We start from the raw sequence: 56,253 nt of genomic DNA on the forward strand, positions 1-56,253 counted from the left end.
CTGCACGCCGATGCCGGCCTGAAGAGCGGCGACGTGGTGCTGGTGCAGGGCACCGGCGGCGTGTCGCTGTTCGGCCTGCAATTCGCCAAGGCGGCGGGGGCCACGGTGATCGCCACCTCCTCCAGCGACGCCAAGCTGGAGCGCCTGCGCGGTCTCGGCGCCGACCACGTCATCAACTACCGCACCGACCCGGCCTGGGGCGAGACCGCCCGGCGCCTGACCGACGGGCGCGGCGTCGACCACGTCCTCGACGTCGGCGGCCCGGCGACGCTGGAGCAGTCCATGGCCGCCGCGCGGGTCGCCGGCCACGTCTCGGTGATCGGAATCCTCTCGGGGGTCGCGGGCGAGCTGCCGCTGGTGCCGGCGCTCCTGAAGCAGATCCGGCTGCAGGGCGTGCTGGTCGGCAGCCGGCGCCACCAGATCGAGATGATCCGCGGCATCGACGCCTGCGGGCTGCGGCCGGTCATCGACCGCCGCTTCCCCCTCGACGACCTCGTCGCGGCGTTCCGCCACCAGGAGAGCAACCGTCACTTCGGCAAGATCTGCGTCGAGATCTGAGCGGTCCGGCCGGACCCGAGGCGGTGCAGCGGGCGGTGCGGCGGGCGTTCAGCGGAAGGCGATCCCGAGCCCACCGGGTATCATCAGGGCCCGGGGCGTCTCGGCCTGGCTCGGCGGCGGCGGCACGTGCGCGCAGCCGTTCTCGCAGAACGTGCGGAGTGTGCGCCGGTCGAGGCCGATGTCGCTCAGCATCTCGTCGTCGAGGGCCGAGAGAATGCGAAGATTTCGCGCCGCGATGCGGCTCTTCCGGGCAGATTTCAGGAACGAGAGGATCATGATCCAGCCTCCGTTGCGCCGAAAGATCCGTGGTTTGTCCACGATCGGCCGGATCAGCGTCGCTTTAATGCGGACTATGCGCATCCTCCGTTCGGATTAAGGGTGGCGCGCGGCGCGAATATTTTTGCCGGAGTGCGCTAGGCGTCCGCGATCGGCTGCGGGCAGAGCAGGAGCAGGCGCACCAGCTCGGCCTGGCGGCGCGTCCCCGTCTTCTCGAACAGGTGGCGCAGGTGCACGCGCGCCGTGTTCCGGGTGATCCGGCGGCGCGTCGCGCTCGCCGCGAGGTCGTTCCCGGCCAGGATGTCGACGGCCAGGGCCGCCTCCGCGGGCGTGAAGCCGAACTGGTCCTGGAGAATGCCGGGATCCGGCAGGCGCGGGGTCCCGGGGTCGGTGAGACGCAGGAGAACCGCGCCCTCGCCGATCGGGCCGAGCGTCCCAGGAATCGCCGAGGCGGCGACCAGGAGCGTCCCGCCCGCGCCCTCCAATCGCACCGAGCCGCCGCGATGGCCCGCGGCGCAGCGGGCGATGACCCGGCGCAGCGCCGCGCTGTCCTCGGGCGTCGCGCCGCGCAGGCCGCCGTGCTCCAGGCACAGGAGGCCGCGCGTGACGAAGGCCTGCGCCGCGCGGTTCAGGAAATGGGCCCGCCCGTACCGGTCGGTCACCGCCAGCCCCTGCTCGAGATGCTCCGCCAGGAGATGGAGCGCCGCCTCCACGAGGGTCGGGTCCGGGAAGGCCGGGGTGCCGCCGGCCTGAACCCGCCGCTCCTGGGCGGAGCCGATCCCGGATATCGTTTCGGCTCTGCGGGTGTGCAGGTGGGATTGACTGATCACGCTGGGATCCTCGCCGGATCGACATCACGATATCAGTAATAACCCGAAACTGGCGTCCCTTATTCCCGCCTTATCCCGGCGGGCCCCCGGTCCGGGACTGAAACAGGTCGGCGAAGGCGCGCAGGTCGCGCCGGTTGAGGTCCGAGACCGCCCAGTAGGTGAGGTCGCCGAGGTGCCAGCGCTCGATCGTGGACCCGTCGCGCCGCTCCTCGCCGGCGCCGGGGCCGTCGGCGGCGGGGACCACCGTGACGCTGATGACGTGCCTGTCGCGGCGATAGACCAGGGTCGGCACGGGGGTTCCGCCGACGATGTCGACCCGGCCGCCGACCAGCGGGAAGCCCTTGTCGGACAGGTCGGGGGCCTCGGGCGCGAGGGTGGTCCGGCCGTTGAACCAGGGCTTCACCACGTGCCGGTCCGAGGAGGCGACGTCGAAGGGCTGGGGCGCCGCGAGGCCGCGGAGATGGCCGGCGAGCACGGCCGCGCCGGTATCCGGGGCGCCGTCGGGGCGGTCGAGATAGACGATCCCGCTGCCGAGCGCGGCCCCGCCGACGAGGCCGACGAGCAGCGTCGCGGCCAGCGCCTGCCGGGATCTGCGCCAGGATTCGAGCCAGGCCTCGACCCAGGTCCCGACCCAGGACCCGAGCCGGGTCCCGAGCGGGCCTCCGAGGCGGCCGCGCGACGGGGGCGGGTCGGTGAAGCCGATCTGCTCGATCACGCGCGCCCGCAGGGATTCCGGGGCGGGCGGCCCCGCGAGGGGCCCGCGCAGGGTGGCCGAGAGGTCGCGGAGGCGTTCCGCCAGGGCCCACGCGTCGGGATCCGCCGCGAGACGGCGCTCCATGGCCAGGACTTCGCCGGGCGACAGCTCGCCGTCCGCGTAGGCGCTGAGGAGCAGGAGGGTCTCGTCGTCGGTCATCGCCCGTCCTTCGCGAGCCGTGCAAGCAGGTGCTGCCGCGCGCGGCCGAGGCGCGACATCACGGTCCCGATCGGGACCCCCGTCACCGTGGCGATCTCCCGGTAGCTGAGGCCGTGGTACTCGCGCAGGACCAGCGCCTCGCGGAAGGCCACCGGCAGGGCCTCGACCGCCCGGGCGAGCTGCCCCGCGTCGTCGCGGGCGATGAGGGTCGCCTCGGGCGTCTCCGGGACCTCGGTCAGGGCGCCCCCGATCTCCAGCTCGGCGCGGGCCTCGGGGGCGAGGTCGTCGGCGAAGACCACCGCCCGCGGCCGGTGCCGCTGCAGCCAGGAATAGCCGGTGTTGCGGACAATGGTCAGGAACCACGCCCGGGCATTGCCCTCGGCGAACCCCTCGATCGCCCGGTAGGCGCGCAGACACGCCTCCTGCATCACGTCCTCGGCGTCGGTGGCGTTGCCGGTGAGCCAGTGCGCGAGCCGGTAGCCCTCGTCCAAGCGCGGGAGAACGAGCTGGCTGAAGCGCGCGCGCGCCAGGGTCGTCATGTCGGCGGCTGGGCCGGGCCCGCCCCGTCGAGAGCCTGCGAAGCCATGGGGTCCCTGCCCTCGCGCTCCTGCCTGCAGCCTTGTGCCACACAATCGGGAACCGGGCGGCGGCGGGCTTTATTCCCGCGTCCGGGCACGCGAATGTTCGGGGCGCTACTCGGGGCGCTACTCGGGAAGCCTCTCGGGCCGGTGGCGCGTCGCGACCGGCCGCCCCGGAGGCGCCCGGCGGTCCGGCGCCGCGGCCTCGCTCCGGCGGGCCTGTCCGGACGGCGATCGCCGGTCGGGTGCCGGTTCCGGGCAGCCGTCCGGACCGAGGCGCTTGCGGGCGACGCGCTCGGCCGCCGCCCGTTCCGCCGCCGAGGGGTTCGCGCCGCCGCTCTGATCCTGGGCCATGGCCATGTCCAACCGGAGCGGGACCGTCCGCGGTCCCGGTCGTGGCATCCCCGGCGCTGCCGGCCCGCATCACCGCCAACGGGAAGGGGCAGGCCCCGCCTCCTCGGAGACGGGACCTGCCCCTGGATCAACCCGCGGGTCGGGTCACGGTTCGGCGCCGGACCCGCGCGTCGGGATGCGTGCCTGCGCGACCTTAGCGGCAGACGCGCCGCGGTCCCCACGGGGTCGGACGGAAGAAGCAGCGCGGGCCGTAGAAGCGCGGCCGCCGGTAGATCGGCCGGCAGCGCCCGTACGGGCCGGGCGCCCAGCCGGGGCCGCAGCCGAAGGCGACGGTGCTGACCGCGGCGGGGCCGGTGAGCGTATCGGCGCCGGCGGGCGCCAGGGGCGCCGCGCCGGCGGAGGCCAGGCCGAGGCCGCCGACGACAGCCGCGGCGGCCGCGATCATCTTCACGTGCATCATCATCAGACCTTCTGTTCGGCTCCGCGCCAGTTCGGCCCGGCGCAAGACCCGGTCAGAATGGTCATCGGGCCTGAATGTCGGCTGACCTCCGCCATCATCGTCTAGAAACAAACATTCCGGCCGGCGCCCGCGCGGGGGCGGGCGCCGCGGCGGGGCTCTAGCGGCGGTCGGCGCGGCCCAGCAGCGAGGCCGCGGCCGCGGTGGCCCCCGCCAGCAGGATCCCGATCAGGACCGGGTTGATCGAGGCCCGGGTGTAGGCGCTGCGCATGACGTGATGGGGCGAGCCGCCCCGCACGGCCCCGTCGCGGCCGGCCGCGTGGAGGGCGCCGTCCCGCCGCTTGCCGGCCGCGCCCGCCGTCTGGCTCCGCGACATCACCTGGGCGCCCATCCAGTCGGTCGCCGCGGGGACCCGCTTGCGCAGCGCGCTCATCAGCTTGCCGCCGCCGCCGACGTAGAGGTCGCGGGGCCCGTGCTCCGCGGCGTACAGGATCGCGTCGGCGACGTCGGCAGGGTCGTAGACCGGCGGCGGCAGCTTGGGCGCCTGCGCCATGTAGTTCCGGGCATGCTCCGGGAACGGCGTGTCGATCGAGGCCGGCTTGATGAGCGTCACCGAGACCGGGGCGCCCTCCTCTTGGAGCTCCATCCGGAGCGCGTCCGTGAAGCCTTTGATCGCGTGCTTGGAGGCGGAGTACATGCCCTGGATCGGCAAGGCGAGGTCGGAGGCGACGGAGCCCAGGTTGATCAGCGCGCCGCCGGTCCGCTTCAGGTGCTGCAGCGCCACCGTCGAGCCGTAGACGATCCCCCAGAAATTGACGTCGAACAGCCGGCGATGGTCTTCGTCCGAAACCTCCTCGAGGCGGCCGAAGATCGAGAGACCGGCATTGTTGACCCAGGTGTCGAAGCCGCCGTAGGCGCGCACGGTCTCTGCGGCCAGCGCCTCGACATCCTCGCGGCGGGACACGTCGGTCACGACGGCCCGGGCCTCGCCGCCGCGCTCCTGGATGTCGCGGACGATGTCGTCGAGGGCGGCGCCGTTCCGGGCCGCCAGCACGACGCGGGCGCCGCAGCGGGCGGCCGCCCGGGCCGTGGCGAGGCCGATCCCGCTGGAGGCGCCGGTGATGACGATCACCTGCTCGCGCAGGGGCTTGTGCCGGATCTGCATGCTGCGTCTTCCTCTCTCGCGTGCTGTCTCGATGGCGGTGCTCAGCCCCGGCCTCCGCCCGGCCGGTCGCGCTCCGCGCCGAGGCTGGTCCCGCCCTGGCGCGCCTCCTCCTTCTCGGTGCCGGCCCGCTCCATCGGGCCGTCCTGCGGCCTGACCGTGCCGGTTGCGGTGTCGCGGGGGCTGTCGGCCAGGCCCGCGCGCTCCGGCTCGCCGTGCGGCATCCGCTCGGCCTGGGTGTCGTCCGGCGTGTCCGCCATGCTGCATCCCTCGCGATGGGCCTGATCCCCTGAGGGCCAACCCGTCAGGCGGCCGGCGTATCCGGCGGCCCCGGCCACGACGGCGGACGCTGCGCGGGTGGAGATGCGGGAGGGTGCGGGTCGGGCGAACGCGCCGCAGGAACACGGCCGCGGGGCCCGTGTTGTCTGCCAAATCTTTTTCACGAGGCGCCGATGTCAGGAACCGCCAAGAAGACCGACCCGAAACTGTGGGACAAGGTCAAGACGCAGGTCACGAAGTCCGAGAAGGGCGGGAAGCCCGGCCAGTGGTCGGCGCGCAAGGCGCAGATCGCGACCGCCGAATACAAGAAGGAAGGCGGCGGCTACGCCGGCAAAAAGTCGGCCGACAACCATCTCCAGCAATGGACCGACGAGGAGTGGGGCACGAAGTCTGGCAAAGAGAGCGGCAAGACCGGCGAGCGCTACCTGCCCAAGAAGGCCCGCGAGAGCCTGACCGACACGGAATACGCCGCCAGCACGGCCAAGAAGCGCGCCGATACCCGGAAGGGCAAGCAGTTCTCGAAGCAGCCGAAGGCCGCCGCCGAGAAGGCCGCCGCGGCGCGCGAGGACGGCAAGTCCACCAAGGCGTCCGGAAAAGGCAAGACGTCCGGCAAGACGACCGGCAAGTCTGCCGCCAAGGCGTCCGGCAAGGCGGAAACGACCAAGGCCGCGCTGATGCGCAAGGCCCGGGCGCAGAACGTGCCCGGCCGGTCGCGGATGTCGAAGGCGCAGCTGGAGCACGCGGTCCACGCCTGAGGCGCGCCGCGGCGGGCCCTCGCCCCCGACGCAAGACGTCCCGGGAATGGCTCCCGGGACGCTCCTCGGCTCAAGCGGCCAGTTTGATCGGGCTGGGGATGCTCAGGTCGAGAGGGGATGCGGCCTGTCCAGAGGCCCGCGCGCCGTCCCGGTGGTCGGGACGGCGCGCGGGTGGATCTTAGTACGAGCCGAACTTGTAGTTCAGGCCGGCGCGGATGACGGCGAACTCGTCGTCGCGGCGGCCGATGTTGTTGTACACCACCGGGAAGTTGTTGGCGGCGTTGATGACGAACGCACCCTGGTTGCGGGTGTTGCGGTCGAGGTTGACGTACAGGCCTTCGACCTTGAGCGTCACGGCGTTCGAGCGGAAGAAGTTCAGGAACGAGTCGGTGGGCAGGGCGTACTCGATGCCGCCGCCGACCGCGTAGCCGGTGCGGAAGCTGTCGTTGCCGGCGAAGCCGCCGAAGGAGCGGTCGGCGCTGCCCGAGCCGTAGGCGAAGCCGCCGGTGCCGTACACGAGGACGCGGTCGAAGGCGTAGCCGATGCGGCCGCGGACGGTGCCGAAGAAGTCGAGGCTGGAGAGGCCGCGCGGGTCGGTGACGTAGTAGCCGGGGGCCAGCGGACCGACGAGGAAGGCGTTGTTCCGGCTGCGGCCGAAGTCGAGGTACTGGGCGTCGGCCTCGACACCGACGACGATGCCGGAGCCCGGGGTGAGCTGGAAGTTGTAGCCAACCTGGCCACCGCCGGTGAAGCCTTCCTGGTTGCGCTGGCTGAAGAAGGCGGTGGTGCCGTTGCCGTAGGGGGCGGGCACGCCGAAGCTGTTGGTGTTGTTGCTGCTGGCGTCGAAGGCGTAGCCGGCGTTGATACCGAAGTAGGCGCCGGTCCAGGTGAAGACCGGGACGGGGGTGAACACCGGCGGCGGGGCGGCGCGGCGCGGCAGGTCGGCGGCCGAGGCGGCGCCGGTCAGGAGAGCCGTGGCGGCGCTCGCGAGCAGAAGCTTCTTGATCATCTGGTCCTCTGTCTCCCGTTGGGCGGGATGTGTGCGGGGCGGACAGAACGCCAGGACGTGCCGGGGCGATAGTGCATCGCTGCAACAGCTCGGAATCGGGTCTTTGACCCCGAAACAGCCAGGTGCGCTGGAGCACATCGCGAAATCGACTGGTCTAGCCCGAGAAGAACTTCGGTATCCGAATGTTTCCAGAAACAAAATGCCCCGTCGCGCTCGAGCGGACGGGGCTTCAGTTTGTCGGTGAACGTTCCCAGGACCAACCAGGAAGCTTCGAGGTTTAATAAATCCTACCGGTCGGCGGCCCGCAAGCCCGATCGCGATCCCGCGAGCGGTTAACATTAATTTACGGGTGGTGCCCGCGCATCCCCGGGCGCGCGGGTGCGGGCGGCGCCGCAGATCTCGCGCGATCCCGTCCCGTATTGCGGGGCTTTCGGACGCCATCGCGCCTCTGTGCGGGCACCACTCGCGCGTCCGGCCGCGGATCTGCACAGATGAAACCGGCCGCCCGACTGGCCCGAGTCTTGATCGCGCATCGCCGGGTCTTGGCGCGCGGCCGCGGCCGGATCGATCTCCTCGGAACCGGCAGATCTCGCGGGGGATCGGCGGCGGCGCGGCGCCGGTCTCCCGGCCTGTGGAGAAGGCGCCGCCGCGCCGGGGCGGCGCGGCGGCCGCGGCTTTTCCGGCGCGCCGCAGGCCCTATCTGCCGGCCTCGTCGTCGGTGGAGATTTCAGGAGACGCGCATGCACCCCGTCGCGCTGCCTTCGATGCCGGCCCTCCGGGCCCGGACCGGGATCGGGGATGCCGGCCCCGCGCCGGCCGGGAGGCCTCGATGACCGACACGCCGGCCCCGTATCTCGCGGTGGCGTTCCTCTCGGCGCTGTGCCTGCTCGTGGCCGGGCTGCAGGCGGAAGGCCTCCTGTGGTGATCCGCCCGGTCCGGAGCCGCGCCGCCGTCCGTCCCGGCGGCCGGCGGAGGCGGGGCGCGGCGCGTCCGCCCGCGTAGCCCGCCGATGTTCGGCTTCTCCCTCAGCGCGACCGAGCCCGACAGCATCGCCCACATCATCCAGGTGGCGCTCGCGCCCGCCTTCCTGCTGTCGGCGCTGGCGACGCTGCTCAACGTGTTCTCGACCCGCCTCGGCCGGATCTCCGACAAGGTCGACAGCCTCTCGGCGGAGGCCGCCCGGGCGACGGAAGCCGAGGCCGGCCGCCTCGCCCGCCGGCTGACCTTCCTGCGGCGGCGCTCCTTCGTGCTGGACGTGGCGGTGGTCCTGGCCTCGCTGGCGGGCGGCCTGATCGGTCTTGCCGTGCTCACGCTGTTCGTCGGCGCGCTGCGCGACGCGGCGACCGCGTCCGTCCTGTTCGCCTGCTTCGGAGCGGCGCTGGTCTGCACCGTGGCGGCGATCGCGGCGTTCATGACCGAGATCCTCATGGCCGGCCGCGGCGTCCGCGACGCGGTCGACCGGCAGCAGGATCAGGTTTCGACGCCGCGGTGAGGCCCGTCCCGGATCGCCCGGACGCGCTCCGCGACCGGGGGCGGCCTCCCGGTCTTCCGGAGATCGCGGGGCGAGCCCGTGCCGCGCGCTGCGGCCGCGCCCGCCGTGCGGGCTGGGCGATCCGGAGCGAACGGGCGGTGATTTCGGTTGCGGCGTGCGCGAGCCGGGCCTTAGTCTCGCGGTGGCCCGACTCCGCCGCCGGCGACGCCCGAGTGTTCCGTCATGAGCATCGCGATCCTGATTGCCTTCGTTGCCGGCGCGCTCTGCCTCGGGATCCTGTCCGCGGTCATCCCGTTCGGGCGGCGCGAGGCCGAGGAGCTGGACGAGGCGCTCCCGTACGAGGACGAGTTCTTCGACGTGGGCGGCCCTGTGATCGATCTGGAGCCGCGCCACCTCACCTGACGGCGCGTCGGTCCGAAGCCTACCGGCCTGCCGATCCCCCGGTGCCGGACGTCGCGGCGTCCTGCCGGGCCGACCAGACCACCCGCCCGGCGGAATCCCGCAGGGCCGCCGAGCCCGCGCGGCCGGCGCGCAGCTCCGCGAAGCGGGCCTTGGCGGCGGCGACCGCCGCCTCCACGAGGGGCCCGGGAATCTGCTCGTCGTGGATGATGATGCCGCCGGCGCTTTCCCGGTGGATCATGCACTGCAGCCGGTAGGGCGCCTGGGTCTCGGGCGTGGCCATGTGGCGATCTCCCGTCCGGTCACGGGACCCGCGCGCCGCCGGAACGGGCGTGGCGCAAGCATCCCGGGCGCCGGCCTCTCTCGGTACGACGCGTCGAGCGCGATCCATACCAGATCGGTCCGGCCCGCGGGCGATCCCGCGCGGTGCCTCTCGCGCTCGCCCCCAACATCCCGCGCGGACGGGCATCGCCCGGCGGTCGGACGCCGCCCTGGCTCCGTCAGGCCGCCTCGCCCGCCGCGTCGTCGGCGTCCGGGATCGTCTCCGGATCGCCTACGAGGGCGTCGTGCCGGTCGGCCGTCGCGACGCGCTCGCGGTGTGGTCGGCCACCTCGCCGCGCTCAACCGCGCCTGCGGGTGTAGCGCTCGACCACGCGCTGCCGGTGCGACGGGAGCTCCGGCAGGCGGGAGGGGCCCGCCAGGGCACGGTCCCGGGCCGCGGGGGGGCGGGGCGCGGGCAGCAGCTCCGGCGGGAACCGGGGCGTCTCGACGACGACCGCCTCCAGCACGATGGGCCGCATCCGCGGCGCGGAACGCACCGGTCGGCCAGGCCGTGCCGCGAGGGTGCCGAGGGCCCAGAGCCCGAGGCAGAACAGGCCGATCAGGATCCCGTCCCAGGACGGCTCGGTCCGGCACATCAGGATCCCGGTGCCGGTGAGGGCGGCCGCGGCCGCGAACAGGCGCGGTGTCGGATCGGCGGAACGCATGCACCACCGTCGGTGCGGAGCCCTAGGGACGCGTGAACGGGATCGCTTGAATTGTCGGCACCGCCGGATTCTCCCCAGGCTATTCCCAGGTTCTCTCCAAGTTCTCCTCAGGTTCTCCCGGTACGCACCGGCCCCGGCGGCCGGGACGGGCACCGCGGCCCGGCGGACGCGCCTCAGTCCGCCAGGCTGGACGGGGCCTGCCACGCGACGCCGGCATGCTCGCGGATGTCCCCGGCCCGGGATCCGGTATCGGCGTCGCTCGTCCAGTCGCCGGGCTCGGCGACGTGGGCGATCTCGGCGTCCGGATAGGCGGCCGCCAGGAACAGGCGCGCCTCGCCCTCGGCCTCGGCCCGGACCGTCACGAGCGGCCGCTCGCCGCCCGCGTCGCGCACCTGCGCGATGAACAGCTTGGTCATGGTCTCCCTCCGGACTCGTCCGCCGGCGCGGCGGGATCAGGCCTGCAGTTCCTCGACGTGGAGGCCGCCGGCCCGCAGATGGTTCGGGATCCGCGTGCGGTCGCGGAAGCCGGCGGCGCGCGCCATCGCGTCGAGGGCGGCCATCGGATCGAGCGCCGCACCGCTCCAGAGAATCGCGCCCGTCGCCGCCTGCATGATCCGGAACACCTTCACGCCACGCTCCCGGTCTCGACCCTCGGACAAGCTCGCGGGATTCGCGGGTGTTCCCGACGCGCGGCCGCGGGCGGCTGCGGCCGATTCGCGCCGGCCCGGCCCCGGCGGGAACGGGCGCCGCCGGGGTGCGGTTCTCCAGCCGACGCCGGCACAAGCCGGCACGGCGACGACCCGCGTCGAGACCCCGCTCGGGATCCAAGGAGAGCCATGACCAGCCGCACCGTTCAGTCCGCCCTGCTCGCCCTCGCCCTCGTTGCCGGCAGCGCCGGGATGGCCGCCGCGCAGAGCACGCCCAACGGCAACACCTCGTCTCCCGGCGCCCCCGCGGGCGACAACAGCACCGGCAACGGCGCCACCGGCAGCGGCGCGGCCCCGAGCGGCCGGTAACCGCCGGTTAACCATAAGGGTCGAAGCCCTCGATCCTCACAACCGTGCAACTCACCGTCCCGCGGCCACCCGGCCTGCGGGACGTTCTGTTTCACGGCCCCTTGCCGGCCCCTTGCCGGCCTCTCGCCGACCGCGCCGGGACGGGGCACGGCGCGGAGTCCGGTGATTGGAACGGAGTGCCACTTTTCTGGGCAGACAGAATCGCCATATTGTCGGCGTGACCGGGCCGCGCCCGGTCAGGACTAACACGGGCGATGCGACCGAAACCGATCCTGCAGCTCAGGGGCGAGAGCCCGGGTCATCGTCAGGCCGACGACTGGCGCGACGCCGTCGCGCCGTTCTGGGATTTCACGATCCGCCGGGAGGACCTACCCGATTTCCGCGGGCAGTCCCGGGTCCGTCACCTCGGCACCGCGATCGTCTGCAGCGCCCGCGCCTCCGGGCTCCGGTTCGTGCGCGCGCGGGCCCTGACCGCCCGGATGGGCGTCGACCACATCGTCGCCCACATGCGCGTCTCCGGGCAGTCCCGGGTCACGATCGGCGGCCGGGAGCGGGACTGCGCCCCCGGCGACATCTGCCTGTTCGACCTGTCGCAGCCGCTCTCCGCCGCCTCCACGGACTACGAAGCCATCACGGTGGTGCTGCCGCGCCCGCTCTTCGGATCCCGGCAGAGCGGCCTCGACGCCCTGCACGGCTCGGTGATCCGGGGCGCGACCCCGTTCGGCCGGATGCTCAGCGACCACCTGCACTCCCTGAGCGCGCACGCGACCGGGTTCTCGGAGCCGGAGGCCGCGGCGGCGGCCGAGGCCACCGCCGCGCTGCTCGGCGCGGCGACCCTGGGCCTGCCGGAGGACGGAGGGGGCACGCAGCCGCCCGAGCGGGCGCCTCTGCTCGTCGCGATCCGGCGCTTCATCGAGGCCGAGCTGGCCTCCGCGGACCTGTCCGCCGAGACGATCGGGCGGCGGTTCGGCGTCTCGCGGAGCGCCCTCTACCGGCTGTTCGTCCCCCTCGGGGGGGTCTCCGGCTACGTCCGGCAGCGCCGGCTCGCCCGCGCCTACCGCGACCTCGCCACCGGCGACGGGCGCTTCGCCCGCATCTCCGAGGTGGCGTATCGCTGGCGCTTCGAGAGCCCCGCGCATTTCACCCAGGCCTTCCGCGCGGAGTTCGGCTGCGCCCCCCGGGACGTCCGCGACCGGGCCGCGGCCGAGCCCGACCGGTCCCCGGCCGCGGAGCCGCCGGCCCAGGCCGAGACCTGGGCCGACTTCTACCAGTGGGTCCTCAAGCTGGCGGCCTGAGGGGTCCGGGGCCGGCACCCCGGACCTTGTGCCCCCGGCCTCGGATGGATCATAAGGGCCGCGATGACCTTCGGGGTTCGGCATAGGCGCCCGGCCGGGGCGCGGGGCTGGTGGGCGCTCGCCGCCCGCGCGCTCGCGCTCGTCCTGGCGCTGACCGTCGCCGCTCCGGGCGTCGGCCTCGCGGCGGATCTCGCCTTCCACGCGGGCGGCCACCACGACCGGGGCCAGGGCCCGGCCCTCGACGCGCCGGCGGCGCCCGCGACCGTCGATCCCGGCCTCTCGGAGCACCTCCATTGCGGCTGCCATCAGGCGGCCCGCCTGGAGGCCACCGAGATCGCGCCCCCGGCCGCCCCGGGCCGGGTGCTGCCGGGCGCCCTCGCCCAGGGCCGTCCCTCCGTCAGTCCCGACCGCCTGCCGCGGCCTCCGCGCGCGTGAGCTGACGCCGCCCGCGGGCGGCGCTCCGCCCGGATGCCGAACCGGCTCCGGGTTCACCCCCACGCGACACCTGAACGGGACCCTCCGGGACCGCCGCGCGCGGCACCCCGCCCTCCCGGCCGAGCAGCTTTCCCATGCGCATCATCCTGTCCGTGGCCGCCGCCGCGGCACTCCTGGCCGCCGGCTTCGCCCTCGGCGCCGCCGCCCCCGGCGCCCCGACCCTGCCCGACCGTCTCCGGCAGACCCTCGCGTCCGTCGGGCTCGCCCGAGCCCCGGCCGACGACCACGATCAGCGCTACGCGGCGGCCGCACCGGACCGGCCCAAAGCCGCGCCCGACCCGCACGCGGGCGACGATCACGCCGGCCACGACCACAACCACGCGCACGGCAACGAGCACGGCGACGAGCACGGCGACGAGCACGGCGCCGACGAGCCTCACGAGGCGGGCACGATCCGGATGCGGCCCGATCAGGTCGCCGGCCAGGACATCGTCACGCGCAGAGTGGAGGGCGGCACGCTGGCGCGCCACCTCCTCGTCCCCGGCACGATCACGCCCGACACCGACCGGATTGCCCGGGTCCCGGCCCGGGTGGTCGGGACCGTGGCGGAGATGCGCAAGCGCCTCGGCGACGCCGTGCAGGCGAACGAGGTCGTCGCCATCCTCGACAGCCGCGAGGTCGCCGACGCCAAGAGCGAGTACCTCACCGCCCAGGTCCAGGCCGAGCTGCAGACGATCAACTTCGAGCGCCAGCAGAAGCTGCTCGCCTCGCGCAGCGCCTCCGAGGCCGCGTTCGAGACCGCCCGGGCCGCCTATCTGGAGAACCGGCTCCGGGTCGACCTCGCCCGCCAGAAGCTGTCGGCGCTCGGCCTCGACGCCGCCGAGGTGGCGGCCGCCCAGAAGCGCGACGAGGCCACCCCGAACCAGTCGACGCTACGCCGCTACCCCCTGCGGTCGCCCCTCGCCGGCCGCATCGTCGAGCGCAAGGTCGATGTCGGCACGGCGGTCGGCAAGGAGGGCGATCCGGCCGACCTCTACACGGTGGCGGACCTCTCCACGGTCTGGATCGAGCTGTCGGTGCCGACCGTCGACCTCGCCCAGGTGCGGGAAGGCGCCCGCGTGACGGTCACGCCCGGCCGGACGGGCGAGACGGAGCGCCGGGCGGAGGGCCGGGTGATCTTCGTCAGCCCCTTCCTCAACCCCGACACGCGCTCGGCCCGGGTGGTGGTCGCCCTGCCGAACCCCGACTTCGCGTGGCGGCCGGGCACCTTCGTGACCGCCGAGGTCGAGATCGCGCAGGATTCGGTCCCGGTCCGGATCCCCAAGGCGGCGGTCCAGACCGTCGAGGGCCGGAGCGTCGTCTTCGCGCGCACGGCCGAGGGGTTCGAGAAGCGGCCGGTCACCCTCGGCCGCTCCGACGACGAGGCCTTCGAGGTCACCGCCGGGCTCGAGCCCGGTGCCGAGATCGCGGTCGGCAACGCGTTCCTGCTGAAGGCCGAGCTCGGCAAGGCCGACGCCGGCCACGCCCACTGAGGAGACGGACGATGATCAGCCGCATCCTCGCCGTCTCGGTCCGCCAGCGCTGGCTGGTGCTGCTCCTCGTGCTGCTGGCCTCGGCCTTCGGCGCCGCCGCGCTCACGCGGCTGCCCATCGACGCCGTGCCCGACATCACCAACAACCAGGTCCAGATCAACACCCTGGCCCCGTCCCTGTCGCCGGCCGACGTCGAGCGGCAGGTCACCTACCCGGTCGAGACGGCGCTCGCCGGTATCAAGGGCCTCGAGTACACCCGCTCGCTCTCGCGCAACGGCTTCTCGCAGATCACCGCGGTCTTCGCCGAGTCCCTCGACATCTACTTCGCCCGCCAGCAGGTCGCCGAGCGTATCGCCCAGGTGCGGGAGGAGCTGCCCTCCGGGGTCGAGCCGCGGATGGGCCCGATCTCCACGGGGCTCGGCGAGATCTACATGTGGTCGGTCCAGTACGCGCCGCTGCCTGAGCGCGCGGCCGTGCCGGCGGGCCGGCCGGGCTGGCAGCCGGACGGGAGCTACCGGACCCCGGAGGGGCAGGCGCTCAGGACGGAACTGGAGCAGGTCGCCTACCTGCGCACGGTGCAGGACTGGATCGTGCGGCCGCAGATCAAGTCCGTCCCCGGCGTCGCCGGCGTCGACGGGATCGGCGGCTTCGAGAAGCAGTACCACGTCCAGCCGGACCCCACGAAGCTCACCGCCCTCGACCTGTCCTTCGCGGACGTCGCCCGGGCGCTCCAGGCCAACAACGCGAACCAGGGCGCCCGCTACCTGGAGGATAACGGCGAGAGCTACGTGGTGCGCGCGGCCGGCCGCCTGGAGAGTCCGGAGGCGATCGCCGACGTCGTCGTGGCGAGCCGCGGCGGCGTGCCGGTGCGGATCCGCGACGTCGCCACGGTGCGGATCGGGCGCGACCTGCGCACCGGCTCGGCGAGCGAGAATGGGCAGGAGACCGTCATCGGCACCGCCCTGATGCGGATCGGCGAGAACAGCCGCACGGTGGCGGCCGCCGTCGATGCCCGCATGGACCAGATCCGGCGGGCCCTGCCCCCCGGCATCGTCGTCCAGACCGTCCTCGACCGGACGCAGCTCGTCGAGGCCACGATCCGCACGGTGGGCAGGAACCTCGCCGAGGGCGCGGCCCTCGTGATCGTCGTCCTGTTCCTGCTGCTCGGCAACATCCGGGCGGCGCTGATCGCCGCGCTGGTCATTCCGGCCGCCATGCTGATGACCGTGACCGGCATGGTCGAGGGGAGGATCTCGGCCAACCTGATGAGCCTCGGGGCGCTGGATTTCGGGCTCATCGTCGACGGGGCGGTGATCATCACCGAGAACGCGCTGCGCCACCTCGCCGAGCGGCAGCACGCCCTCGGGCGGCCGCTCGTGCTGGAGGAGCGCCTGGAGACGGTGCGGGGCTCGGCCGAGGAGATGATCGCGCCGTCCCTCTACGGGCAGGCGATCATCATGCTGGTCTACGTCCCGCTCCTGACCTTCACGGGGGTCGAGGGCAAGATGTTCCAGCCGATGGCGCTGACCGTCATCCTCGCCCTGGCGGCGGCCTTCGTGCTGTCGCTGACCTTCGTGCCGGCCCTGATCGCCATCGCGCTGACCGGCCGGGTCACCGAGGCCGAGAACCCCCTCGTCCGAGGCCTGAAGGCGCTCTACCGGCCCGTCCTCGCGGCGGCGATCCGGGCGCCCGCCCCGTTCGTCGGGGCGGCGCTGCTCCTCCTCGCGGGCGCAGGGCTGCTCGCCACCCGGCTCGGGACCGAGTTCATCCCGCAGCTCGACGAGAAGAGCATCGCCCTCAACGCCACACGGATCCCGTCCACCTCCCTCACCCAGTCGCAGGCGATGCAGCTCAAGGTGGAGCGGGCGATCGCCAAGTTCCCGCAGGTCGCCTACGTGTTCTCGAAGACCGGCACCGCCGAGGTCGCCACCGACCCGATGCCGCCGAATTCCTCCGACACCTTCGTGATGCTCAAGCCGCAGGCGGACTGGCCCGACCCGGGCCTGTCGAAGGCCGAACTGCAGGAGCGGATCGAGGCGTCCTTGAGCGAGCTCGTCGGCAACGTCTCGAGTTCTCCCAGCCGATCCAGCTGCGCTTCAACGAGCTGCTCGCCGGGACACGGGGCGACCTCGCCGTGAAGGTGTTCGGCGACGCCTTCGAGCCGATGCTGGAGACCGCCAACAGGATCGCCGCGATCCTGCGCGGGATCCCGGGCGCCGACGACGTGAAGGTCGAGCAGATCACCGGCCTGCCGGTCTTCGAGATCAAGATCGACCGGACCGAGGCGGCCCGGCTCGGCCTCAGCACCGGGGCGATCCAGGACGTGATCGGCGCCGCCATGGGCGGTCGGGACGCCGGGGTCGTGTTCGAGGGCGACCGGCGCGTGCCGATCGTCGTGCGCCTGACCGATCAGGTCCGCGAGGACCGGGAGGCCCTGGAGAACCTGCCCGTCCCCCTGCCCCCGGGCGCGAACGGCAAGGCCGCCTCCGTGCTCCTGCGGCAGGTGGCGCAGTTCTCGGTGAGCGAGGGGCCGAACCAGATCAGCCGCGAGAACGGCCGGCGCCGGGTCGTGGTCACCGCCAATGTCCGCGGGCGCGACATCGGCTCGCTGGTGGCGGAGGCGCAGGCGAAGGTCGCCGCGCAGGTGACCCTGCCGGCGGGCTCGTACGTCACCTGGGGCGGCCAGTTCGAGAACCTCGCCTCGGCTCAGGCGCGGCTCACCGTGGTGGTGCCGGTGTGCTTCTTCCTGATCTTCCTGCTGCTCACCTCGGCGCTCGGCAGCGCGCGGGACGCGCTCCTGGTGTTCAGCGCGGTGCCGCTGGCGCTCACCGGCGGCATCGCGGCCCTGTGGCTGCGGGGGATGCCGCTCTCGGTGCCGGCCGCGGTCGGGTTCATCGCGCTCTCGGGGGTGGCGGTGCTCAACGGCCTCGTGATGCTGACCTTCATCAAGCAGCTCGTCGCCGCGGGCCGGCCGCTGCGGGCGGCGATCCGCGAGGGCGCCCTCACCCGGTTGCGGCCGGTGGCGATGACCGCGCTGGTCGCCTCCCTGGGTTTCGTGCCGATGGCGCTCGCCACCGGCACCGGGGCCGAGGTGCAGCGGCCGCTGGCGACCGTGGTGATCGGCGGCCTGATCAGCGCGACCCTGCTGACCCTGGTGGTGCTGCCGGCGCTCTACGCGCGGTTCGGGCGCGCCGGTCCGGCCGACCGCGCCGCGCCCACGGCGGAGCCGGTGGCGGATCGCGCCGCCTGACGGCGCCCGCGCCTCGGCCGCGGCTGCCCTGAGGCGGAAGGTCAGGCGGGGAGGATGTGCAGCATCCCGCCGACCATCCCGAGGGCCCCGATGCCGATCAGCCCCGCGGCGATGTAGAGCCGCATCCGGCTCGCGTCGGCGGCCGACGGCGGCTGGGGGTCTTCGGGCAGGTCGAACCAATCCATCGGGTGGGCGCAGCCGGTCGGGTGGGCGGGAGGCGCCGCCCTAGGCCTGCCCGATGACGACGGGATGACGGTGGGATGACCGCAGCGCAGGCCGCTACGGCTTCACCAGCAGCACGTTCACCGCCTTGGCGAGCACGTGGACGGTGTCGCCCTCTCGGAGGCCCAGCTCCTCCAGCGAGTCGACCGTCATGACCGAGGCCATGCGGTAGGCGGTGCCGACCAGCTCCACCTCGACCTGGGCCATCACGTCCCCGCGCTTGATCGCCGTCACCGTGGCGGGGATGTCGTTGCGCGCGCCGTGTTTCATGGGAGCTTCCGGGTTGCGCAGCCGGTTCGGCCGCCATCGAGGCCTATCGCGGCCGGGGCCCCGGCATCAATCACGACGCCGGGACCGCGATCGGGAAACCTCCGGGAAACCGCCGCGGAGCGGCCCGGGGCAGGGCCGGATCAGCGACGGCCGGAGGTTCCGGCCGAGCCGCCATCGCTGCCGCCGGGCTGGAATCCGGCCGCGTTCGGCGGCCCCTTCATCCGGCCGTCCTGCTTCGGCATCTCCGAGCCCGGAGATCCGGTCGTCGTGCCCGTCGTCTCGCCTTTGCCCGTCGCGCCCTGGCCCGTGTAGCCGGCCGCGTTGGGCGAACCCTGCATGCGGGTCCCGGTATTCTCCGCGGCCGTGGCGGCCGCGCCTGTCGCCAGGAGGCCGGCGACGGTCAGGCTGATCAGCGTCTTCATGTGCGAATCCTCAAGCGCTTCCCCAGGCCGCCTCTCCGGACGTACCGGGGCAACGCGGGAGGACGGATCCCGTTCACGCCGCCGCGACCGGACCGGCGCGGGCGCCGGGGTTGCGGGACAATACTTGCTGCGATGCGATATTTCTGCATCGAAGACGGGACGCGAGCCCGTTCCGCGAGGCAATGTATTGATTTATGTACGGAGTTGAGCCGCCCGGCACAATTGCATTCCGTCGCAGAATCTGTTTGAATATTCGGACGCGTTGCATTCCATCGTGGTGACTGAATTCGCTTGCGGCCTATCGGGCTCCGCGAGGAGGTCGAACATGTACGCTTTGGCCAAGACCAGAGAGAGAACCGACTGGGAGCTGGTCGTCGTCTTCGGCAGCTGGATCGTCTTCGAGATCGCGATCCTGATGCTGTGCTTGGTGTCGATGTAGGCTTTCTTCGGGACTACGCCCGATCCGTCGCGCCCCGGGCGGTGCCGGATCCCCGGCCCGGTGGCCGATGCTTGGAGATGCGCGGAGACGCTTGAGAAACCCGCGCGTGCCGGGGCATGCTCTGCCGATCGCAGGAGTCGCCGACAGGGTCGGCGCGACGGCAGGGGACGGGTGCATGGCGAAGGCGGTGCGGGCGGGCGGTGATCGCGAGGCGCGTCAGAGACCCCCGGCCGAGGACGTCCACGCCGCGGAACTCGCGCGCCTGCGCGCCGAGGATCCGGCGCCGCGGCCGCCGGGCTGGCAGCTCTCGCTCCAGGCCGTCCGGCGCTTCATCTGCGGCGACGGCGCGACGCCCGCCAAGGTGGTCTGCGCCCCGGCGCTCGTGGAGCGGGCCATGGTCACCCTGGCGACCTCCCGCGCCCTGCTGCTGATCGGCGAGCCCGGGACCGCCAAGAGCCTGCTCTCGGAGCTCCTCGCCGCCGCGATCAGCGGGCTCTCGACCCTGACGATCCAGGGTGGCGCGTCGCTGACCGAGGACCAGATCCGCTACGGCTGGAACTACGCGCTGCTCGTCGCCGAGGGGCCGAGCCCGCGCGCCCTGGTGCCGGGCGCCCTCCATACCGGCCTCAGCGAGGGGCGGATCGTCCGCTTCGAGGAGCTGACCCGCTGCCCGCTGGAGGTGCAGGACAGCCTGCTCTCGGTCCTGTCCGACCGGGTGCTCGCGGTGCCCGAACTCACCGGCGCGGACGGGATGGTCTACGCCCGGGAGGGGTTCAACCTGATCGCCACGGCCAATACCCGCGACCGGGGCGTCAACGAGATGTCGGCGGCCCTCAAGCGCCGGTTCGGCTTCGAGACCGTCTTCCCGATCGCCGATCTCGACGCCGAGCTCGCCCTGGTGCAGCGCGAGGCCACCGCCCTGCTGGCCCGCTCCGGCGTGCCCCGCGCCCCGGATCCGGAGGTGCTCGAACTCCTCGTGACCTGCTTCCGGGAGCTGCGCGAGGCCGTGGACACCGAGGGCACCGGCATGGAGCGGCTCTCGTCCGTGATGAGCACCGCGGAGGCGGTCAGCGTCGCCCACGCCATCGGCGTGAAGGGCCATTTCCTGCGCGGCGATGCCGGCCGGCCGGAGGACATCGTCGCCTGCCTCGCCGGCACCGCCGCCAAGGACGACGCCGAGGACCTCGCCCGCCTGCGCCGCTACCTCGACCAGCGCGTCAGCCGCCGCTCCGGCGCGGCGTGGCGGGAGTTCTACGCGGCGCGGCACCTCCTCACCCCGCAATGAACCCCGCAACGAGCGGTCCCGCGCCGGATCCCGGCCGCCTGACCGTCATCGGCGTGCGCCACCATTCCCCGGCCTGCGCCGGGCTCGTCCGGCGCACGATCGCGGCGCTGCGGCCGGCCTGCGTGCTGATCGAGGGGCCGGTCGACTTCAACCCGCACCTGCCCGACCTCGCCCTCGGCCACGACCTACCGGTGGCGATCTTCTCGTTCCGGGCCGACGCGGCGGGCAGCGCCGCCTCCTACACGCCGTTCTGCGCCTTCTCGCCGGAATGGCAGGCCCTGGAGGCGGGCCGGGCGGTGGGTGCCGAGACGCTGTTCTGCGACCTGCCGGCCTGGGACCCGGCCTTCGGACGCCGCGCCAACCGCTACGCCGACCCGCACGGGGCGCGCGCCGAGGCGGCCGAGCGGGCGCTGGCCACCGCCCTCGGCGTCGCCGACCAGGACGCCCTCTGGGACGTCCTCGCCGAGGCGGCGCCCGAGGCGGAACTGCCGGCCCGGCTCGACCGCTACTTCGCCCTGCTGCGCCCGCCCGGCACGGACGATCCCGCCGAGGAGGCCCGCGAGCGCTTCATGGGCGCCTACGCGGCCCACGCCCTGCGGGCGGCCGGCGACCGGCCGGTCGTCCTCGTCTGCGGCGGCTGGCACGCGGACGCCGTCCGGCGCCACGCCGCGCGCGCGGACGGGACCCGGCCCGAGCCGGCGCCGCCGGAGCCGGACCTGCGCACCGGCAGCTACGTGGTGCCCTACGCCTATCCCCGGCTCGACCGGTTCTCGGGCTACGCGGCCGGCATGCCTGCGCCGGGCTACTACGAGCGCGTGGCCGAGTCGGGCCTCGCCCCCGCGGCCGACTGGGCGATGACGGCGATCACCGCGGCCCTGCGCGAGGCCGGGCAGGTCGTCTCCACCGCCGACCGCGTCGCTTGGCGGGTCCACGCCGAGGCCCTCGCCCGGCTGCGCGCCCATCCCGCGATCCTGCGCGCCGACCTGATCGACGCGGCCCTCGCGGCCCTGGTGAAGGACGCCCTCGACCGCCCGCCCGCCTGGGCTGCCGGCCGCGCCGCGCCCGGCCACCCGGCGCTCGCCGCGATGCTGCGGGCGCTCACCGGCCCGCGCGAGGGACGCCTCGCCCCCGGCACCCGGCAGCCGCCCCTCGTGGCCGACGTCGCCGAGCGCCTGCGCGCCGCCGACCTGGAGCCGGGGCCGGCCCGCCGCAGCGTCGACCTCGACTGGGCCGAGCCCGGCGACCGGGCGCGGGCGCACCTGCTCCACCGGCTGGTCCTGCTCGGGTTGCCGGGGATCGCCCGCGAGGGCCCGGACCGCGCCGGGCCCGGCCTGCCGCGGGAGCGCTTCACGCTCGTGCGCCACCCGCACTGGCTCGGCGCCCTGATCGAGGCCTCGCTCTGGGGCGGGACCCTGGAGATGGCTGCCTCCGCCCGGATCACCGCCCGGGTCGAAGCGGCGCCCGATTCCCTCGAAATCCTCGCCGGGGCCCTGTCCGACGCGCTGTTCGCCGGCCTCACCCTGGAGGGCGAACTGCTCGCCCGCCTGAGCGCGGGCATCGCGGCGGCGCACGACGCTGCCGCCCTGGGCGCCGCCGGGGCCGGGATCGTGCGGCTGTACCGGTTCGGCGACGCCTTCGCGCCGGCGCGGCCGGCCCTGGCCCGCCTCTGCGCCGTCCTGGCGGCCCGGGCGCTCTTCGTCGTCGAGGCCGTCCAGGACCCCCGCGCGGGGCTCGGCGCGATCCCGCTGGTCCTCGCCTGCCGCGACCTGTTCCGCGAGGTCGGCGCGGAGATCCCGGGCCTCGACGACCTGCGCCCCCCGTTCTCCGCCATGCTCGGCCGCCGCCTCGCCGATCCGGCGACGCCGCCGGCCCTCGCGGGGGCGGCGCTCGGCTTCCGGGTCGCCTGCGGCGCGGCCGGATCGGACCCGGAGGCCGCCCTGGCCTGGCTGCGCCGCTTCGGCCTGCCCGCGACGCTCGGCGACTTCCTCGCCGGCCTGTTCGCCCTCGCCCGCGAGGAGATCGCCGCCGACGCGACCCTCGCCTCCGTCGAGGGTCTGGTGGCCGCCTGGGGCGACGACGACTTCCTGCGCGCGCTGCCGTCCCTGCGGATGGCCTTCGCGTGGTTCCCGCCCCGGGAGCGCGAGCGCATCGCCGTCGCGATCCTGCGCCGGAGCGGCCTCGGCGAGGCCCGGGCCGAGGTCGAGGCCCTGGCCTGGATGCGCCAGCGCGCCCGCCCGGCCGATCAGGCCGAGGCCCTGGCCCGCGAGGCGCGGGTCGCCGCGCGGCTCGCCCGCCACGGGTTGACCTGAGCCGCGACAAGGAAAATTTTACCGCCGCGCCACGGGGAGAGGACTGCATGCAGCGTTACGAGCTGACGGCGGGAACATCGGCGAAGTTCTGGGAGGCCGGAGCCGAGGACAGCGTTCTCATCGTGAGATTCGGCCGGATCGGCACGCAGGGGCAGTCCAAGACGAAGAGCTTTCCGAGCGCGCAGGCGGCCCAGGTCGAACTCGACCGGCTGGTACGGGAGAAGACCGGCAAGGGCTATCGCCCGGCGGGTGAGGCCGCGCCGGCCGGACCGGATCCGGCCTCCGGAGCGGGCGCCGCGGCGACGGGCAACGTCGCCGCATCCCCGGCGGCCGAAGCTCAGGTCGCCGAGGCCCGGTTCGCTGAGACCGGGACCGCCGGGACGTCGCCCGCCCCCGCCGCCGGCGCGGAGGCGCGCCGCGTCCCGATCTTCACCGGTACGCCCCTGCCCACCCGCAGCCGGCCCGGCGCGCCCCTCGACGCCGCCGCCGACTGGGCCGCCTTCGCGGCGCGGATCCGCCCGCTGCTGGCGGCCGCCCCAGACGAGGCGCGCGCGCCGGCCAAGGCCCTCGCCGCCCGGCTCGACAGCGCGCCGCCGGCCCTCGACCCGGACGAGGTCCGCGCCTGGCTGGAGCGGCTCGAGGCGGCCTGCCCGGCGCTGAGCCAGCGCCCCTGGGGCGCCAAGCCCGGACCGCAGGGGCCGGCGGCCCGGGCGGCGTTCACGCATCTCGCCCGCTGGCTCGTGGCCCGCTCCGGCACCGGGGGGACGCTCGTGGCCCTGCTCGACCGGCTGCGGCCCCGTCCCTCCGGCCGCTACGGCTCGCTCCCGGTCTCGGCCTGGGACATCCCCACCACCTTGGGTCTCCGGGCGGCCCTGGTCGCCGCCCCCGAGGCGGCGTACGCGGAGGCCCTGGACGCGGCCCTCCGGCTCGCCGCTTCGGACCCGGAGCCCACCCTCGCCCGCTGGCTCGCGGTGATCTTCGCGGACGACCGGCCCGGCGCCGACCACGCCCTCTCCGCCCGCGCGGTGCTGGCGCGCTGCGACCCGCCCGATCCCAAGGCCTACGGCAATTCCCACGTCGCCCTGCCGCTGATCGTCGACCTGCCGCCCGCGCAGGCCGCGCCCTGGTACGCCGCGCCGTATCACCGGGCGACGCTGGCGACCTGCGATGTCGGGGCCGAGGAGGCCGCCGCGACGGTGATCGCCGTCGCCGACGCGGCCGGCGAGCCGGCCACCCCCGGCCTCGTCTGGCTCCTGGAGGGGGCGGTCGGCCCCGAGCGCACGATCGTCGCCCGGGCCCTGCTGGAGACCCGCGCCGCCGACGCCCTCGACGCGCTCCTACCCTTCGTGGGCACCAAGCTGGTCCGCGACGCCCTCGACGCCGCCGACGCGGCCTTCCCCGACTGGATGCTGCGGGCCTATCTGGGCGCGCTCCAGGGCAGGGGGGAGCCCGCCTACGGCCCCCGGGCCGTGACGCTCGCCGCGCGCCACGGGCACGAGACCGCCCGCGCCTGGGCGGCGGCCGAGGGCGGCCGGGGCGCGGGGCGCCTGGACCGGCTGCTCGCCGCCGGCAGCGCGCCGCAGGCGGCCCCCGAGGCCCTGCCGTCCGTGCTCCGGGATCCGCCCTGGCGGCGGCGCGGGGCCGCGCGCGCCCGGTCGGAACGGGCGGTGGCGCCGATCCCGACGCCCTTCGCGCACGGCTTCGACCCCGACGAGGCCCTCGACCGCAGCACCTTCTACTTCGAGGCCGGGACGCTGGTGGAGTCCATGACGGACCTCGCGGCGCGGATCCGCGCCACCGAGGCGGAGGCCCTCTACGACATGCCGATCCCGCCGCCGGCCGAGCCCGTGCCCGCCGCCGACGCGGATCCGGCCATCGCCCTGGCCTGGCTCGACCGCCGGCTCGACCTGGACCGCGACGCGTTCACCGGCTTCTTCTACTTCAACTACGGGCCCTGGTTCCGGATGGTCGGGTGGCAGCCGGAGCCCCTGGCGCTGATGCTGTGGGAGAAGACCGGGCCGCAGCGCGCCCACTACGTCGCGTGGCGGCGCACCATCGCGGTGATGCTGTCGCGCTTCGGCGCGCGGGCCGTGCCCGGCCTCGTCCGCCTCGTCGCGGCGGATCCGGCGCAGCTCCTGCCGGAGGTCGAGCCGGTGGACGCCGCCGACCTCGCCCCGGTCGCCGCCCGGGCGTTCCACCGCACCCGCAAGCTGCGGCCGGCCGCGGCCGCGTGGCTGCGCGCCCATCCCCGCACCGCCGCGCTGCGGCTCCTGCCCGAGACCCTCGGGCCCGCCGGCCCGGACCGCGACGCGGCCGACGCGGCCCTGCGCTACCTCGCCGCCGAGCCCGCGGGGCGCGCCGCCCTCGACGCCGCCGTCGCGGCCTACGCGGAGGGGGATCCCGGCGTGCCCGGGGCGGTGGCCGCCGGCGTCGACAGCGACCCGCTGGAGCAGGTGCCGTCCAAGCCGCCGAAGCTCCCCGACTGGGTGGTCCCCGCCGCCCTGCCCCGCCCGGTCCTGCGGAGCGGCGGCGCCCTGCCCGACGCCGCCGTCACCGCCCTGTGCGAGATGCTCGCCTTCTCCGACCCGCTCGCGCCCTACGCGGGCGTCGCGCAGGTCCGCGCCGCCTGCACGCCGGAGAGCCTCGACGCCTTCGCGGTCGCGCTGTTCCAGTCCTGGATCGCCGCCGGCGCCAAGGCGACGGGAGAGTGGGCGATGCTGGCGCTCGCCCTGATCGGGGGCGACCACGCCGCCCGCGACCTCACCCGGCAGATCCGCGCCTGGGGGCAGGCCAGCCTCAAGCCGCGTGGCAAGGCCGGCATCGCCGTGCTCGCCGGGATCGGCACCGACGTGGCGCTGATGAACCTCAGCGCCATCGCCGAGAAGAGCCCGCTGCTGCAGCTGCGCGAGGCCGCCCGCGCCGCCATCGTCGACGCCGCCGAGGCCCGCGGCCTCGACGAGGTCGACCTCGCCGACCGGCTCTCCCCCGATCTCGGCCTCGACGCGCGCGGCGGGCTCGACCTGTCCTTCGGGGAGCGCCGGTTCCGGGTCGGCTTCGACGAGACCCTGAAGCCTGTCCTGCGCGACGCCGAGGGCCGGCGGCTCGCCGCCCTACCCCGCCCGACCAAGGCGGACGATCCCGAATCCGCCAAGGCGGCGTCCCGGCACTGGGCGGCCCTGCGCAAGGACGCGGAGGCCGCGGCCGGCCTGCAGATCACCCGGCTCGAGGCCATGCTGGCGTCCCAGCGCCGCGTCGCCCCCGGGGTGTTCTGGCCGTTCTTCGCCGCCCACCCGCTGATCCGCCACCTCGCCGGGCGGCTCGTCTGGGGCCTCTACCCGGACGCCGCGCCCGCGACGCCGCCGGGGCACGTCTTCCGCCTCGCGGAGGATCTCTCGCCGACCGACGCCGCGGACGACGCCCTCGCCCTCGACGTCGCGGCGGCCGAGGGCGTGGTCGGCCTCGTCCACCCCCTCCACCTCGACCCGGAGGAACGGACCGCCTGGAGCGGCCTGTTCGCCGATTACGAGATCGCCCAGCCGTTCCCACAGATCGCCCGCGAGACCTTCGCGTTCACCGAGGCCGAGCGGGGCGCCGCCGAGACCCACCGCTTCGACGGGGTCCGGGTGGGCGGCCGCCGCCTGCGGGGGCTGCGGCCCCAGGGCTGGTCGACCGACACGGGGAGCGAGCACGTCCATGCGGTGCAGCGTCCGGTCGCGCTGCCCGACGGCACCCGCCTCGTCGCGGTCCTCCGATTCGAGGACGGGTTCTGGCACCGGCCCGGCCCGGAGGGCGACGGGATCCAGACGCTGCGGACCCTGACCCTGTCCGACACCGGCTGGCGCGCCGCGGCGGCCCACCGGTTCGGCGACCTCGACCCGGTGACCGCGAGCGAGGTCCTGCGGACGCCGAGCCTGCTCGCCGCCGCCGGCGACGCGTGAGAGGGAGACAGGCCATGGAACGCTACGAGCTGGTCGAGGGCAGCGCGGCCAAGTTCTGGGAGGTCGGCGTCTCCGGCCCGACGCTCACCGTCCGCTTCGGGCGCCTCGGCACCCAGGGCCAGAGCAAGGACAAGACCTGCGCCGACGCGGCCGCGGCCGTGAAGGAGAAGGACAAGCTCGTCCGCGAGAAGACCGCCAAGGGCTACGTCCGCGCCGACGGCGCAGCGCCCGCCCCGGCGCCCGCCCCGGCACCGACCGCCGCCGCCCGGAAGCCCGCCCCGGTGCAGGCGTCCGGGCCGGTCGGCGAGACGCTTGTCGAGCCAGCCGCGGAGCGAGCCGCGGAGCCGGCGGCCGCCCCGCCGCCGGCCGAGGCTCCGCCGGAGCACGTCCCGCCCCCCGCCCCGGCCGCGGTCTTCGCGGCGGTGCCGCTGCCGACCCGCCTGTGCCCCGGTCCGCGCCCGGACGCGGCGGAGGCCTGGCGGGCGATCGCGGCGCCGTTGGCGGCCGCGCTCGGCGATGCCGAGGCCGCGCGCCTCGCCGGAGCGCCGCCGGACCGGGACGGCCTTGCCGCCTGGCTGGACGCGATCGTCGACGCCGCGGAGGCGCGCCGACAGGGGAATCCGTCCCGGGCCGCCACCGGCGACGCCGTCCTTCGAGGGGCACTGGAGGCGGTCCTGCGCTACGCCGTGGCCGAGGGCGGGACGGAGACCGTCGCCCGGCTGGCCGATCGCCGCCGCCCGACCCCGAAGACGCCGCGCGCCTACCAGCGCCTGTCCTGGGCCGAGCCGCTCCACCTCGCCCTGCGGGCCGCCCTCGTGCACGCCCCGGAGGCCGATTACGACGCCGCGGTCGCGCTCCTGAACGCCCGGATCGCCGAGGACCACGACTGGCCGGCGGCCTGCGCCTTCGCGTTCATCCTGGCCGACGACCGGGCCGCCCCGCACCCGCTCCAGCCCGTCGCGGTGGTCGAGGCCGCCGCGTCGGCGGGGATAGACGTCACGGCCGATACGGCCTACCTGCCGCTGCTGGCTGACGCGCCGCCGGAAGCGGTCGCGCGCTGGCGCGCCAAGCGCAGCTACCACCTCTACTTCGTCTACTGCGCCCTCGACGCGGCCGAGGCGGCCGCGACCCTGCTGGCGGTGGCCCGCGCCGCCGGGCAGCCGGCCCTGCCGGCCCTCGACTGGCTGCTGCACTACGCCCTTGACGAGCAGCGTCGCACGGTCGCCCTGGCGATCCTGTCGACGGGCGAGGCCGGGGCGCTCCCGGCCCTGCTGCCCCACCTCCACGAGAAGCCCGTCGCGGCCGCCCTCGACGCGGCGCTGGAGGCCGATCCCGCCGCGATCCTGCCCCGCTGCCTCGCGGCCCTCGCGGGCGGCCGGTCCGAGCCCGCCCTGCGCGCCCGGGTGAACCGGGCGCTCGACGCCCACGGGCTCGACCGGGTCCGCGGCTGGCTCGCGGCGTCGGGCGGGCGCGGGGCCGGCATCCTCGACGCCCTGGCGGAAGCCCGCGCGGTGCCCCTCGCGGAGCCCGCCGCCTGGCCGCGGGTGCTGCGCGACCCGCCCTGGCGGGCCAAGGCCCGGACCCGGGACGACCTCGTCCTCGCCCTCGCGCCGCTGCCGACGCCGTTCGCCCACGCAGTGCCCGAGGTCGCGCCGAGCTACTGGCGCGCGCGGAACGCCGTCACCCTCGACGGCCCGGAGGCGCTGCGGGCCTTCGTGGCGGCCGCCGAGCTTTCCCATCCGACGCAGGGCTGGAGCCGGATCCCGCCCCCGCTCTCCGAGCCGCCGCGCGACGATCCGCCGGCCCTGATCGCCTGGGTCGCCGGCCGCGTCGCCCAGATCGACGAGGCCTGCCATTACTGGGCGAACTCGCCCTATCGCCAGCTGGTCGGCAGCCTGGAGCGGCAGCCCGAGCCCCTGGCGCTCGCCCTCTGGGCCCAGTCGCGCGTCGTTGCGGGATGCTTCCACGTCTCGCAGTGGCCGGAGATCGTGTGGGCGATGCTGTCGCGGTTCGGCGAGCGGGCGATGCCGGGCCTCGTCGGGCTGGTCGAGGCCGATCCGGTCGGGCTCCTGCCGGCCGTCCTGGCGGTGGACGATGCCCGCCTCGCCGGGCCCGCCGCCCGCGCCCTCACGAAGCTCAAGAAGGCCCGCGAGCCGGCCCTGGCCTGGCTGCGCCGCCATCCCGAGACCGCCCTCACCCGCCTCTTGCCCGACGCCGTGGGCCGGCCCGGGGCGCTGCGCGACGCCGGCGAGCACGCCCTGCGCGTGCTGGCGCAGGACCGGGCAGACGGCCGCGCCATCATCGCTTCCGTGGTCGCGCGCTACGCGGACCAGGCACCGGACGTGACCGAGGCGGTCGCGCAGGTGCTCGACCGCGATCCCCTCGCCCGCGTCCCCGCCAAGGTCGGCAAGCCGCCCGCCTGGGTCGTGCCGTCCATGCTGACCCGGCCGCGTCTGCGGGACGGGACCGCCCTGCCGGACGCGGCGATCCTGACCCTCTGCGAGATGCTGTCCTTCACCAACCCGGACGCCGTCTATGCCGGCGTGCCGATGGTCCGCGAGGCCTGCACCGAGGCGAGCCTCGCGGCCTTCGCGTGGGACCTGTTCTCCGCCTGGATCGCCGCCGGGACGCCCTCCAAGGACGGCTGGGCCCTGCGCGCGCTGGGCTGGTTCGGCACCGACGCCACCGCCCGCGACCTGACCCGCCTGATCCGCCGCTGGCCCGGCGAGGCCGCCCACGCCCGCGCGGTCACAGGACTCGACGTGCTGGTCGATATCGGCACCGACGTCGCGCTGATGAACCTCAACGGCATCGCGGAGAAGCTGAAGTTCAAGGGGCTCCAGGAGAAGGCCCGGCAGAAGATCGCCCAGCTCGCCGAGGCCCGCGGCCTCACCCCCGAGGAACTGGCCGACCGGCTCGCCCCCGACCTCGACCTCGACGAGCGCGGCGGCCTCGACCTCGATTTCGGCCCCCGCGGGTTCCGGGTCGGGTTCGACGAGACCCTCAAGCCCTGGGTCCGGGACGCCGCCGGCCAGAGGCTCAAGGACCTGCCCAAGCCCGCCAAGGCCGACGAGGCCGGCAAGGCCGCGGCGGCGGTGGCCCGCTGGGGCGCCCTGAAGAAGGACGCGCGGGCCGTGGCGAGCCTGCAGGTGGCCCGCCTGGAGGCGATGCTCGCCGGCGCCCGCCGGGTCCAGCCGGCGGTGTTCGGCTCCTGCTTCGCCGCGCACCCGCTCGTGCGCCACCTCGCCCAGCGCCTCGTCTGGGCCACCTTCGCGGATGCCGACCCGCGGACCGGTCCGGGCCTGACCTTCCGGGTGGCCGAGGACCTGACCTTCACGGATGCCGACGACGCGCCGCTCGACCTCGACCTGACCGGGGCGGCCCCGGGCCTGATCGGCCTCGTCCATCCCCTGCAACTCGACGCCGGGGCGCTGGCGGCCTGGGGGGCGCTGTTCGGCGACTACGAGATCGTCCAGCCCTTCCCGCAGCTCGCCCGCGAGACCTACGCCTTCACGGAGGCCGAGGCCGCCGCATCGACCACGAGCCGCTTCGCCGGGACCGTCGTGGAGGCCAACCGCCTGCGCGGCATGGCCGCCCGGGGCTGGCCCCTCGGGGCGCCCCAGGATGCCGGGGTGGTGTGGTGGATCGAGCGCGCCGTGACCTTCCCGGGCGGCGCGGCCGGCCAGGCGTCGCTGACCTTCTCGGAGGGCCTGTTCACCGGCGCGGTGGAGTTCGAGGACCGGGAGCAGACCCTCGGCGACCTGACCCTCGGCTCGCCCTGGAGCAGCCGGTCGGATCCGGGCCAGCGCACCTTCGGCGAGCTCGCGCCGGTGACGGCGAGCGAGCTCCTGCGCGGACCGAGCCTCCTCGCCGGGACGCGGCTGCGGTGAGCCTCGACCCGGTCACGCGCTGGCGGCTCATCCTGGGCGAGGCGGCGGATTCCGCCTGCGCGGGGGCCGGCTGCGCCCTCTCGGGCGATGCGGCCGCCATGGATCAGGCGCTCGACTGGCTCTACGGCCGCGACGCCGAGGGCGCGTCGCGGGGGGAGCGCCGCCAGGGCGGCCGCGAGGGCTCGACCCTGACGGTGCCGGGCTGGATCAACGCGGTCCACACGCTCTTCCCCCGTGAGACGATCGAGCGGCTGGAGCGCGACGCGATCGAGCTCTACGCCATCGACGACGTGGTCACGAACCCCGAGGTGCTGTCCCGGGTCGAGCCGAACGAGACGCTGCTGAAGGCGGTCCTGCGCACCAAGCACCTGATGGCGCCCGACGTGCTGGTGATGGCCCGCAAGCTCGTGCAGGAGGTGGTGCGGCAGCTGATGGAGCGGCTGGCGCGGGACCTCGCGGTGGCGTTCTCGGGGGTGCTCGACCGGCGGCGCCACACCCGCCTGCCCGGCGCCCGCGACCTCGACCTGAACCGGACGATCCGCGACAACCTGCGCCACTACGATCCCGAGAGCCGGCGGATCACCGTCGAGCGGCTGCACTTCTTCGCCCGGAACCGGCGCCAGATGCGGCCCTGGCAGGTGATCCTGCTCGTCGACCAGAGCGGGTCGATGCTCGATTCGGTGATCCACGCCTCGGTGATGGCCGCCTGCCTGTGGAAGCTCCCCGGCATCCGCACCCACTTGGTCGCCTTCGACACGGCGGTGGTGGACCTGACCCGCGACTGCGACGACGCCTGCGAGATGCTCATGAAGGTCCAGCTCGGCGGCGGCACCGATATCGGGGGCGCCGTGCGCTACGCGGCCGGCCTGATCACCGCGCCGGAGCGGGCGATCGTGGTCCTGGTCTCCGACTTCTACGAGGGCGCGAGCGAGGCCGCCCTGGTCGAGCAGGTGCGGGCGCTCTCCGGCCAGCGGACCCGCGTGCTGGGCCTCGCGGCCCTCGATTCGGAGGCGCGGCCCGCCTACGACCGGGCGATGGCCCAGCGGCTCGTGGCGGCCGGCGCCGAGATCGGCGCGATGACGCCCGGCGAACTCGCCGGCTGGCTCGCCGCCGCGATCCGGGCCTGAGCGGCGCCGATGGCCCGCCCCGACCTCCGCGCCCTCACGGATGACGGCCTGATCCAGCTCGCCAATGCCGGGCTGGTGAAGCGGGCGCTGCGCGAGGTGGCCGCCGGCCAGGGGCCGGACCTCGCGGAGGCCGGGGACGGCACCGTCGAGGCGCGCTTCGCCGACGGCACGGTCACGCGGCTCGGCCCCGGCCGGCCTCCCGGCGAGGCCAGCTGCACCTGCCCGGCGAGCGGGATGTGCCGGCACCGGGTCGCCCTCGTCGTCGCCTACCGAGCCGCCCCGGTCGCGGACGGGCCGGCCGACGGGACCGGCGATGGGGCCGGCGATGGAGATCCCGAGGGTGCGGCGGTGCCGGCCGCGGCGCCGGTCGCCTGGGATCCCGGCACCCTCGACGGCGCGGCCCTCGAGGCGGGGCTCGGCGGCGCGGCGGCGGCGGAGCTGCGGCGCCTCCTGGCGGGTGGGATCACGGTCGGGCTGGAGCGGGGCGCAATCCCGGCCGCGCGGCTCCCGACCGCGACCGTGCGCTTCCTCGTGCCCGACGCTGTCGGCTACGCCCGCTGCGACTGCGCAGCCGGGGGCGGCTGCGCCCACGTCGCCCTGGCGATCCGCGCCTTCCGGGATTCCGCGGGCGCCCCCGAGATCCGCCTCGGCGGCGCGGCCCCGGCCGGAGCGGAGGCGAAGCCGGCGGAGACGGACCTCGCGGAGGCCGCCGACCGGGTGGTCGCCGGCCTGCTGGAGGCCGGGGTCGTGTCCGGACCGGAGGCGCACGGCGCGGCCCTCGTCCGGCTCCGGCGGGCGGCCGAGAGGCGGGGCGCCACGCAGCTCCTGCTGGCGGAGGCGGACCTCGACGGGCAGGTCGCGGCCTATGCCGCGCGCCACGCCGCCTACGACGCGGCCGTCGTCCTGGCGCTCGCCACCGAACTCCTCGGCCGCGTCCGGGGCGGTGAGGCCGCCCTCGGCCTCGGCCAGCCCTACGAGACCGCCATGGGCAAGACCCGCCTCGTCTCCCTGGGTGCCCGGCTCCTCGCCCGCGGGCGCGGCGCCACCGCCCGGGTGGCGCTGGCCGACACCGATACCGGCGCGCTCCTGGCGCTGGAGCGCGCGTTCGCGCCGGGCGAGGCCGAGGCGGATATCGCGGCCAGCCTGCCCGGGCGTCTCCTGAGCCCGGGCCTGTCCGTCTCGGGCACCGGCCAGGGCCAGATCCTGACCAGCGTCGCGCGGCGCCGGGCCGACGGGCTCCTCGCCCTCGGCCAGGGCGCGCGGGGCCGCACGGCGCTGCTGCCGCGGGACGCCCTGGTGGCCCTGCCGGCCCCCCTGGCGGCGCCGGACGTCCCGTCGATCCTGCGCCGCCTCGCCGACCGGCCGCCCGTCTTCCTGCGCCCGCGCGACCGGCTGGAGGCCTTCCACGTCTTCCCCGTCGAGGCGGTCCTGGGACAGGCCTGGGCGCCCGGCGCCCAGACGTGGCAGGCCGCCGTCGCGCTGCCGGGTGCGGGCGGCACGCTGCATCTCGCCCGCGCCTACGACCCCGCCGCGCCGCACGCCCTGGACGCCCTCGCGGGCGCCTGCGCGGGGCGCTGGGGACCCGTGCGGCAGGTCGCCGGCCCGGTGCGGATCGCGGACGGCACCCTGGTCTGCGATCCCTGGTCGGTGTCGGTCGACCGGCTCGTCGTGCCCGACCTCGCCGTCCCCGACGGCGCCGGCCACCCGATCCCGCCGGCGCCGGACCTGGGGCCGGCCACGCTCCTCGACGAGGCGGCCGCGCTCCTGGCGAACGCCCTCCATGCGGGGCGGCGGGCCTTCGCGGCCAGCGCCCGCGCCGGCGGCGCCGACCTGGTCGCACGCCTCGCCGCGACCGGCTATCCGGCCACCGCCGCGCGGCTCTCCGCCTTCCTCTCCGCCACCCTGGCGGCTCCGGGCGCGCAGTCCGAGCCCTTCGCCCGAGCCGCCCTCTGGGTCGCCGCCATGCGCGACGATCCCGGGCCGGAAGAGGCCTGATGAGGCCCGATCACGGAATCGTGCGCGCGCGGTTGCCCCCTCGGTCCCGCTGGGGCAGGTTGCCGCGGCTTCGGGCGCCGCGATTCGCCGGCCGGCCCGTCCCGGTCGTGTCGCGAGGAGCCCGGATGCGAGGACCCGTCGACCGTCGCGCGCGCGCGACGCATCCCTGCCCGGCCGCGCGGGCCGGCGCGGTGGCATGAGGGTCGTCCGCGCGGCGCGCCTCCACCTGCGGGACGCCACCTCCGACAAGGTCTACGACGTCGACCTGATTGAGAACGAGGCCCTCGGGACGCCCGAGCGCTACTTCGTCAACACGCGCTACGGCCGGCGCGGCGCGACCCTGCGCGAGGGCTCCAAGACGTCCCAGCCCGTGACCGCCGAGGCGGCCGCCCGGGTGTTCGACAGCGTGGTCGTCTCCAAGATCAACGGCGGTTACCGGCGGGTCGACGGCCCGGAGACCGCCGCACCCGAGGCGACGCCCGACGGGCGCGATGGCGTGCTGCGGGCGCGGCTCTCCGCCTGCCTGCGCGAGAGCTGGGCCGAGCGTGACCGCGACCGCCTGCTCTGGCGCATCGGCGAGTTGCGGCTGGCCGCGACCGCCCCGGACCTGATCGCCCTCGCGCGGGGCCTCGGCCCGGCGCGGGCGAGCTACGCCCTGGTCTGGGCGCTCGCCCGGGCGGCGGGCGCACAGGCCGGTCCGGCGCTCGCGGCGATCGCCGCCGAGGCGCCCGGCAGCGTGGTCCGCGACCTCGCCCGCTTCGCGCTCGCCGCCCCGCTCACCGGGCCCTACCGGCCGCCGGAGGCCGAGCCGGACCTGCCCGGCATGGTCGCCCGGCCGGCCGAGGCGGGCGACGTCGACGGGTTGTGCGGGGCGCTGGACGGCCTTGCCCGGCACGATCCGGGCCGGGTCGGGCCGGCCCTGGTGGCGCTCGGCCGGCGGGCGCGGGCGGCGCCCGGCCTGCACGCGACGCTCTGCGCCGCCCTGCTCCGGCTGCCGGCGCGGCCGCCCTACCTGATCGGCCTGCGGCGCCTCTTCAAGCACGCCGAGATGGCCGACGATGCCGCCCTGTTCGGCGCCACCGCCCAGCGCTTCGAGACCGCGCAGGCGATGTACCAAGCCGGGCGGAGCCACGCCTACGTCCCCGACCTCCGGCGCTACGTCGCGGTGGACGCGGCGCGCCAGGGGCCGGAGGCGCAACTCGGCCTGTCCACCGCCACCCGCGCCTACATGAAGCGGCGGATCTGGCGCGCCCTGCGCAAGCGCGGCGCCGTCGGGGACCCGGCCTTCGCGGCGCTGGCGGCGGGCTTCCTGCTGGCGCTCGGGCCGGAGGATCTCGATCCCCCGACCCGCTGGACCGCCTGGGGGCGGAAGCCGGACGGGACCTGGGGCCGGCAGGCGCGGGCGCGGGGACCGCTCGGCCGCAACTGGACGGCGAGCCATCTCCTGTACCGCCACGCCCCGGAGGCCCGGCCGCGGACGGGTTCGCTGACTTTCCTGGAGACCGGCGCCGTCGATTTCGACCGGCGCGACGAGGCCTTCCCCGACCTCTGGAGCGCCCGCCCGGACCTGGCGCTCCGCCTCGCCGCGGAGGGGCGGATCGAGCCGGTGGCGCGGCTGGGCCTGCGGGTGCTGCGCGCGGACCCGCGGGCCTGCGCGGCCCTGACGGCCAGCGAGATCGGGCGCCTGCTGGCCGCCCCGCACGACGCCGTGCGGGCCTTCGCCTTCCGGACCGCCCAGGCGCGTCTCGCCGCCGGGATCGCCGAGCCTGCCGAACTCGCCGCCCTGGTGGCGGCGCTGCTCGCGAGCCCGGAGCCGGAGGCGCGGGCGCTGGCCCTGCGGCGCCTCGAGGCGCAGGCGCCGATCGTCTGGTCGGATCCCGACCTCGCCGCCGCGCTGCTCACGAGCCCGGAGCCGGACGTCCAGGCGGCCCTCCCCGGCCTCGCCGGGGCGCGGGCGCTGCCCACCGGGCTCGCGGCGCCCCTGGTGGCGCGGCTGGTGGCGTGGCTGCGGGCGATGCCGCCGGAGCCAGACGCGGCCGCGACGGCCGCGATCCGGGGCCTGCGCGCCGCCCTGCCCTTCCTGTGGCCGGACCGCGACCTGCCGGTCGCGTCCGAGACCGCCGCCGCCCTGATCGCCCACCCGTCCGCCGCGGTCCGGTCCGCCGGCCTCGCCCTCCTGGCGCAGTCCGAGGCCGGGGCCGCCGGCCTGCCGCCGGAGAGCTGGGACGCGCTGATCGACGCGGAATCCGAGGACATCCGGATCGCCGCCCTCGTCCTGCTGGCGCGCCTCGACGACGCGCGGCTCGGGCCCTACGCGGACCGGATCGTCGCCTTCGCCAGCGGGCCCGACAGCGCCGTCCGGCGGGCCGCCCGGCCCCTGGTGGTGCGCCTCGCGGCGGCGGATCCGGGCCTGGCTCCCCGCCTCGCCCGGGAGCTGATCGGCAGCCTGTTCCGCGCGGCGCCCGACGACGCCTACGCCGCCGACACCGTGGCCCTGCTGCGCGAGGCCTTGCCTGGGGAATGCGCCGCCCTCGACGACGGCACCCTGTGGCGCCTGCTGCAGGCGCGGGCCGACGGCGCCCGCCGCCTCGGCGCCGCCCTCCTGCCCGACCGGCGCGCCGAGGCCCTCAGCGTCCGCCAGATCGCCCGCCTCGGCGGCCACCCCTACCGATCGGTGCGGGACTGGGCGATGGCGGCCTTCGCGGCCGACCCGGCCCGGTTCCAGGCCGCGGCGGCCGAGGCCGTCCTCCTCGTGGAGAGCGACTGGCCCGACACCCTCGCCTTCGCCCGCGGCCTGTTCGACGCGTGGCCGGAGACCGCCTGGACGCCCGAGGCGCTCGCCGTCGTCACCGACAGCGTCAAGCCGGAGGTCCTGGCCCTCGCCCGCCATCTCCTGCGCAGCCGGCTCCGGCCCGAGGACGCGGAGGCGCAGGTCCTGCGTCTCCTGGAACACCCCGCCCCGTCGATGCACCTCCTGCTCACCGAACTCCTCACCGAGCAGGCCGTGGCGAGCGAGGCGGCCTTCGCGCGGCTGATCCCCCTCGCCCGCATCGTGATGCTGCAGGTGCTGCGCGGCCGGGTCGCCAAGGACCGGATGGCCGCCTTCCTCCGGGCCGAGGCCCTGCGCAGCCGCGCCCGCGCCGAGGCGCTGCTGCCGCTCCTCGCCGACCTGACCCTGAGCGGCACGGCCCGGGACCGCAGCGCCGCGATCCTGGCCCTGCGCGACGTCGCCGACGCGCATCCCGATCTCGCCGTGCCCCTCGTCCGGCGCCCGCCGGAGGCGCGGGGACCCGTCTCCGTCTCGGAAGAGGCCCGATGAACTTCGTCCATCGCTACCTCGGCGAGAGCCGGGCCGTCTCGGACGCGGACGCGACCCGGCTCGGCTTCGTCCCCGACACCCTGCGCGAGCCGACCTACTTCGCCGGGACGGTGGCGCGGCACCTGCCGTTCCGGGAGGCGATCTCCGCCCTGCACCACGTCGTCGTGTCGGACCTACGCTTCAAGCCGAAGGACCGCACCGCCTACTTCGCGTGGCTCCAGGCCCACGAGCAGGAACTCCTGGCCGAGGCCCTCGCCGAGAAGGACAGCCTGCGCGCCGAGATCGAGGCGCTGCGCGCCGAGTCCCGGGACATCGCGGCCCGCTCCGACGCGGTGATGCGGTCGTTCTACGACGCGCGGAAGCGGTACTTCGACTATCTCTACCGGGAGAACCTCGACGCCTGGATTGTGCTCGATCCGGTCATCACCGTCCATCCGGACGAGATCTTCTTCGAGGCGTTCAGCCTCGACGAGTCGAGCTACGGGCGCCTGTCCTGCGACCACGACACCTTCGCGCGGATCGGCGGCATGGCCTGCGGCACGACCAACATCGACTACAGCCACGCCCTCTACGACGAGTTCCAGAAGATCCGCAGCTACCGCGACACCGAGCTGGCGATCGACCCGACCGGCTTCGCGGTCCAGACCTCCGGCGAGGCCGCCTACCGCGAGGACAAGATTGACCTGCCCGATTCCTGGATGCGGGGCTTCCTGCAGGTGTCGAGCGCCATGGCGCAGCCCGCCCACGTGGTGGACCTGCACCCGGTCGACATGCACGCGATCCTGACCCGCCTCGCCGCGCGCCGGGAGCGTCACGGCCCGCGCTCCCTGCGGTTCCTGCTCGAGCCCGGCCGGCCGGTCAGCGTGCTGATCGAGCCCTGGAACGAGCGGCTGACCTTCCGGCGCTCGATCTACCGCGGGGGCGAGACCGCGGAGATCCGCCTGTGGGGCCGGCGGCGCCTCGCGATCCTGGCCCGGACCCTGCCGCTCGCCCGGTCGGTGCGGCTGCACCTCCTCGGCACCGGTCTGCCGAGCTTCGCGGTGGTGGATTTCGGCGGCCTGCGCTTCACGCTCGGCCTGTCGGGTTGGACCGCCAACGACTGGTCCCGGGCCGGGCAGTTCGACCTGCTCGCGCCCCGGGCCGACGTCGACGCCGACACCGCCGCCCGGGTCTTCGCGGCGCTCCGGCGCCACCACGCCGCCGAAACCGGGCAACTCGCCGCCGAGACCGGCCTCGACCGGTCGACCGTGGAGGCGGCGCTCGGCGGCTACGTGCAGGCGGGCCGCGCCATGTTCGACCTCGACAAGCGGGTCTACCGCCTGCGGGAGCTGACCCGGGAGCCGCTGGCGCCGGGCGCCCTGCGCTTCGCCTCCGAGCAGGAGGCCAAGGCCGACCGGTTCCTGGCGGCCGGACTGGTCACCCTCGGGCCCGTCGAGCAGGCCGGCGACAGGCGGCGCCTGAGCGGGACCGTGCTGGACGACGGCCGGAGCCTGACGCCCGCGGTGGAGCTCGATTCCGACGACCGCATGGTCGGCGGCAGCTGCCAGTGCGGCTTCTACACCCACAACCGGCTGACCCGGGGCCCCTGCGAGCACATGCTGGCCGTGCGCCGCCTCGTCCACGCCCAGGTCGAGGGCAAGCCGGTGCGGTGGCAGGCGTGAGACGGACCCGATTGATGCGGCCGCGCGCCTGGCCTATCCTCCCCGCGACGAGGGGCGTCGGCCGGGGCGGACCTTGCATTTCGGGCGGCGATTCGCCGTCCCTGCACCCTGCCCGGCAAAGCGTCACTGGCCCGCTCTTCACTGGGCCGGCACTGACCACCGGTGCGCGTTCGCGGTTTGGGTTCGCTGAACCCAAACGCGCACCGGTGGTCGTGCCGGCGTCGAGTGGACCGGGCCAGTCCCGAGACTTGACGAAGGCATCCCGGCCGACGTTCCCCGTCACGCCTCCTGCCCGCGCCGGAGGCCGCCGATGAGCCAGCAGCCCGGCAGCCTGACCCGCCAGCAGCTCTACGACCGGATCCGCGAGAGCTCGAAGGACGAGGTCATCCTCGAGGAGATGATCCGGCTCGGCTTCTGGCCGGACGGGGAAGCGCAGCCCAACCCGCCGGACGACCTGATCCGCCGCCGCGGCGAGATCGCCCGCGCCCTCGCCGACCTGCACCGGCGGGAGGCGGCGTGGCGCGACCCGGAGGCCGCCCTCAAGGAGATGCATCGCCGCCGCAAGAAGGCGGCGCTGGAGCGGCGGCGCGAGACGCGGCTGCGCAACGCCCGCGACCGCCACGCGCGGGCGCAGGCATGGCACGCGCGCCGGGAGGCGGAGATCCTCCATCTCGGCGACGGCGTCTCGGCCGGCCTCGCGCACGCGGACGCTCCGGGGCGGGGGCCCGCCCCCGGTCTCCCGCCCCTGGCGAGCCCGAAGGCGCTGGCCGAGGCCATGGGGATCGGCCTCGGCGAGCTGCGCTTCCTCGCCTACGACCGAGCGCTCAGCGCGGTGAGCCATTACCGGCGCTTCACCATCCCCAAGAAGGCCGGCGGCCTGCGCCGCATCTCGGCGCCGATGCCGCGCTTGAAGCGGGCGCAGTACTGGATCCTCGACGCGCTCCTCGCCCACGTCCCCGTGCACGCGGCGGCCCACGGCTTCGTGCCCGGCCGCTCGATCGTCACCAACGCCGCCGCCCATGTCGGGCGGGACGTCGTGGTCAATCTCGACCTCAAGGATTTCTTCCCGAGCCTCGACTACCGGCGGATCAAGGGGAAGTTCCGGGGCCTGGGCTACGCCGAGCCGGTGGCGACCGTGCTGGCGCTGCTCTGCACCGAGCCGGACGTGGACGCGGTCGAGATCGACGGCGCCCGCCTCTACGCCGCCCGGGGGCCGCGCCGGCTGCCGCAGGGCGCGCCGACGAGCCCCGCGCTCACCAACCTCGTCTGCACCCGGCTCGACGCCCGGCTCGCCGGCCTCGCCGGCAGCCTCGGTTTCACCTACACGCGCTACGCCGACGACCTGACCTTCTCGGCCTCCGGCGAGGCCGCCGGCAAGGTCGGCGCGCTGCTCAAATACGTCCACGCCATCGTTGCCGGGGAGGGCTTCACCGTCCATCCGGACAAGACCCGCGTGATGCGCCGCGGCCGGCACCAGGAGGTGACCGGGCTCACCGTCAACGAGCGGGTTGGCGTGCCCCGCGAGACCCTGCGCCGCTTCCGCGCCCTCCTGCACGGGCTCGAGCGGCACGGGCCGGCCGGGCGCCGCTGGGGCGCGGCCGGCGAGGCGGGCGTGCTCCGCGCCGCGGTCGGCTTCGCCCAGTTCGTCCGGATGGTCACGCCGGAGACAGGCGCGCCGCTTGTCGCGCAGGCCCGCGCCCTCGCGGACCGCCATTCGGCCCCGGCGACGGCGCCCCGGCAGCCGGACTTCCGCGCCCGGTCCGCGCGGGGCGAGGTGCCCCTCGCCCGCTGGTGGGTGCCGGCCCCCCGCCCCGCGCCCGAGCCGGACCCGATCCTGGCCGAGGCCGAGGCGGCCGCCGCCCGGGAGGCGGCCGAGATCGCGGCCCGCGCGGCCGCGCCGATGCCGGGCCGCAGCGGCGTGCCGGCCTCGGGGCGCCCGCGCCTCGGCGCCCCGGAACCGGCCTCCCGCGCGGAGGCCGCGCCGGACGCGGGCGCCGAGCCCGACGACGCCCCGATGAAGCCCTGGAAGGTCGTCCTGGGGATCTTCGTCCTGTTCCAGGCGGCCGCCCTGCTGCACCCGGCGCTCGGGCTTCTGGTCCTCGCGGTGGCCCTGCTCCTCGGCCTGCGACGCCTGCTGCGCCGCTGGCGACGGCGCCGATGAGCCCGGCCCGGAGCCTCCCGGCCGGGCACCTCCGGACCAGCCTCGCCGCGCTCTTCGCCCTGGCCCCGGTCCTCTCGCTCGGACCGGGGGCGTCCCGGGCCGACGAGGCGCCCGCCGCACCCGTCTTCAACAAGGCCGAGGCTGCGGAGATCGCGGCGCCGCTGCGGCAGGACCCGGCCTTGCTGCGCAGCTTCGGCACCTGCCCGGCCGACACCTTCGCGCGGGAGCGCCCGCTCTGGCGGTGGGCGTTCGCGCCCCGCCGGCCCACCGAGCGCCGCTGCGCGCGCGAGCCCGCTTCCTGCTACGCGCTCTGCACCCGGTGGTCGAACGCGCCGGCCTGCTTCGATCTCGCCCTCGCCCTGGAGCACCACTCCCTCGACGTCGCCGACATCCTCGACAAGGAGCGGCTCTACGCCCTCGCCTGCGCGGGCGGGTTCCCGGCGGGCTGCACCAACCGGGCGGCCGGGATCCGGAACGGCGGCTACGCGGAGGATCCCTTCCGCGACGCGCCGCGCGCCGACACGGATGCCTGCCTCGCCCGGAGCTTCCGCCTCGATTGCGACCGGCGCGGCGCCTGGGGCTGCGCCATGCTCGGCCAAGCCTATCGCCTCGGCGAGGGCGTCGCCGCCGAGGCGTCCCGGGCCCGGGCGGCGTTCGACATGGCCTGCGCGATCAACCCGGACTTCGCGGCCTGCACCTTCGCCAAGCGGCAGCTGGCCGAGATGGGCGCGCCGTGAGCGCCGGCGACGCCGGACCGGATTCCGACGCCCTGCGTGCCCTCTACGGGCGGGTCGACCCGGAGCCCGAGGGGCCGCCGGCCCCGGGCCACGCCCGCGCCTCCCTGTGCGTGGACGTGGGCGACTGGGACGACGTCGCCGCCGCCGAGCGCTGGATGCTGGCCCATGCCGGCCGGCTCACCCGCGTGCGCAGCACCGGCTGCGGCTGCTGCGTGATCGGCTGGGACATCGAGGGGCCGGCGGCGCTCATCGCCACCCTGCCGGCGGCGCTCGGGGCAACCTCCGACTGGGCCGGCCCGGCCGCAGCCCCGTGGCGCGCGGCGAGCGCGCGAGGCCGGCGCCTCTGGGAGCACGGGTGGGAGCGCTGGTGGGAGCGCTGGGTCCGCCGCCGCTGAGACGCGACCGACACGCGGCCGAGATGGGGAGCCTAGCGCGGTTCCGCGACGGCCTCGGCGCGGTCCAGCACCGGCGGCGCCGGCCTCTGCTCCGGGATCAGCCGGTCCGGCGCCGCGCCGCGCTCGAGGGTGGCGACCGCCAGGGGCGCGCCGCGGCCGCGCAGGGCGTGCGTCCCCAGCGCGCGGGCGCGGACGCCGTCGGGCAGCCGGTCCAGCCGGTCGAGGAGATCCTGCGAGATCAGGATGTCGACACCCAGCGGGCGGCACAGGGCCTCGATCCGCGCCGTCACGTTCACGGCGTCGCCGAAATACGCGATCTTGTGGCGGTCGACCCCGACTTCGGCCGTGACCACCGGACCGCCGTGCAGCGCCGCCCGGAGCCGCGGGACCGTCCCGAACCGGGCTTGCCAGGCCGCGGCGTCGGCCTCGATCCGGTCGAGCACCGCGAACACGCAGGTCACGCAGCGCGCGTCCTTGAGGCCGCGCTTCATCGGCCACGTGATCATCGCGAGGTCGCCGATGAAGTCGTCCGTGGAGCCGGCGTTGCGCCGCACCGGCTCGGCGAGCGTCGCGAACACGGTGCTGAGATACTCCTGGGCACGCAGGTCGCCGTGGGTCTCCGCGAAGGCCGTGGAGCCGACCACGTCGAGGAACAGGAAGATCCGCTCCTCCTGCACCGGCTTGTGATAGCGGCCGATCATGAAGTTCACGAACACCTCGCCGCCGATCAGGTCGCGCATTCGCATGACGAAGACCAGCAGGGCCGACACGGCCAGCGAGTAGGCGAGGAACCGTGGCGTGATCCGCACCGCCGTGGACAGGCTGTCGTCGGTGAGGCCGAAGGTCCAGACGACCAGGCCGCCGAGCGCGCAGCCGAGCGTGATCAGCACCACGTAGAGCAGTTCGGCGGCCAGCATGTAGACCAGCGCCGGCAGGCGGCGTAGCCGCGTCTGGACGCCCGACAGTGCCAGGCCGGGCACGAAAGCCAGCACCGTCCCGCCCACCGCCAGGGCGTAGACCAGGCCGGCGAGCATCGAGGCCCCGCCGACGAAGAGCAGGTTGTAGAGGAGGCCCGCCCCGCCGGAGGCGAGGAGAAGGGTCAGGGCCCAGAGCCAGCGGTACTGTGGGAGCATGGGCGGTCGGCGGGGTCGAGCGTGGCGGTGGGCACGATTGGACCTACGCGATGGCGGGGGGCGAAGGCGAGAGGGGGGCGCCGCGACAGGTGGGTCGGGCCGGCGCCCTCGGGCTGGCCGGTCGCCCGTGACCGATCCGGAGCGATTCGCGCCGTCGAGAGCACGCTGGAGATCGTGCCCTACGGCCGCGGAGAGGCCTATGTCCGTATGAGGACGGCGTGGGGCAACCGTCATTTCTGCAGCCTCTACGCCGTCTTCCGGGCAGAGGCCTACGTTCTAGTCCACGAAGGGAAGGCCTCGGACGGACGAGCCTGCCGGATGCGCATCGTGCTCAAGGACGGGATATTCAGGACCTCGGTCCGAGACCTGAAGACCGGGGAACGCTTGCAGGACCACCTCCGTCCAGCGCCGGCGGCACTGGACTACAAAGGAGAAGGCGCGCCTCGTCGAGGAGACCTATCTGCCCGGTCAGTCCGTCTCGCTCGTCGCCCCCCGCCACGGGCTGAACGCCAACCAGCTGTTCACGTGGCGTCGGCTGATGGAGCGCGGCGCGTTCACGGCCGCCGGTGCCGGTGAAGAGGTGGTGCCAGCCTCTGAGCTTCGTGATGCCTGAGCCACAGATCCGTGAGCTGCAGCGGCTCCTGGGCAAGAAGACGCTTGAGACCGAGATCCTGCGCGAGGCGATGGAGCGGGTCGCCGCCCCCAAAAAGTTGACCTCGCGCGTGACCTCGTGGCCGGGGGCGGCCGGTGAGCGCGGTGGCCGCAGCATTGAGCGTGTCGCGCCCGCACCTCGCCTCGTCCAGGCAGGCCTCCACCGTCCGGAAGCCCATGCGCCGACGGGGCCGTCCGCCTGCACCCGACGCCGCGTTGCTCGGCGCGATCCAGGCGCTCATCGCCGATCTGCCGACCTACGGCTATCGGCGCGTCCATGCCCTTCTGCGCCGGCAGGCCGAGCGGGATGGGCGGCCTGCGCCGAACGCCAAGCGGGTCTACCGGGTCATGAAGGTGCACGGCCTCCTGCTCCAGCGACATGCGGGCGGAGCCGAGACGCGCCGCCACGAGGGCAAGGTGGCGGTGGCCGTGCGCAACACGCGCTGGGCGGGTCCCCGCCCGGTCTCCGACCGGGTGGCATGCCCGCTGCTCGGACGGGCTGGAGATCGCGGCAGAGAACGGTGAGCGTGTGCGGGTCGCCTTCGCGCTCGACTGCTACGATCGGGAGGCAATGAGCTACGTGGCGACCACGGCGGGCATCACGGGCGAGGGGGACTGTCAGGAATTTCGTGTGGGGGCGGCCATAGTGGATCCGAAGGAGGTTCCCGATGGCACGACGCAAAGCACCCCGTATCCCTGACGCAATTCTGGACCAGCTCCTGGCCGGGGCCGATCCGAAGACGGCCTTCGAGGCCGATGGCCTGCTGGACGAGTTGAAGAAGGCCCTGGCCGAGCGGGCGCTCAACGCCGAGATGGACCACCATCTGGCGGGCGAGGACGCCGGCAACACGCGCAACGGCTATGGCCGCAAGACGGTCACCACCGAGACCGGCCGGATCGAGCTTTCGATCCCGCGCGACTGGCAGGCGACGTTCGATCCGCAGCTGATCGCCCGCTATCAGCGCCGCTTTCCCGGCTTCGACGACAAGATCGTGTCGATGTACGCGCGTGGTATGAGCACCCGGGAGATCGTCGCGCACCTGCGCGAGCTCTACGGCATCGAGGTCTCACCCGACCTGATCAGCGCGGTGACCGACGCGGTCCTGGAGGAGGTCGCCGCCTGGCAAGCCCGGCCGCTCGAGCCGGTCTACCCGATCGTGTTCTTCGACGCCCTGCGGATCAAGGTGCGTGACGAGGGCGTGGTCCGCAACAAGGCCGTCCACATCGCGCTGGGCGTGCGTGCCGACGGCGCCAAGGAGATCCTCGGCCTCTGGCTGGAGCAGAACGAGGGCGCCAAGTTCTGGCTGCGGGTCATGAACGAGCTCAGGAACCGCGGCGTCGAGGACGTGCTGCTGGCCGTGGTCGATGGCCTGAAGGGCTTCCCCGACGCGATCCGGGCGGTGTTCCCCGAGGCGCTGGTCCAGACCTGCATCGTCCACCTGCTACGCCACAGCCTCGACTTCGTGTCCTACAAGGACCGCAAGCTCGTGGCGGGGGCGCTGAAGGACATCTACCGCGCGCTCGATGCCGCGGCTGGCGAGGCGGCCTTGGCGGCCTTCGAGACGAGCGAATGGGGTCGGCGCTATCCGGCCATCGCCCAGAGCTGGCGACGGGCCTGGGGCGAGGTGATCCCGTTTTATGCCTTCCCCGGCGAGGTTCGCCGGATCCTGTACACGACGAACGCCATCGAGGCCCTGAACGCCACGCTGCGCCGGGCCGTGCGCGCCCGCGGGCACTTCCCGACCGACGAGGCCGCGCTGAAGCTGCTCTACCTGGTCTTGAACCGCTCCGAGAAGGCGTGGAAGATGGGCCCGCGTGAGTGGGTCATGGCCAAGGCGCAGTTCGCCGTCATCTTCGGCGAGCGCTTCACCCGGGCCATGGCGGCCTGATGTTCAACCCGCCGCCCGCACACGGAATTCCTGACAGTCCCCGGGCGAGGACGTCCGCGACCTGATGGTGGCCGCCGTCGAACACCGCTTCGGGCCGGTCAACCAATTGCCGAGCCTGATCGAGTGGCTGACTGACAACGGCAGTTGCTACGTAGCCCGCGACACGCGCCGCTTCGCCCGCGACCTTGGTTTGGTGCCAAAAACGACGCCGCTGGAGAGCCCGCAGAGCAACGGCATGGCCGAGGCGTTCGTGCGAACCTTGAAACGCGACTACGTGCGTGTCTCGGTACTACCGGACGCCGAGAGCGTGCTGCGCCAGCTTCCTGTCTGGCTGGCGCACTATAACGACCTTCATCCTCATCGCGCGCTGGGCTACCGCTCGCCGCGCGAGTTCATCACCCGATCAACCAAGGAGACCCTGTCCGGTCTTTAGGGGGCAACAACAACAGGCCAGGATGATACGCAGGCGCGAAACCAGCGCCTGCCCGGTCTCGTGTCGCCGCAGCAGGCGCTGGATCTCACCTTGCTCCTGCTCGCTGAGATCGAGAGAGACGGCCTTTGAGCCACGCAACATGGCGCACCTCCATCAGGAAGCACCTAACGATCCGCCCACCCGACTAAACTGTCAAACCTCTTTTAACTCAAACCACTAGAGCTATCACCGGGAGAAGAACGCTAGCGTTTACCAGCGGTCATAGCGCCGCTTAAGCTCCGCGGTTCGCGCTTCCGTATGCCCGAGTAAGCAGGTGGCGATAGCTGGATAAGTCCCTGTACCGCCATGCCACTCATCGGTGATGAGATCGCCGCAGTCGGCATCGCGGAAGCGCATCCAAGTCTGTTGAGCAAGTCTGAGCTCCTCCTGCCACTTCTTACCGTTATCCTCGCTGCTGATCGCCTTCATGGCGCGTGCGTAAGTCGCGTTCAATTTCTTATCTGCGATTTCCTGGGCTCGACCCAGGCAGGCGGTCATCCCTGGGCTGATTACCTCAGAACAGGCAGCATCGAGTTTGCCCGCAACATCTACGTAGGCCTTCGACAGCGCCTTCGCTGCATCCTCACCATGACGGTTCAGACAGGCGTCTATTGTATTGTCATCCATGCAGGCCAAGGGCGGCGGTTCTTTCGAGGCTGATGGCGCCGTATCATTCGGCGCAGCGTATGCCGCGCTAAGAAATCCGGCAGATAAAACAATAGAGAGAGCGAGAGCCTTCATCGTCGACGCCTTTATATTCTGCGGGTGCTGCCTTAGCGTATTCGCCAATTCATCCGGCGCGGGTGTATATCAATCTCAAACTAAATTCATCGAGGGCGAGAAACGGGGACCTTAAGGCCAGGAGGGGCCCAAAGTCCGCGTCACAAATCTATTCGCGGTCGTAGCGCCGCTTAAGTTCTGCTGCTCGCTCTATGGTATGCGCGACCAGACAGGCTGATCCCGCTGGACCGGCGCCTGTACCGTCCATCCACTCGAATGATATGACATCGCCGCAGTCGGCATCCCGAAATCGAAGCCAAGCCTGTTGTGCGAGCTTGAGTCTTTCGCGCCATTTGCGGGCCGCGTCATCGTCGCTGCCTATCGACTTCATCGCACGGGCGTAGGTCTCATTGAGCTCCTTGTCCGCGACTCGTCGAGTACGCTCCAAGCAATCGCCGATAGCCGGGCCGATCACCTCTAAGCACATCGGAGCGACCTTTTTGGATGCGTCGGCGTAAGCCTTAGACAACATATTCCCAGCCGCTTCGCCATGGCGGCTCAGGCATGAGGTTGGGTCGTCCGAGTCACATGTCTCAGCGGCGGGCGCACTTGGCGCTGCAAGGGCCATGGGCACGAAAGTCACGCTGGCCACTGCGCCAGCAAATGCACCGGCAAGGGTGCGAAGAGCGGCCTTGTGTTGTTGCCCCCTAAAGACCGGACAGGGTCTCCTGGGTTGATCGGGTGATGAACTCGCGCGGCGAGCGGTAGCCGAGCGCGCGATGAGGATGAAGATCGTTGTAGTGCGCCAACCAAACGGGGAGCTGGCGCAGCACGCTCTCGGCATCCGGTAGCACCGAGACACGCACGTAGTCGCGTTTCAAGGTTCGCACGAACGCTTCGGCCATGCCGTTGCTCTGCGGGCTCTCCAGCGGCGTCGTCTTCGGTATCAAGCCGAGTTCGCGGGCGAAGCGGCGCGTGTCGCGGGCGACGTAGCAACTGCCGTTGTCAGTCAGCCACTCGATCAGGCTCGGTAGCTGGTTGACCGCCCCGAAGCGATGCTCGACGGCCGCCACCATCAGGTCTCGGACGTCCTCGCCCGTGATGCCCGCCGTGGTCGCCACGTAGCTCATCGCTTCCCGATCGCAGCAATCGAGCGCGAAGGCGACCCGCACACGCTCACCGTTCTCTGCCGCGATCTCCAGCCCGTCCGAGCACCAACGCGTGTTGCGCACGGCCACCGCCACCTTGCCCTCGTGACGGCGCGTCTCGGCTCCGCCCGCATGTCGCTGGAGCAGGAGGCCGTGCACCTTCATGACCCGGTAAACCCGCTTGGCGTTCGGCGCAGGCCGCCCATCCCGCTCGGCCTGCCGGCGCAGAAGGGCATGGACTCGCCGATAGCCGTAGGTTGGCAGATCGGCGATAAGCGCCTGGATCGCGCCGAGCAACGCGGCGTCGGGTGCAGGCGGACGGCCGCGTCGGCCCCTGGGCTTCCAGGCGGGGGAGGCCTGCCTGGACGAGGCGAGGTGCGGGCGCGACACGCTCAAAGCTGCGGCCACAGCGCTCACCGGCCGTCCCCCGGCCACGAGGTCACGCGCGAGGGCAACTTTTTGGGGGCGGCAACCCGCTCCATCGCCTCGCGCAGGATCTCGGTCTCGAGCGTCTTCTTGCCCAGGAGCCGCTGCAGCTCACGGATCTGCTGCTGGGCAACACGAAGCTCGGAGGCTGGCACCACCTCTTCACCGGCACCGGCGGCCGTGAACGCGCCGCGCTCCATCAGCCGACGCCACGTGAACAGCTGGTTGGCGTTCAGCCCGTGGCGGCGGGCGACGAGCGAGACGGACTGGCCAGGCAGATAGGTCTCCTCGACGAGGCGCACCTTCTCCTGCGTGGTCCAGTGCCGCCGGCGCTGGACCGAGGTGATCACCTCGACGCGCTCGGCGCGGGGCGGGTCGTTGGAACTCACCATACGGTCGGTCATAGGCACACACTTCCATAAGCGTGAGCCCCTGTCCGGTCATTTAGGGGGCTACTTCACCTTGCTCATACTGCTACCTGATCTGACTGTAATACTGCAAAAAACCACAGATTTCGGGCCGTAATGTTGAGGTGTGTTGATCGTGCAGAATTTGCGATCTCGAAGCACGAGCTGCGATTGCTGCAATTGCCACATGGCCGGACCGCGCCTCACATGAGGCGCAGGTTGGATCACTTGGTTTCCGGAGCCTCAATAGTAACGCCCCGGAATGAAGCGAGTACGGGTCGCGTTCCAGTGACCTCTCATGTAGCCAACCGGCCGATTGGTAGCATGGCAAGCGGGGATCCACCTCGTGCCGTGATAGCAGAGTTTGCCGTAGCGGCTGAGCCAAGCGACGTTGGACACGAGGGGCTGATCGGAGGTTGTGAGTTCCTTATCCAGGGCGATAATAGGTCCCGCATTTGCTGCGCCGATCGAGGCGATCGAAAGGGCTGCGGCAACAACAATGGACTTCATGGCTTGCTGCTTTCGTTAACAGATGGCGCATTGAACAGATCTAATTTGATCTGGGGCGATCCGGTTGATTTCGCCGGTTCGCTCCGGGAGTACATATCTCCGACCTCAGAAAGCTTAGGTGCTTCAGAGCACGTCAGCTGCGGCGCCTCATTCGGTCTCCGCGCTGAAGAGCATCTCTCTCACAGCAGCGGCAAGGAGCCCGTATTCAAAATACTTGACAGCGACAGCGGTAGCTTCGGAGTTGCAGTGTCACGGACCGGCGGAAGACCAGCCGCCGGCGGCCAGCTCGATCCGGTCGCCGTACGATTCGAGCATCTCGTCGCGGTCTGGCCGGATGGCCTCGTCGGGACCCGGGCCCGGGATGCCCGTGCCCTCTTCGAGGCGCTGTCCGAATCCGAGCAACTCGCGGCGATCGCCGCGGCACGGGCCTACGCGGCACACGCTCAGCGCAAGCTGGGCTACGCCTTCGCGTCGCAGACGTGGTTGCGCCAGACCGACTTCGCCCCGCTGCCCAGCCCGGGGCGCCGCACAGCCGCGTCTTCGTCCGCGACGACTCGCCCGGACGGGAAGCGTGGGCCGTACACTACCGGCGCCTCGGCGGACCGATGATGACCCCCATCCACATGGGCGGCCAGGACGGCTGGCGCTTCGGGAGCCCGCTGCCGCTCACGGCAACCTCCGCGGCCTGATCGTGGCCGCTCCTCATCCGCTCGGTCCGCGCAATCGACCCTCTGATCAGGAGCGCCCCATGTCCGATTCCCCCGACGACCTCCTCAGCCTCACCGCTGGCATCGTGGCGGCCTACGTCAGCCGGCAGGCCGTGACCGCAGATGCGCTGCCCGGGCTGATGCGCACAGTCCGCGACGGCCTCGTCGCGCTCCAGGACCTGGCGCCGGCCGCGGCGGCGGCCAACCCCGAGGGCTTTCGCCTGACGGCCACCGAGATCCGCAAGTCGATGAAGCCCGACGCGCTGATCAGCTTCATCGACGGCAAGCCGTACAAGACGCTGAAGCGGCATCTGACGTCTCACGGTCTGACCCCGAAGGACTACCGCACGCGCTTGGGCCTGCCTGACGACTATCCCATGGTCGCCGCCGGCTACGCCGCAAAGCGCTCGGCGCTCGCGAAGGCAATTAGGCTGGGCGTGCCCGGCGCGCAGATGGGGCGCCAGACAAAAGAGTGATCGAAATGGAGAGGTATGACCGCAAGCCCCGGGGCAATGAGGACTCCAAAAGGAAATCGCCTCGAAAAGCCAAAAATAATGCAGGCTGACGGCCACCTGACGCAGCCACTATGGCTATACCATGTATCAGCCCGTCGATGCCAAAGACCATATGAACCTCTATCAAAATGCATGCCGTTGATACAGCAAAACGAGCACGTTTACGGATTATTAACGTTTCTGAATTTTTTTCTGCGAAGTCAGAATTCGGATTAAAAAGACTTGATTGATGATTATTACTGTACCTGACCGTTGTCGCGCGGCGCTGCTTGCCGGGATCGCATTTTCGACGCCGGCTGCGACCGCTCGCGCCGAGGGTGCAGCCTGGAGTCTCTATTCAGACAAATCAACCAGCATCTCGATCCCATTTGCTTCCCCCATTGTCTTTGCAGACAACGGTCAGGGCGCCACCATAAGTCTCAGCTTTGGATCTAGCACAACAACCAGTCCTTTTCAGCTCGATACAGGATCAACCGGAATCGCTATCGGCAAGGACTCGACAGTTTGGCAACCTGCTCCTGGTCAAAAGTCGATTGGCCCAGGCATGATCAACTATAGCAGCAGCGACCGATATTTATACGGTGATCTTTACGAGATGACCGTCAATTTCTACGACAAAAATAATAAACTTGCGTCAGCGATTGTTCCGATCCTTAGAGTAACATCTGAAATTCATAAAGGCGCCCCGGTGACCGGTCGGATCACCACTCAGATGTTTGGTGTTGGCTTTGGGCGTGAGGCAGCCGGCTTTCCAAACGGAACGCCCGACGCCAACCCCTTACTCAATATTGACTGGATCGCTAACGGTGACGCATCTAAGCTCGTACGTGGTTATGTTGTTACGCAGAATGGCATTGAGCTAGGCCTAACCGCTGCTAACACGCAGGGAACTACATTTGTGAGATTGGCGGCCGGACCGCAGTCAGGGAACGCAATCGAGTGGCAGATGACGCCGGGCGACCTACGAGCGGGAGGCGCCATCGGCTCTGGGACAATCTTGCCCGACACCGGCGTTTACACCGCCTACGTTAAGATCCCAGAAGGCAGTAGCATCAAGCGCGGCGAGAATATGCCGAATGGAACTCTCGTAACCGTTTACATACCGGGCCACTCGAGCCCACCGGTGGCATTGTACAGCTTTAGGGTCGGCGACACGGACAATCCGCTCGCCCCGGTTGGCCCCGTTTATGCCGAGGGCAGATCGACAAACGACACGGGCGCAACGTATATTAATACAACGATCACGATCCTACGGGGTTTTAATCTCATCTATGACGCTGACAGCGGCTTCGCAGGCTATCAGCGCATCTTGCCTGAGAGCGCTGACCTCCTTGCGAAGCCGATGATCGCGCTGCAGGGCAGCCTAAGCTTGGCATCGCAGTTCAGAACCGGGCTTCCCGTGTTCCTAATGAGTACTACGGCGCTGAACCCGTTCGATGTCGCGAGCCTCGGCGGCGACATTTTTGGGCCCGGCGGTCTGATCAAGGCTGGCCTAGGCACCCTCGAACTCGCTGGGACCAACACCTATGCAGGCGGTACCGCGGTCTATGGCGGTACCCTCGCGGTCTCCCGCGACGCCAACCTCGGCGCCGCCGGCACCGGTCTGATCCTCGGCGGCGGCACCCTTGAGGTCCTCACCGATGGCTTTACCACCGCACGCCCGCTCACACTCACCGGCCTCGGTGCCCTGCAGATCGACCTCGGCAACGCCACCTTCGCGGGCTCGATTGCCGACGGTAGTCAGTCGGGCACCCTCGTCAAGACTGGACTTGGCACCGCAATCCTATCGGCTTCCAACACATTCACGGCCGGCACCGTCATCAGCGCCGGTACCCTGGCTCTGACCGCCACCGGCAGCCTCACCGCGCCGGTCCTCGTCGGCTCGGCGGCGAGCTTCCTCAATGCCGGGCTCGTCTCCGGCAGCGTCGCCAATCTCGGCGTCCTGGCCAACAGCGGCACCGTCGCGGGCGGCCTCGCCAATGCCGGTCTGGCCCTGAACACCGGCATCATCGGCGGCGGCGCGACCAACACCGGCAGCCTAGTTAACGTCGGCACTCTCGCGGGTGGGCTGAACAACGCAGGAACCACGCTCAACAGTGGCTCCATCACCGGCGGCGCGGCCAACACCGGCAGCCTGGTCAACGCCGGCACTCTCGCGGGCGGACTGAGCAACACCGGCACCGCCCTCAACACCGGCACCATCGCCGGCGGCGCGACCAACAGCGGCGTCCTGAGCAACGCCGGCGCCATCGGCGGCGGCGTCGCGAACACCGGCACGCTGTCCACCAGCGGCATGATCAGCGGCGGCCTGACCAATGCCGGCACCGTGCTCGCCAGCGCTGGCCGCATCGACGGGCCCATCGCCAACAATGCCGGCCTGCTCGCCGTCTCCGGATCCGTGGCCGGCACCGGCCCCTTCGCCAACGCCGCCGGCGCGACGCTCGCCGTCACCACGGGCGGCAGCTACAGCCTCGCCGGCCCCCTCGCCAATGCCGGCCTCGTCGCCGTCGCCCAGAGCGCCAGCCTCACCGCCTCCGGCGGCCTCAGCAACGCCGGCCTCGTCGCCAGCGACGGCACCCTCACCGCCGACCTGACCAACACTGGCGTCGCCCGCCTGTCCGGCCAGTTCAACGGCACGCTCACCAACACCGGCCTCGTGCAGATCACCGGCCCGCTCGCCGGGCTCACCGGCCTGACCAACACCGGCGCTCTCGACCTCGGCGGCACCGCCCTCACGCTCACCGACCTCGCCGGCCCGGCCTCCGCCGTCCTGGGCAACGGCGCCCTCACGGTCGCCAGTGCGGCCGCCTCCACCTATGCCGGCGCCATCCTGGAGACCGCGAGCCCGACCAGCCTGACCAAGGCCGGCCCCGGCACGCTCCTGCTCACCGGCCCCGGCCTCTTCTCCGGCCCGACCACAATCCAGGCCGGCACGCTCTCCCTCAACGGCCTCTGGACCTCGCCGGTCACGGTCGCGGCCACCGGCACCCTGCGCGGCATCGGCACCGTCGCGGCCCCGGTCACGGTCGCGGGCGCCCTGCGGCCGGGCAACTCCCCCGGCACGCTCACCGTGCTCGGCCCGGTGGCGTTCGCCCCCGGCAGCAGCCTCGGCCTCGACATCGACGGACCGGGCACCGGCACCGGCGCGGGCAGCTACGCCCGCCTCCTGGCGCTCGGCCCGACCGGTACGGTCTCGGCCAGCGGCACCCTGGTGCCGGAACTGCGCGGCATCACCGGCAACGCCACAAACAGCTTCACCCCCGCGCTCGGCCAGCGCTTCGGCGTGCTGACCGCGCAGGCCGGACTGTCGGGCTCGTTCAGCGGGCTCGCCCAGCCGGCGGCGGGCCTGCCGGCGGGCACGCGCCTCGACGCGCTCTACGCCGCCACCGGCCTCGACCTCGTGGTCACGCCGGCCGCCTACGGCAGCCTCGCCGGCCTCGGCCTCGCCCAGACCGGCAACGCCCGGGCCGTGGGCGCGGCCCTCGACCTCGCCCGCCCGGCCGCCGGCACGCGGCCGGACGCGGCGCGGGCGCGGGTGTTCGACCCGCTCTACGCGGCCAACCCGGCGACGCTGCCGGGCGGGCTGGCGAGCCTGTCGGGCCAGAGCTACGGCGACGCGGTGATGACCGACCTCGCCGCGCGCCGTCTGCTCTCCGACACGATCGACCGGCACCAGCGCGGGCTGGGCGGGGGCGCGGGCGCGTTCAGCGCGGGCGATCCGGGCCCGGGCCCGAACCGCACGGCGCTGCAGGTGCGCGGCGGCGCCGGGGCAGCGGAGCGGCCGCTTGCGGTGGGCGAGGGCCGGGTCTGGGCCGACGCGCTGTACGGGTTCGGTACGCGGGCCGGCGACCGGGCGGCGGCGGGCGCCGGGTTCGACGCGGGCGGGCTGCTGATGGGCGTCGACCGTCAGGTCGGGGCGGACACGCAGGTGGGCGCGGCGTTCAGCTACCTGCGTGAGGGCGGCACGTCGCGGGGCGCGGGGCTGGGGCGGTTCACCACCGACAGCTACGGCGGCACGCTCTACGCGAGCACGCGGCTCGGCGCCGTGGTGCTGCGCGGCATGGCGGGGGTGTCGTACGCGGACGGTCGGGTGGACCGGACGGTGGCGCTGGGCGCGGCGGTGTCGCAGGCCTCCGGGGTGTCGTCGGGCTGGAACGGCGGGGTGTCGGGCTTTGCCGGCTACGCGCTGGCGACCGGCCTGCCGGTCGAGGTCGTGCCGGAGGTGGGCTTCAGCTACGACCGGCTGACGCGGGGCCGTGTGTCCGAGCGGGGCGGTCTGGTCGGGCAGGGCTTCGGCGGGCAGGGCTTCGCGGTGGCCGACCTCGACGCGGCGCGCAGCCTGGTCGGCGGGCGGGTGACGAGTTGGGCGGTGGCGGGCATTCCGGAGCTGCGCCTGGAGGGCCGGGCGTACTGGGCGCACGAGCTGGCCGACACGGCGGCTTTGATCCGCTCGAGCCTGTTCGGGGCGGGGTTCGCGGGCCGGACGAGCGCGCTGGGCCGGGACGGCGCGGTTCTGGGGGTGAGCCTGACGGGGGGGGTCGCCGAGGGCGTGCGGCTGTCGGTGGGCTACACCGGCGACGTCCGCCCGGGCGCCACCGCCCAGGTGTTCACCGTAGGCCTTCAGGCCGCGTGGTAGAGCATCGACGGACCTTCGAGCGTTCCTAGCTAGCCTTACGATCGGCGGATGCATGTCGTCGCCCGCCGATCGTTTACGTTGCCCCTCGCATTCGGCCGGCATAGCCTCCGACGCATCATCCGATCGTGTTACTCTCCAAGTCGGCCTCCTCGTCGACCATGCGGCCGGGACTCCCGTTCGGCAGGTACCGATCGCGCTCCACGGTGCGGGCGGCGTTTCGAGTGTGCGGCCGCCTCCAGCACTCGCCCGTCGTCGGCATCCAGGCGTGCGGGCGACCTGCTATTTCGACACCCACGCATCTTCGACCCAGATCTGCCCGTGCAGATCAGAAGCCAATGCCGCAGCTATCGCCTGCTGTGCTGCCGCCGTGTCGAGATCGGAGGCGACGACGGCGTCCTCCCCCTCGGACTCGGCGGGCCCTACCGAGAAGACCTTCTCCTTGCCGGTATCGACAAGTCTCGCATCGACACCCCGGAGCTGGAGGTAAGAGACGGACTTGTCCTGAGGATCCTGCCACGCGGTAGCCCGGAGCGAGATCGCTTCCTGAGCTCCCATCGGGTCCAGGTAGGACACCTTGCGGGTGAGGGCCATCTGGATCTCGCCTCGCCCGGCGTCCTTGCCCGACGAGACGATCGTCGCATCGGGGATGGCCTTCGGCAATGCGCGACCGAGGGCGGCGATCAGATCGGTGTCGCCCGGCTTCACCTTGAGCTTGACGAGCTGGGACTTGTCAGCGACCTGCCCGTATTCCGCAGTCTCAACGCCCGGGAGCTTCTTCACCTTCTCGAGGAGCGCGGGAGCTCTCTCCGGATCGACGTCGATCGAGATCGACGAGGTGCCGCCTCTCAGGTCGGCGCAATTCGGGACCAGACCGGCGGGATCCATCCGGGCACCTTCAGTGCGGACTAGCTTCACCAGATCGACGACGTTCGGAAGCTTGGTCGTCACCGAGAGGGTCCCGGGATCGGGTACGGGCTTGTCGCTCACGTCTTCAGGCTCGTCCTCTGCCGTCGAACCGGAGGGCAGCGCGGTCGGATCCTCCTCCGAGAACGTCAGGCCGGTGGCTGCGATGGCGACGCTATGGTCCGGAAGCTTCAGAGAGCCGTTCAGCTGCTGGTCGTCCTTCGAGCCGCTCCGCTTGATCGACACGGCGACCCGATCCCCCGCCGAGCTTGCTCCGGCTCCGGAGAACTTCGCGCCGTCGGCCTTCAGCGGGATCACCAGACGGTCGACGCGCCGCGACAGCGTGCTTGTCGGGTAGCAGACGTCGATGCTCGCGTCGGTGATCTGGCT

46 protein-coding genes and 3 pseudogenes (2 of these 49 cut by a window edge) are annotated in these 56,253 nt (G+C 73.3%); 26 read left to right on the forward strand and 23 right to left on the reverse strand.

Features of this window, described 5'->3' with window-relative positions; all coding sequences use genetic code 11:
• Positions 1–558, forward strand: the 3' portion of a protein-coding gene (locus tag ACX9MN_RS18255) for a zinc-dependent alcohol dehydrogenase family protein (protein WP_020095125.1). Its footprint begins 462 nt before the window's first position; 558 of the gene's 1,020 nt are visible here — the last part of the coding sequence; its start codon lies beyond the left edge, outside the window; its stop codon occupies positions 556–558.
• Positions 559–606: 48 nt separating this feature from the next.
• Here the strand turns inward: ACX9MN_RS18255 and ACX9MN_RS18260 are convergent, their stop codons facing one another.
• The 8 genes from ACX9MN_RS18260 to ACX9MN_RS18295 all read right to left on the reverse strand — a co-directional run bounded on the left by ACX9MN_RS18260 (position 607) and on the right by ACX9MN_RS18295 (position 5,388).
• A complete protein-coding gene (locus ACX9MN_RS18260; RefSeq protein ID WP_020095124.1) occupies positions 607–834 on the reverse strand; it encodes a YjiS-like domain-containing protein in 228 nt (75 codons plus the stop codon).
• Between the two features lie 137 nt (positions 835–971).
• Complete coding sequence (locus ACX9MN_RS18265) at positions 972–1,664, reverse strand: helix-turn-helix transcriptional regulator (protein WP_020095122.1); 693 nt, start codon at positions 1,662–1,664, stop codon at positions 972–974.
• 70 nt (positions 1,665–1,734) lie between these two features.
• A complete protein-coding gene (locus tag ACX9MN_RS18270; RefSeq protein WP_020095121.1) occupies positions 1,735–2,577 on the reverse strand; it encodes an anti-sigma factor family protein in 843 nt (280 codons plus the stop codon).
• Positions 2,574–3,116, reverse strand: coding sequence for a sigma-70 family RNA polymerase sigma factor (locus tag ACX9MN_RS18275; RefSeq protein WP_020095120.1), 543 nt, complete (start codon positions 3,114–3,116; stop codon positions 2,574–2,576). The genes ACX9MN_RS18270 and ACX9MN_RS18275 overlap by 4 nt, the downstream gene beginning before the upstream one ends.
• A gap of 165 nt (positions 3,117–3,281) precedes the next feature.
• Positions 3,282–3,509, reverse strand: a complete 228-nt coding sequence (locus ACX9MN_RS18280; RefSeq protein WP_245274569.1) for a hypothetical protein — start codon at positions 3,507–3,509, stop codon at positions 3,282–3,284.
• A gap of 193 nt (positions 3,510–3,702) precedes the next feature.
• Positions 3,703–3,969, reverse strand: a complete 267-nt coding sequence (locus ACX9MN_RS18285; RefSeq protein ID WP_026605238.1) for a GCG_CRPN prefix-to-repeats domain-containing protein — start codon at positions 3,967–3,969, stop codon at positions 3,703–3,705.
• A 157-nt stretch (positions 3,970–4,126) separates the two neighbouring features.
• Positions 4,127–5,131, reverse strand: a complete 1,005-nt coding sequence (locus tag ACX9MN_RS18290) for an SDR family oxidoreductase (protein ID WP_489725014.1) — start codon at positions 5,129–5,131, stop codon at positions 4,127–4,129.
• A gap of 41 nt (positions 5,132–5,172) precedes the next feature.
• Positions 5,173–5,388: a hypothetical protein gene (locus ACX9MN_RS18295; RefSeq protein WP_020095116.1), complete on the reverse strand. Its 216-nt coding sequence runs from the start codon at positions 5,386–5,388 to the stop codon at positions 5,173–5,175.
• A 192-nt stretch (positions 5,389–5,580) separates the two neighbouring features.
• On the opposite strand from ACX9MN_RS18295, the gene ACX9MN_RS18300 reads away from it, so the two are divergent.
• Positions 5,581–6,162: a hypothetical protein gene (locus ACX9MN_RS18300; protein ID WP_020095115.1), complete on the forward strand. Its 582-nt coding sequence runs from the start codon at positions 5,581–5,583 to the stop codon at positions 6,160–6,162.
• Positions 6,163–6,340: 178 nt separating this feature from the next.
• Here the strand turns inward: ACX9MN_RS18300 and ACX9MN_RS18305 are convergent, their stop codons facing one another.
• Positions 6,341–7,171, reverse strand: a complete 831-nt coding sequence (locus ACX9MN_RS18305; RefSeq protein ID WP_489725015.1) for an outer membrane protein — start codon at positions 7,169–7,171, stop codon at positions 6,341–6,343.
• Positions 7,172–8,180: 1,009 nt separating this feature from the next.
• Between ACX9MN_RS18305 and ACX9MN_RS18310 the strand changes: the two genes are divergently transcribed.
• Positions 8,181–8,663: a DUF2721 domain-containing protein gene (locus ACX9MN_RS18310; protein WP_020095112.1), complete on the forward strand. Its 483-nt coding sequence runs from the start codon at positions 8,181–8,183 to the stop codon at positions 8,661–8,663.
• 222 nt (positions 8,664–8,885) lie between these two features.
• Positions 8,886–9,065, forward strand: coding sequence for a hypothetical protein (locus tag ACX9MN_RS18315; protein ID WP_020095111.1), 180 nt, complete (start codon positions 8,886–8,888; stop codon positions 9,063–9,065).
• 19 nt (positions 9,066–9,084) lie between these two features.
• Here the strand turns inward: ACX9MN_RS18315 and ACX9MN_RS18320 are convergent, their stop codons facing one another.
• The 4 genes from ACX9MN_RS18320 to ACX9MN_RS18335 form a co-directional block, all read right to left on the reverse strand.
• A complete protein-coding gene (locus ACX9MN_RS18320; RefSeq protein WP_020095110.1) occupies positions 9,085–9,345 on the reverse strand; it encodes a hypothetical protein in 261 nt (86 codons plus the stop codon).
• Between the two features lie 337 nt (positions 9,346–9,682).
• Entirely contained in the window at positions 9,683–10,048 is a 366-nt protein-coding gene (locus tag ACX9MN_RS18325) for a hypothetical protein (RefSeq protein ID WP_020095109.1), read from the reverse strand.
• A 173-nt stretch (positions 10,049–10,221) separates the two neighbouring features.
• The gene (locus tag ACX9MN_RS18330) at positions 10,222–10,464 is read right to left on the reverse strand and encodes a hypothetical protein (protein ID WP_020095108.1); all 243 of its coding nucleotides are present in this window, start codon (positions 10,462–10,464) and stop codon (positions 10,222–10,224) included.
• A gap of 36 nt (positions 10,465–10,500) precedes the next feature.
• Positions 10,501–10,677, reverse strand: coding sequence for a hypothetical protein (locus ACX9MN_RS18335; RefSeq protein WP_020095107.1), 177 nt, complete (start codon positions 10,675–10,677; stop codon positions 10,501–10,503).
• 207 nt (positions 10,678–10,884) lie between these two features.
• Between ACX9MN_RS18335 and ACX9MN_RS18340 the strand changes: the two genes are divergently transcribed.
• The 5 genes and pseudogenes from ACX9MN_RS18340 (at position 10,885) to ACX9MN_RS18360 (ending at position 17,576) form a co-directional block, all read left to right on the forward strand.
• Positions 10,885–11,064 (forward strand): hypothetical protein, encoded by a 180-nt coding sequence (locus tag ACX9MN_RS18340; RefSeq protein WP_020095106.1) that lies wholly within the window; start codon positions 10,885–10,887, stop codon positions 11,062–11,064.
• A gap of 254 nt (positions 11,065–11,318) precedes the next feature.
• A complete protein-coding gene (locus ACX9MN_RS18345; protein ID WP_020095105.1) occupies positions 11,319–12,359 on the forward strand; it encodes an AraC-like ligand-binding domain-containing protein in 1,041 nt (346 codons plus the stop codon).
• A 63-nt stretch (positions 12,360–12,422) separates the two neighbouring features.
• The gene (locus ACX9MN_RS18350) at positions 12,423–12,794 is read left to right on the forward strand and encodes a hypothetical protein (RefSeq protein ID WP_020095104.1); all 372 of its coding nucleotides are present in this window, start codon (positions 12,423–12,425) and stop codon (positions 12,792–12,794) included.
• A gap of 134 nt (positions 12,795–12,928) precedes the next feature.
• Positions 12,929–14,326 (forward strand): efflux RND transporter periplasmic adaptor subunit, encoded by a 1,398-nt coding sequence (locus ACX9MN_RS18355; protein WP_489725016.1) that lies wholly within the window; start codon positions 12,929–12,931, stop codon positions 14,324–14,326.
• An 11-nt stretch (positions 14,327–14,337) separates the two neighbouring features.
• Positions 14,338–17,576, forward strand: a pseudogene (locus tag ACX9MN_RS18360) (efflux RND transporter permease subunit).
• 41 nt (positions 17,577–17,617) lie between these two features.
• Here the strand turns inward: ACX9MN_RS18360 and ACX9MN_RS18365 are convergent.
• The 3 genes from ACX9MN_RS18365 to ACX9MN_RS18375 all read right to left on the reverse strand — a co-directional run bounded on the left by ACX9MN_RS18365 (position 17,618) and on the right by ACX9MN_RS18375 (position 18,490).
• Complete coding sequence (locus ACX9MN_RS18365; protein ID WP_354456006.1) at positions 17,618–17,761, reverse strand: hypothetical protein; 144 nt, start codon at positions 17,759–17,761, stop codon at positions 17,618–17,620.
• A gap of 94 nt (positions 17,762–17,855) precedes the next feature.
• Positions 17,856–18,068, reverse strand: a complete 213-nt coding sequence (locus ACX9MN_RS18370) for a TOBE domain-containing protein (protein WP_354456007.1) — start codon at positions 18,066–18,068, stop codon at positions 17,856–17,858.
• A gap of 140 nt (positions 18,069–18,208) precedes the next feature.
• Positions 18,209–18,490 carry a hypothetical protein gene (locus tag ACX9MN_RS18375; RefSeq protein WP_489725017.1) on the reverse strand — a complete coding sequence of 94 codons (282 nt, stop codon included), beginning with the start codon at positions 18,488–18,490 and terminating at the stop codon, positions 18,209–18,211.
• Between the two features lie 614 nt (positions 18,491–19,104).
• Between ACX9MN_RS18375 and ACX9MN_RS18380 the strand changes: the two genes are divergently transcribed.
• From ACX9MN_RS18380 to ACX9MN_RS18430, 11 genes are all read left to right on the forward strand, one after another.
• On the forward strand, positions 19,105–20,214 hold the full coding sequence (locus ACX9MN_RS18380) for an ATP-binding protein (protein ID WP_489725018.1): 1,110 nt from the start codon (positions 19,105–19,107) through the stop codon (positions 20,212–20,214).
• Positions 20,211–22,523 carry a DUF5682 family protein gene (locus ACX9MN_RS18385; protein WP_489725019.1) on the forward strand — a complete coding sequence of 771 codons (2,313 nt, stop codon included), beginning with the start codon at positions 20,211–20,213 and terminating at the stop codon, positions 22,521–22,523. Before ACX9MN_RS18380 ends, ACX9MN_RS18385 begins: the two co-directional genes overlap by 4 nt.
• 47 nt (positions 22,524–22,570) lie before the next feature.
• Positions 22,571–26,461, forward strand: coding sequence for a DUF4132 domain-containing protein (locus ACX9MN_RS18390; RefSeq protein WP_489725020.1), 3,891 nt, complete (start codon positions 22,571–22,573; stop codon positions 26,459–26,461).
• Positions 26,462–26,475: 14 nt separating this feature from the next.
• On the forward strand, positions 26,476–30,351 hold the full coding sequence (locus ACX9MN_RS18395; RefSeq protein WP_489725021.1) for a DUF4132 domain-containing protein: 3,876 nt from the start codon (positions 26,476–26,478) through the stop codon (positions 30,349–30,351).
• Complete coding sequence (locus tag ACX9MN_RS18400) at positions 30,348–31,478, forward strand: VWA domain-containing protein (RefSeq protein WP_042671530.1); 1,131 nt, start codon at positions 30,348–30,350, stop codon at positions 31,476–31,478. Before ACX9MN_RS18395 ends, ACX9MN_RS18400 begins: the two co-directional genes overlap by 4 nt.
• Before the next feature lie 9 nt (positions 31,479–31,487).
• Entirely contained in the window at positions 31,488–33,473 is a 1,986-nt protein-coding gene (locus tag ACX9MN_RS18405; RefSeq protein WP_489725022.1) for an SWIM zinc finger family protein, read from the forward strand.
• Positions 33,474–33,669: 196 nt separating this feature from the next.
• Positions 33,670–36,792 (forward strand): hypothetical protein, encoded by a 3,123-nt coding sequence (locus tag ACX9MN_RS18410; protein WP_489725023.1) that lies wholly within the window; start codon positions 33,670–33,672, stop codon positions 36,790–36,792.
• Positions 36,789–38,453, forward strand: a complete 1,665-nt coding sequence (locus ACX9MN_RS18415) for an SWIM zinc finger family protein (protein WP_331298182.1) — start codon at positions 36,789–36,791, stop codon at positions 38,451–38,453. Before ACX9MN_RS18410 ends, ACX9MN_RS18415 begins: the two co-directional genes overlap by 4 nt.
• Positions 38,454–38,763: 310 nt before the next feature.
• Entirely contained in the window at positions 38,764–40,614 is a 1,851-nt protein-coding gene (locus tag ACX9MN_RS18420) for a reverse transcriptase family protein (RefSeq protein ID WP_489725024.1), read from the forward strand.
• The gene (locus ACX9MN_RS18425; protein WP_091977385.1) at positions 40,611–41,351 is read left to right on the forward strand and encodes a hypothetical protein; all 741 of its coding nucleotides are present in this window, start codon (positions 40,611–40,613) and stop codon (positions 41,349–41,351) included. The genes ACX9MN_RS18420 and ACX9MN_RS18425 overlap by 4 nt, the downstream gene beginning before the upstream one ends.
• Positions 41,348–41,746 carry a hypothetical protein gene (locus tag ACX9MN_RS18430; RefSeq protein ID WP_091977383.1) on the forward strand — a complete coding sequence of 133 codons (399 nt, stop codon included), beginning with the start codon at positions 41,348–41,350 and terminating at the stop codon, positions 41,744–41,746. Before ACX9MN_RS18425 ends, ACX9MN_RS18430 begins: the two co-directional genes overlap by 4 nt.
• Positions 41,747–41,778: 32 nt before the next feature.
• Here the strand turns inward: ACX9MN_RS18430 and ACX9MN_RS18435 are convergent, their stop codons facing one another.
• A complete protein-coding gene (locus ACX9MN_RS18435) occupies positions 41,779–42,879 on the reverse strand; it encodes an adenylate/guanylate cyclase domain-containing protein (protein WP_091977381.1) in 1,101 nt (366 codons plus the stop codon).
• Positions 42,880–43,294: 415 nt separating this feature from the next.
• On the opposite strand from ACX9MN_RS18435, the pseudogene ACX9MN_RS18440 reads away from it, so the two are divergent.
• The 4 genes and pseudogenes from ACX9MN_RS18440 to ACX9MN_RS18455 form a co-directional block, all read left to right on the forward strand.
• A pseudogene (locus tag ACX9MN_RS18440) lies at positions 43,295–43,492 on the forward strand (transposase); the annotation flags it as partial.
• Between the two features lie 215 nt (positions 43,493–43,707).
• Complete coding sequence (locus ACX9MN_RS18445) at positions 43,708–44,055, forward strand: IS3 family transposase (RefSeq protein WP_489725025.1); 348 nt, start codon at positions 43,708–43,710, stop codon at positions 44,053–44,055.
• A gap of 143 nt (positions 44,056–44,198) precedes the next feature.
• Positions 44,199–45,419, forward strand: coding sequence for an IS256 family transposase (locus ACX9MN_RS18450; protein WP_489725026.1), 1,221 nt, complete (start codon positions 44,199–44,201; stop codon positions 45,417–45,419).
• Between the two features lie 43 nt (positions 45,420–45,462).
• A pseudogene (locus ACX9MN_RS18455) lies at positions 45,463–45,852 on the forward strand (integrase core domain-containing protein); the annotation flags it as partial.
• A 249-nt stretch (positions 45,853–46,101) separates the two neighbouring features.
• Here the strand turns inward: ACX9MN_RS18455 and ACX9MN_RS18460 are convergent.
• The 5 genes from ACX9MN_RS18460 to ACX9MN_RS18480 form a co-directional block, all read right to left on the reverse strand.
• Positions 46,102–46,632 (reverse strand): lysozyme inhibitor LprI family protein, encoded by a 531-nt coding sequence (locus ACX9MN_RS18460; RefSeq protein ID WP_489725027.1) that lies wholly within the window; start codon positions 46,630–46,632, stop codon positions 46,102–46,104.
• A 148-nt stretch (positions 46,633–46,780) separates the two neighbouring features.
• On the reverse strand, positions 46,781–47,239 hold the full coding sequence (locus tag ACX9MN_RS18465) for a lysozyme inhibitor LprI family protein (protein WP_489725236.1): 459 nt from the start codon (positions 47,237–47,239) through the stop codon (positions 46,781–46,783).
• Positions 47,240–47,318: 79 nt separating this feature from the next.
• A protein-coding gene (locus tag ACX9MN_RS18470) for an IS3 family transposase (protein WP_489725237.1) occupies positions 47,319–48,577 on the reverse strand; the annotation gives its coding sequence in 2 pieces (ribosomal slippage) (positions 47,319–48,230 and positions 48,233–48,577; 1,257 coding nt in all).
• Between the two features lie 258 nt (positions 48,578–48,835).
• Entirely contained in the window at positions 48,836–49,102 is a 267-nt protein-coding gene (locus ACX9MN_RS18475) for a hypothetical protein (RefSeq protein WP_354456018.1), read from the reverse strand.
• Between the two features lie 249 nt (positions 49,103–49,351).
• Entirely contained in the window at positions 49,352–49,504 is a 153-nt protein-coding gene (locus tag ACX9MN_RS18480) for a hypothetical protein (RefSeq protein ID WP_170868044.1), read from the reverse strand.
• A 346-nt stretch (positions 49,505–49,850) separates the two neighbouring features.
• On the opposite strand from ACX9MN_RS18480, the gene ACX9MN_RS18485 reads away from it, so the two are divergent.
• Entirely contained in the window at positions 49,851–50,285 is a 435-nt protein-coding gene (locus tag ACX9MN_RS18485; RefSeq protein WP_091977376.1) for a Ros/MucR family transcriptional regulator, read from the forward strand.
• 1,447 nt (positions 50,286–51,732) lie between these two features.
• A complete protein-coding gene (locus ACX9MN_RS18490) occupies positions 51,733–54,960 on the forward strand; it encodes an autotransporter domain-containing protein (RefSeq protein WP_489725028.1) in 3,228 nt (1,075 codons plus the stop codon).
• Between the two features lie 279 nt (positions 54,961–55,239).
• Here the strand turns inward: ACX9MN_RS18490 and ACX9MN_RS18495 are convergent, their stop codons facing one another.
• A protein-coding gene (locus ACX9MN_RS18495; RefSeq protein WP_354456020.1) for a hypothetical protein crosses the window boundary here: on the reverse strand, positions 55,240–56,253 show its 3' portion. Its footprint extends 183 nt past the window's final position; only the last 1,014 of its 1,197 coding nucleotides appear in the window; its start codon lies off the right edge, out of view — the gene reads right to left on this strand; the stop codon is at positions 55,240–55,242.

Source organism: Methylobacterium sp. 1A, from assembly GCF_058072805.1.

What these genes read in the sequence shown, in the direction of transcription:
- ACX9MN_RS18310 (WP_020095112.1), top strand. Translation starts at nt 8,181, where the DNA reads ATGTTCGGCTTCTCCCTCAGCGCGACCGAGCCCGACAGCATCGCCCAC.
- ACX9MN_RS18390 (WP_489725020.1), top strand. Translation starts at nt 22,571, where the DNA reads ATGCAGCGTTACGAGCTGACGGCGGGAACATCGGCGAAGTTCTGGGAG.
- ACX9MN_RS18260 (WP_020095124.1), bottom strand. Translation starts at nt 834, where the DNA reads ATGATCCTCTCGTTCCTGAAATCTGCCCGGAAGAGCCGCATCGCGGCG.
- ACX9MN_RS18280 (WP_245274569.1), bottom strand. Translation starts at nt 3,509, where the DNA reads ATGGCCCAGGATCAGAGCGGCGGCGCGAACCCCTCGGCGGCGGAACGG.
- ACX9MN_RS18350 (WP_020095104.1), top strand. Translation starts at nt 12,423, where the DNA reads ATGACCTTCGGGGTTCGGCATAGGCGCCCGGCCGGGGCGCGGGGCTGG.
- ACX9MN_RS18275 (WP_020095120.1), bottom strand. Translation starts at nt 3,116, where the DNA reads ATGACGACCCTGGCGCGCGCGCGCTTCAGCCAGCTCGTTCTCCCGCGC.
- ACX9MN_RS18370 (WP_354456007.1), bottom strand. Translation starts at nt 18,068, where the DNA reads ATGAAACACGGCGCGCGCAACGACATCCCCGCCACGGTGACGGCGATC.
- ACX9MN_RS18345 (WP_020095105.1), top strand. Translation starts at nt 11,319, where the DNA reads ATGCGACCGAAACCGATCCTGCAGCTCAGGGGCGAGAGCCCGGGTCAT.
- ACX9MN_RS18315 (WP_020095111.1), top strand. Translation starts at nt 8,886, where the DNA reads ATGAGCATCGCGATCCTGATTGCCTTCGTTGCCGGCGCGCTCTGCCTC.
- ACX9MN_RS18355 (WP_489725016.1), top strand. Translation starts at nt 12,929, where the DNA reads ATGCGCATCATCCTGTCCGTGGCCGCCGCCGCGGCACTCCTGGCCGCC.
- ACX9MN_RS18285 (WP_026605238.1), bottom strand. Translation starts at nt 3,969, where the DNA reads ATGATGCACGTGAAGATGATCGCGGCCGCCGCGGCTGTCGTCGGCGGC.
- ACX9MN_RS18340 (WP_020095106.1), top strand. Translation starts at nt 10,885, where the DNA reads ATGACCAGCCGCACCGTTCAGTCCGCCCTGCTCGCCCTCGCCCTCGTT.
- ACX9MN_RS18300 (WP_020095115.1), top strand. Translation starts at nt 5,581, where the DNA reads ATGTCAGGAACCGCCAAGAAGACCGACCCGAAACTGTGGGACAAGGTC.
- ACX9MN_RS18330 (WP_020095108.1), bottom strand. Translation starts at nt 10,464, where the DNA reads ATGACCAAGCTGTTCATCGCGCAGGTGCGCGACGCGGGCGGCGAGCGG.
- ACX9MN_RS18450 (WP_489725026.1), top strand. Translation starts at nt 44,199, where the DNA reads ATGGCACGACGCAAAGCACCCCGTATCCCTGACGCAATTCTGGACCAG.
- ACX9MN_RS18435 (WP_091977381.1), bottom strand. Translation starts at nt 42,879, where the DNA reads ATGCTCCCACAGTACCGCTGGCTCTGGGCCCTGACCCTTCTCCTCGCC.
- ACX9MN_RS18395 (WP_489725021.1), top strand. Translation starts at nt 26,476, where the DNA reads ATGGAACGCTACGAGCTGGTCGAGGGCAGCGCGGCCAAGTTCTGGGAG.
- ACX9MN_RS18410 (WP_489725023.1), top strand. Translation starts at nt 33,670, where the DNA reads ATGAGGGTCGTCCGCGCGGCGCGCCTCCACCTGCGGGACGCCACCTCC.
- ACX9MN_RS18375 (WP_489725017.1), bottom strand. Translation starts at nt 18,490, where the DNA reads ATGAAGACGCTGATCAGCCTGACCGTCGCCGGCCTCCTGGCGACAGGC.
- ACX9MN_RS18405 (WP_489725022.1), top strand. Translation starts at nt 31,488, where the DNA reads ATGGCCCGCCCCGACCTCCGCGCCCTCACGGATGACGGCCTGATCCAG.
- ACX9MN_RS18295 (WP_020095116.1), bottom strand. Translation starts at nt 5,388, where the DNA reads ATGGCGGACACGCCGGACGACACCCAGGCCGAGCGGATGCCGCACGGC.
- ACX9MN_RS18325 (WP_020095109.1), bottom strand. Translation starts at nt 10,048, where the DNA reads ATGCGTTCCGCCGATCCGACACCGCGCCTGTTCGCGGCCGCGGCCGCC.
- ACX9MN_RS18415 (WP_331298182.1), top strand. Translation starts at nt 36,789, where the DNA reads ATGAACTTCGTCCATCGCTACCTCGGCGAGAGCCGGGCCGTCTCGGAC.
- ACX9MN_RS18445 (WP_489725025.1), top strand. Translation starts at nt 43,708, where the DNA reads ATGCGCCGACGGGGCCGTCCGCCTGCACCCGACGCCGCGTTGCTCGGC.
- ACX9MN_RS18380 (WP_489725018.1), top strand. Translation starts at nt 19,105, where the DNA reads ATGGCGAAGGCGGTGCGGGCGGGCGGTGATCGCGAGGCGCGTCAGAGA.
- ACX9MN_RS18465 (WP_489725236.1), bottom strand. Translation starts at nt 47,239, where the DNA reads ATGGCCCTTGCAGCGCCAAGTGCGCCCGCCGCTGAGACATGTGACTCG.
- ACX9MN_RS18475 (WP_354456018.1), bottom strand. Translation starts at nt 49,102, where the DNA reads ATGAAGTCCATTGTTGTTGCCGCAGCCCTTTCGATCGCCTCGATCGGC.
- ACX9MN_RS18385 (WP_489725019.1), top strand. Translation starts at nt 20,211, where the DNA reads ATGAACCCCGCAACGAGCGGTCCCGCGCCGGATCCCGGCCGCCTGACC.
- ACX9MN_RS18290 (WP_489725014.1), bottom strand. Translation starts at nt 5,131, where the DNA reads ATGCAGATCCGGCACAAGCCCCTGCGCGAGCAGGTGATCGTCATCACC.
- ACX9MN_RS18420 (WP_489725024.1), top strand. Translation starts at nt 38,764, where the DNA reads ATGAGCCAGCAGCCCGGCAGCCTGACCCGCCAGCAGCTCTACGACCGG.
- ACX9MN_RS18365 (WP_354456006.1), bottom strand. Translation starts at nt 17,761, where the DNA reads ATGGATTGGTTCGACCTGCCCGAAGACCCCCAGCCGCCGTCGGCCGCC.
- ACX9MN_RS18425 (WP_091977385.1), top strand. Translation starts at nt 40,611, where the DNA reads ATGAGCCCGGCCCGGAGCCTCCCGGCCGGGCACCTCCGGACCAGCCTC.
- ACX9MN_RS18305 (WP_489725015.1), bottom strand. Translation starts at nt 7,171, where the DNA reads ATGATCAAGAAGCTTCTGCTCGCGAGCGCCGCCACGGCTCTCCTGACC.
- ACX9MN_RS18270 (WP_020095121.1), bottom strand. Translation starts at nt 2,577, where the DNA reads ATGACCGACGACGAGACCCTCCTGCTCCTCAGCGCCTACGCGGACGGC.
- ACX9MN_RS18460 (WP_489725027.1), bottom strand. Translation starts at nt 46,632, where the DNA reads ATGAAGGCTCTCGCTCTCTCTATTGTTTTATCTGCCGGATTTCTTAGC.
- ACX9MN_RS18485 (WP_091977376.1), top strand. Translation starts at nt 49,851, where the DNA reads ATGTCCGATTCCCCCGACGACCTCCTCAGCCTCACCGCTGGCATCGTG.
- ACX9MN_RS18320 (WP_020095110.1), bottom strand. Translation starts at nt 9,345, where the DNA reads ATGGCCACGCCCGAGACCCAGGCGCCCTACCGGCTGCAGTGCATGATC.
- ACX9MN_RS18490 (WP_489725028.1), top strand. Translation starts at nt 51,733, where the DNA reads ATGAGTACTACGGCGCTGAACCCGTTCGATGTCGCGAGCCTCGGCGGC.